The sequence below is a fragment of the Pseudomonas sp. SB113 genome, assembly GCF_040754745.1.
Taxonomy (GTDB): domain Bacteria; phylum Pseudomonadota; class Gammaproteobacteria; order Pseudomonadales; family Pseudomonadaceae; genus Aquipseudomonas; species Aquipseudomonas grimontii.
Map to the genome: position 1 here is coordinate 1 of NZ_JBFMHW010000020.1, position 57,671 is coordinate 57,671.

The window sequence follows — 57,671 nt, forward strand, 5'->3', positions numbered from 1 at the left end:
GGTGTATCAGCTACCACTGAGCTGACACCGCTATCGGGAGCAAGCCCCCTCCCACATTGGACCCTGTCTGTTCAGTTGATGTTGGGGCGGGCCGGTATCGCCAGACCCCAACCTCGGGTTCCTCATTCCGTCACATCCAGGCCCCGTGTCACAGCCCGCGCCGCCTTGACGAAACCCTCGCTGAAACCTCGCTGTCACCTGCCGCCAAACCGCTCAAAACCATGACCAAAACACCCGAGAATCTTTTTAAAAATCAAGCCCTTCCTCCCGAGGTTTTTTCCTTTTGCTGTCATCGGAAACTGCGAAATTTCCTACCCATGGCCTCACCCCTCGCCACCCCCGAGACACGGCCTGGGACCGAAGCCATGGCGTCATGCAAGAGCCATCTACCCCAACGTACAAACACGACGAAAGGAGATTCTTCATGTTTAAGCGCAACGTTCTCGCGGTATCCATGACCCTCGCTGCACTGTGCTCGGCACAGGCTGCAATGGCTGACATCAATGGTGGCGGCGCAACCCTGCCGCAAAAACTGTATTTGACGCCGGAAGTATTGCCTGCCGGTTTTGCCCCGTATATCGGTGTGGGCAGCGGCAAAGGCAAAATCGCGTTTCTGGAAAACAAGTACATCCAGTTCGGCACTGACACCACCAAGAACGTGCACTGGGCCGGTAGTGATTCGAAGCTGACCTCGACAGAGCTGGCCACCTACGCTACCGATAAAGAGCCGGGCTGGGGCAAACTGATTCAAGTACCTTCGGTTGGAACCGCGGTTGCCATCCCTTTCAACAAAAGCGGCACTGCGGCTGTTGACCTGAGCGTCAACGAGTTGTGCGGCGTGTTCTCGGGCCGTATTGCTGACTGGAGCGGCATCACCGGTTCTGGTCGTACGGGTGCGATCAAATTGGTTTACCGCAGCGAAAGCAGCGGCACTACCGAACTGTTCACTCGCTTCCTCAACGCCAAGTGCACGGCTGAAACCGGTACCTTCAACGTCACCACCACCTTCGGCACCAGCTACACCGGTGGCTTGCCTACCGGCGCCGTTTCCGCCACGGGTAGCCAAGGTGTGATGACGACCTTGTCTGGCACCGACGGCGGGATCACCTACATGAGCCCTGACTTCGCCGCGCCAACGTTGGCCGGTCTGGATGACGCGACCAAAGTTGCTCGCGTGGGCAAGAACGTCGCCACCAACACCCTGGGCGTTTCGCCAGCCGCCGCCAACGTCTCCGCCGCCATCAGCGCAGTACCGCTGCCTGCCACAACCGCGCGTGGCAACCCTGACGCCTGGGTGCCGGTGTTCGGTGCAACGACGGGCGGCGGTGTAGTGGCCTACCCATCGTCGGGCTACCCGATCCTGGGCTTCACCAACCTGATCTTCAGCCAGTGCTACGCCGACGCCACCCAGACCAGCCAAGTGCGAGAGTTCTTCACCAAGCACTACGGCGCATCCGCGAACAACGATGCGGCTATCGAAGCCAACGCGTTCGTACCGTTGCCATCCAACTGGAAACTGGCTATTCGCGGCAGCTTCCTGACCGCCAGCAACGCCCTGAGCATCGGCAACACCAACGTCTGCAACGGTAAAGGTCGTCCGCTGTAACCCACGCTTTCACCGACCTGCAACACCTGATCAGCAACGGCCTGTGCCGTTGCTGGTTTTTGCGTTTGTACGGGTTTTCGATCCGCTATCAGGCCTTTATGAACTTTGCATGACAGAAGTTCAGTCCCGCCCCTCGCCAACCGCCTAACCCTCATACGTGAGCCTGTCTTGCTCCCTGCGTGATAACAAAGAAGGAAGATCCCCGATGGTCCGCTGCAAATCACCGGTAAACCTGAAAGCCCAAGAAACTGTCCTGCGCCTCAAGCCCCTGGCCCAGGCCATTGCCTTGTTGATGGTGGCGGGCAATGCCCATGCGGCCACGGCGTTCAGTTCCAGCTGGTTTGCCGAGAAAGGTGCGAGCCAGGCGGCGACGGCGGCGCGGATCAGTGCCGGGCAGGTGCCGGGGGTTCCTTCGCTGAACCAGCAGGCACGGGTCAACCAGCAGTTGGCGCGTTCCATCAGCACCTTGAACACCAGCGTCGCGGCGATTGCGGCGCAGCAGGCAGCGCAAGCGGCGGGACGCCAGGCGGCGTTCGGCCAGGTCTCGACGATTCCCGATGGCCTCGGCAAAGGCGGCCTGCAGGTGGATAACAGCCTGACCCAGGGCTGGACCAACGCCAAGGGCCCGACCCAAACCCAGTCCGGTGGCAAGACCACGGTGAGTATCGAGCAGACCGCCGACAAGGCGATCCTCAACTGGGAGACGTTTAACGTCGGGCGCAACACCACGGTGGATTTCCAGCAGCAGTCCAGTTGGGCGGTGCTCAACCGCGTCAACGACCCCGATGCACGACCGAGTGAAATCCAGGGCCAGATCAACGGCGCCGGCACGGTGATGATCGTGAACCGCAACGGCGTGGTCTTCAGTGGCACCAGCCAGGTCAACGTACGCAACCTCGTTGCCGCCGCTGCGAACATCACCGACCAGCAGTTTACCCAAAGCGGTATTTACGTGGATGGTAACGGCACCCAGCCGACCTTCACCGACGCGGCGGGCAAGGTCGAAGTGCAGCGTGGTGCGCTGATCCAGACCCATAACCCGGCCACTTCGACGGATGCGGGCGGCTATGCCTTGTTGCTGGGTGCGGAAGTGGACAACGCCGGTACTATCAGCACCGCCAAGGGTCAGACCACCCTGGCCGCCGGCGACAGCTTCTACATCCGCAAGGGTGTCGGTACCACTGGCAACGACCGCTCCACCACGCGCGGCAATGAAGTGGCGACCAGCCTCAAGGCTGGCAGCAGCGCCGGCAAGGTCAGCAACAATGGTCTGATCATGGCGTCCACCGGGGACATCACCCTGACCGGGCACCAGGTGCAGCAAAATGGCGTGGCCCTGGCCAGCACGTCGGTGGACACCCGTGGCACGATTCACCTGCTCAATTCCGCCACCGATACCACTGGCAGTGTGACCCTGGGCGAGGGCAGTACCACTTCGATCCTGTTGGACAGCAGTGGCAGCACTGCGCTGAACAGCCAGCAAAGCAATGGCCTGATCAAGCTCGACGGCATGCCCGCCAACTTGATCACCGGGCAGTTCAACAACCTCAGTGCGGTGGCCGACCGTACCGACCAGTCGCGTATCGAGATCGTCAGCGGCGGCACCGTGGATTTCCAGCAAGGCTCGATCACCCTGGCCACCGGTGGGCAGGTCGCGGTCAGTGCCGCCGGGCGCAGCCTGGTGCGCGATGGGGCGATGATCGACGTGTCCGGGGCTGTCGGCGTCAAGGTGTCGATGGAATCCAACAACATCAAGATCAACGTACAGGGCAACGAGCAACGTGACGCGCCGGTCAACCGTGAATACGGGAAGTTGATCAACAACGATGTGTGGGTCGACCTGCGCGATCTGGTGTTTGTGCCCGCAGGCACCAACGGCTATGCAACGGATCGCTGGTACACCGCCGGCGGCCTGCTGGAAGTCGGTGGTTACCTTGGCACCCAGGGCCACTCGGTGGGTGAGTGGATGGCCCAGGGCGGCACCGTGACGTTTACCGGCAAGGATGTGGTGACTCAAAAGGGCGCGCAGATCAACCTCTCGGGCGGCACCGTGGACGTGCAGGCCGGGTATATCCAGCAGACCTGGCTCAAGGGCCCGGACGGGCGCCTGTATGAGCTGTCCAACGCGCCGGGGGACATTCTCTATTCCGGGTTCTACAAGGGTTATGAAGACACCAGCAAGCGCTGGGGCCAGACCGATTACTACTACAACCCGATGATCGCCAAGCAACGCCGTTTCGAGAGCGGTTACACGGTGGGCCGCGATGCGGGCAAGCTGGTGGTCGGCACCACCAGCGCGGTGCTGGAAGGCCAGGTGGTCAGCGATGTGTTCCAGGGCGATCGCCAGACCCAGGCGCCGAACATCAACCTCGACGGTTACCAGCAATCCCAGAAGGCCATGGCCCAGCGCGCGCAGTTGATCATTGGCGGGTACACGCCGGTCTACAACAAGACCACCGGCACTCTGCGTTATGCGCTGACCGGCACTGCCGATGAAGTGTTGATTGACCGCAACACGCAGAAAATCGCCGACGGCCTGGACCTCACCACCGCATTGCCGGCGGATCGCCAGGGCAAGATGGTGCTCGACAGTGATCAGCTCAATGGCTATCAACTGGGGGCGATCAAAGTCGGTGTGACGAATCAGATCAAAGTCGGTGTCACGCAACAGATCACCGTCAATGGTGCGCTCAATGTGGCGGACGGCGGCGATATCACCCTGTTCGGGCCTGTGGTCAACATCAACGCCAACCTCACGGCCCATGGCGGCACCATCAACTCGGGTAACATCCTCAATCAGGTCAATCTCAATTCCGGCAATGCGCTCGACGATGTGATCCTCGCGGGCAGCGGGCGGGTCGATGTGGCCGAAGGCGTCAAGCTGGACGCCACCGGGCGTTGGAACAACCTGATGCTGGACCCGAACAACCGCGAAGGCGTGGCGTATGTGAACGGCGGCAAGGTATCGCTGCGCGGCACCGGCAACGTGAGCCTGGCGGCCGGCAGTGTGGTGGATGCGTCTTCCGGGGCCACCCTCGGCGTGGATGGCAAGCTCGCCGGCGGCAAGGGCGGCGACGTGACGTTGGGCGCGCTCGGCTCCTTGGTGCTGGACGGCGAGATTCGCGGCTATGGTGTCAATGGCGGCGGCACCCTGGCGTTGCAGGCGCGCAAGGTACAGATCGGCGAGAGCGCCACCGCGCCCGACGGCGGTACCGTGCAACTGTCGGGCGATTTCTTCAACAAGGGCTTCTCGGCCTATGACATTACCGGCAACGAAGGGCTGCTCGTCACGAATGGCACTCAGGTGGATGTCACTACGCCGGTCTACCGTTTGGGCGAGCAGACGCTGGCCGCGCCGAGTGGCAGCGACCCCGCCACGGCCTTGGAGCGCTGGACGCCGGCGCTCTACCAGGAAAACCCGACCCAAGGCGTTCTGACCCAGCGTCGCGGTGCCAGCCTCACGTTGACGGCCGGCTCCAAGGATTCCACCGCCGCACAACTGGCGACCACCGCCCTGACCGTGGGCCAGGGCGCGGTGATCAATGTCGATCCCGGCCAGGGCATCAACCTGCGCAGCGTCGGCCAGTTGACCCTCAACGGCAGCCTGAATGCCTGGGGCGGCAGTGTCAGCCTGGGTGGCCTGAACCTGGCGCCGCAGGCCTGGGAACAGCCGATTGCCGCCGGTCATGACCGCTCGATCTGGGTGGGCGAGAACGCGCTGATCGACGTTGCAGCGCGCGCGGTCACGGCGGTGAGCAACCGAGGCAGCGTGTATGGCCAGGTCCTCAATGGCGGCAAGATCAGCATCGGTGGTGATATCAACCTGGCCACCGGCATTGCCAGCGCCGGCGATGTGTTTGTGGTGGTGCACGAAGGCGCGCGCCTGGAGGCGTCCGGTGCCCAGGCGGTGCTGGATGTTCCAGGCCAGGGTCGTGTGCCGGTCGCCAGCAATGGCGGCAGCATCAGTTTTGCGTCCAACAATGGTCTGTACCTGGACGGCAGCTTTGTCGCGCGTGCCGGGGGCGCCGGCGCGGCGGGCGGCAGCTTGTCGCTGGCGCTGGAAAGCCCCTATTACGCGAAAAACGCGGTGAACGACCGGGTGCTCAAGGTGCGCGAGCTGGTACTCAGCCAGACCCATCAACCTGGCGCCTTACCGACCGGCGCCAGCCTGGAGTACGGTCACGGCCGTCTCGGTGTCGACCAGATCACCGCTGGCGGTTTCGACAACCTGGCCCTGCTCAGCAACGGCTTGCTGAGTTTCGACGGCGATGTGTCGTTGAACATGGGCCAAAGCCTGCGGTTGTACAGCGCCAGTTACAACCTCAGCGAGGGGGCGGCGGCCAATTCGCGGGTCAGCCTGTCGGCGCCTTACTTGCTGCTGGCCGGCATTCTTGCGCCTGCGCAAAGCAGTAAGGAAGCCTATGTGCGTGCGGTGCCGCTGCTGCCCAATCCGTCGCCGCTGACAACGGCGGCGCAGTTGCGTGCCAGCGCCAACTTGATCGATGTACGCGGCAATGTGGTGTTTGGCAACAAGAGCAACGTGCCGCTGGCGAATAACGCTCAGGTCGCGGTCGAGCGTCGCGGGTTCGACAATGTGCAACTGACCAGCCAAGGCGACCTGCGCTTCCTGGCCGGTGCCGATGCGAATGTGATCTCACAGGGCATCAGCACGCAACTGGTGACCAGCGGCGACATGACCCTGCGCGCCGCGCAGCTGTACCCCGCGACGGAAGTCGGGGCGCGCGTGCTGGCGGGGTTTCAGAACGAGAACTCGGGTTTTGACCCGACGCGCACATTGAGTATCGAACGCATCGGCGACGCCACAGCCGCTGTACCGTATTCGGCCTTCGGTCGCCTGCAACTGGGCGGTGCCAATATCCGCCAGGGCGGCGTGGTGCGTGCGCCACTGGGGCTGATCGAAGTCGGCATCCTGAAGTCGGGCAAGGTTGAACTGTTGCCGGGTAGCCTGACCTCCGTGAGTGGCAAGGGCCTGGTGCTGCCTTACGGCGGCACGGTGGATGGTCAGGTCTATATGTACAACGGCAAGAAAGTCACATTCGTTGGCCAGGGCGCAACGGATAACGGCGGTGGTTTGTATATCGGGATGGTATTGGGTGGGCAGTCGGTGGCGGTGCAGCCGGAAGCAACGGTGGATTTGTCCGGCGGTGGCGAATTACTCGGGGCTGGGTTCATTTCCGGACGTGGCGGTTCTACCGATGCGCGCTACAACCCCTTGGTGCAGTTCGGCGCCACCGGCGGGTTTGTACTGCCGGGGCTGGCCTCCAACCCGATCTATGCGATTGTGCCGGGCGTACAACCGGGCTATGCGCCCGTGGCGCCGGAAGGCGGCGCGGTCGACCCGCTGATTGGCCAGCAAATCACGATCGGCGGCGGCATGCCGGGGCTTGCGGCGGGCACCTATACCCTGATGCCGTCCACCTATGCCTTGATGCCCGGTGCATTCCGGGTGGAAATCAATGGCCTGGCCGGGTTTGGTGGTGAAGGTGCAACCCAGCAGATGCGCAATGGCTCATGGTCGACGGCGGGGCGTCTGTCCATCGCCAATACCGGCATCGGCAGTAGCCTGTCGAGCCAGGTGATCCTGACCTCCGCCGATACCTTACGCCGATACTCACAGTACAACGAAACCGGTTACGCCCAATTCGCCGTGGCTGATGCGGCCAGGCTTGGCGTGCCCCGTGCCCTGCTGCCAGTGGATGCCAAGACCTTGAAACTGGCTTTGCGTCCGGGAGCAGGTGCGCAGGCCTTTTCGTTCCAGGGCACCGGTCGCTTCGAGGCCGCTGACGGCGGTTACGGCGGCACAGTGGCGTTGGTCAACACAGAAGGGGGGATTGGAAGGGACATCGAAATCGTGGCGGCGGGCAAGGGCGCCAGCAGTGGTTTCGACGGTATCAGCGTGCACGCGCAAAGCTTGAATGCCCTGGGCGCTTCACGTCTGGTGATCGGCGGGATGACGGTGGTTAATTACGGCCAGGCCGGCAACTATATTAACGTCGCCAGCGGCAGTACCAGCTCCATTATTCTACGCGACGGTGCCAACCTGGCCGCGCCGGAAGTGCTGCTGCTGACCGGCATCGGAAGCATCGTTGTCGAGCAAGGTGCCTCGATCAACACCATTGGCCGTGGCAAGGCCAGTTATGACGCCCGTGACGGTTTTGTCTATAACGTGGGGAACATGCTGGCGGTGTCCAACGGTTTGCTCAACGTAGTCGCCGCGCCGTCATTGGGCGAAGTCATCAGTGGGGGCATCCAGTTAGGCGTGTGCAACAGCGCGCCCTGCAGCGGCCAGACAGCCCTGTATTCCGAAGGCAGCATCGTTACCTTGACCGACAGCTCCCTGCAGATGGGCGATGAGGTGCGCTATGGCACCCGCCACCTGAACCTGGGCGTGTCCAGCATCAACGTCGGCAGCCCCGAAGCCCTGGCCGCTGCAGCCGCCAACAATCGCCTGCCGGTGGGTATGACCCTCAACCAGCAAGTGCTGGAACGCCTGCTGCGCGGTGACACCCAATTCGGCGCCCCGGCGCTGGAAACCCTTCAACTGTCGGCGCGTGACAGCTTTAACTTCTACGGCACCACCACCCTGGACACTTATGACGCCGTGACCGGCAAGTCGTTGCTGAGCAACCTGATGCTGTCCACGCCGGCGATCTACGGCTCTGGCGGTTTGAACGACGTGGCGACTATCCACACCGCCAACCTGATCTGGCAAGGTGCCGTCGCGCCGCCTGTGGCGGCGGTGACCGGCGGTGCCGGCAGCGGCAGCGGGCGCCTGGACATCAATGCCGAGCGTATCGAATTCGGCTATGGGGATTTTGCCCAGCCGAGCACGACCAAGACCTTCGACCGCCTCGCCCTGGGCTTTGCCAACGTCAACCTCAATGCTAGTGAGCGCATCACCGCCAACCACAAGGGCAGCCTCTCGGTGTACCAGAGCCAGGGCGCGTTTGATGCGATCAAGGGCTTTGCCTACAGCGGCGGCAACCTGAATATCCTCACGCCGCTGATGACCGGAGAAGCCGGTTCGGTCAACCGTATTACCGCTGGTGGTGCAATTGATGTGAGCGCTTCGCAGGGCACGGTGGGCAAGGTGGACGGTATCGGCGGCGAGTTGTCGTTGCAGGGCGACAGCCTGCGCCTGGCCAGTGCCGTGGTACTGCCCAGCGGCAAGGTGACCTTGGGTGCCCGTGGCGATGTGGTGCTGACCGACGTCGCATCGATTGATGTGGCAGGCCGTGCCATCCCCTTCAACGACCTGACCAAGTACAGCGCGGGAGGTGAAGTGCTGCTGGAAAGCCGCGCAGGTAATGTGCTGCAGGCGGCCGGTTCGACCATCGACCTGTCGGCGCAGCACAACCAGGCGGGCCGGTTGCGCGCAGTGGCCGTGGACGGCGCGGCGGGCATCGTCGACCTGTCGGGCAAAATCGTCGCCGGCAGCAGCGGTTACTACGATGCTGGCGGCACGCTGGTGCCGTACCTGGCCGGTTCGGTTGAAATCCAGGCCCAGCGGCTGGCTGCCAGTGGCACCCTGAGCGACCAGTTCGCCGCGCTCAACCAGCGCCTCAATCAGGGCCAGGTCTATGGTGCGCGCAGCTTCCAGCTCAAGCAGGGCGACCTGACCATCGGCAACGACGTCAAGGCCAACAACGTCAACGTCTCGATCGACAACGGCAGCCTGCGCGTGACCGGCCTGGTAGATGCCAGCGGTGAGCGCGTGGGCAGCATCAACCTGGCCGCGAAAAACGGCCTGACCCTCGACGGCAGCGCCGTGCTGGACGCCCATGGCACGCAATTACGCGTGGACAGCTACGGCAAGATCATCGACTCGCCCAACCGCGCCATCGTGGTCCTCAGCTCTGGCCAAGGCCAGTTGACCCTGGCCAATGGCGCGCGCATCGACCTGCGCCATGGCACCGAGGCCGCGACCGGCAATGACGGGCGCAACCGTGGCACGCTGGAGCTCAATGCGCCGCGCGTGGGCGGCGATGACATCGCCATCGACGCCAGTGGGCCGTTGACTATCCAGGGCGCGCGTTCGATTGCGCTCAACGGCATGAGAACCTACGACGATGCCCCGACCAAAACCGATGAAACGCCCAATGGGCGCCCCTACCAAGTGATTGATCAGGACTACCTCACGAAAGTCGTCGATCCAGCAAATACGAATTTCATCAACGCCGCGCGTGTTAACAGCAACTTGCTGCAGAAGCTCGCCGGCTTGAACAACGCAACTTACGGTGATGTTTTCCATCTGCGTCCCGGCGTAGAGATCATCAGCAAAACCCCGGACGGCGACCTGGTGGTGCAGGGCGACCTGGACCTCTCCAGCTATCGCTACGCCAGCCTCAAATCAACGGCCAAGACCGAGTCCGGCAGCCTGACCCTGCGCGCCGGTGGCGACCTGAATATCTATGGCAGCATCAACGACGGTTTTGCCGCGCCACCGCCCACCGACGATGACAATGGCTGGGTGCTGCGCGCCGGTATCGACTACACCGGCGGCACCGTGGTGGTACCGGGCAGCGGCGTGACCCTGGAGATGGGCACTGTGTTCCCTGCGGGCGCTGCGCTTAATTTCGATGTACTGACCAACCCCCTGTTTCTGCCGGCGGGCACCCGATTGCCCGTCGCGGCTACGCTCAAACAACCGTTGGTACTCCCGGCGGGTACGGTGTTGGCGGCGGCTGTTCGGGATGCCTCGGGCAATGTGCTGTTCGCGGCGGGCACGTTGCTGACTCAGAGCCAGACCCTCGCCATCGGCAGTGTCCTGGATGCCGGCAGCCTGTTGAGCACGTCAGCCAGTGTCGACGGCTTGATCTGGCCCAAGGGCGTGCCATTGGCCACCAAGGTGACGCTGACCGCCAGCCGAGTGCTGCCCCGGGGCGCCCTGTTGCCGTCGGGGACAGACGTGAAGCTGCCGGGCGGCGTGGAGTCGGTGACGTTGCGTGACGCCGGCCACCCAGGCAAGAACTGGGCAATTGCACCCATGCTGGAGGAGGGTGCGCAGTCGTGGTCGATTCGCCTGGTTGCGGGGGCCGACACTGAGGCAGCCGACAGTCGCCTGCTGCAACCGCATCCGGTAAGCGGCAATCTGCGATTGGCGGACAGTCATTATGGTATGTACGGACAGGCAGCTGTGGTCTGGACCGAAGAGGGGTCCGTCGGCTGGTTTGGCGATGACAGCATGACGGGGCAGCCTATTGATTTTGCTGGTATTAACTACCCGGAGGTGTGTACTGATTTTCCTGAGTTCTGCTCCACGCAAGGCGATGCCTATACCCTGGTTTCGGGTAGCAGCACCCGCTTCAGCGTAATACGTACCGGTGCAGCGGATCTGGATCTGCTGGCCGCCGGTAACCTGAGCATGGAGTCGCTGTTCGGTGTCTACACTGCCGGCAGCGCATCCGCCGGCACCTCCGCCAACGCCCCCTATAATCTCAAGCGCGCCTTGGGTAGCAATGACAAGGTTCTCGGGGACGCAGGGGCGAACGAAAAGCTGGTCAATGGTGGCACTGACAGCCTGTACCGCGCGTGGTACCCGGAGATGGGTGGCAATTTGCTGGTTAAAGCGGGTGGCAACCTGACTGGCAATATCACCAGCCCGTCGCTGATTAGCATCGGGCGTCCGTTAGGCGATCTCGGTGTGGACTCAACCAACGTCGGCAACTGGTTGTGGCGTCAGGGCAATGGCCTCAGTGGCAGCCAGGCGCAAGCCACCGCCTGGTGGATCAATTTTGGTTCCTATGTGGCAAGCCAGCGGTCGGACCAGATGGTCGGGTTCACCGGGTTCGGCACCTTGGGTGGCGGCAACCTCAATGTTGATGTCGGCGGCGATGCAGGGATCATCAGCCCTGTGTCGCCAACAGCCCAGAACGTCAGCGCCCGCAGCCAAGGCCTGGTATTGGCCGTCGGCAGCACCGGCCGCGTCGCCACCGATGGCAGCGTCCAACTGACCGGTGGCGGCGATCTGAACCTGCGGGTCGGCGGAGCGTTAAACCCAGCCAGCCAGATCAACACAGACCACCTCAATGGCGCACTGGTGAATACGCGAGGGCATGTACAACTCACTGGCGGCGCTCTGGGTAGCCTGACGCTGCTGTATGGTAACCAGGCCAGCTACCAGAGCCCGAGCGAAGTGCGCGCCTACGATCCGCTGCGTTCCACGTCCGCCAGGGCGGCTGGTGGTTTGAGCCTGTTGCCGGGTGACGCTACTTTCAGTCTGGCCACCCGCGGTGACCTGGTGTTGCAGGATGTCGCCGACCCGGGCCGCGCGCCGCAAGTCAACGCGTTGGCCTACGCGAGCGGTGGCATCAACGGGATTGGACACAGCTGGTTCAGTCTGTGGACCGACCGCACGGCGGTGGACCTGTTTTCCGCCGGGGGCAACCTCACGCCCCTGACCCAGACGCTGGACACCGACATGGCAGCCGTCTATCCCGCCACCTTGCGCGCCGTCGCCGCCAGCGGCAGCCTGTATTACGGCCGTGCATCAAGCGGTGACCCAAGTACGGTGCCGCCGCTCAGGGCAATGGTGCTGGCGCCTTCGGCCAACGGGCAACTGGAACTGCTCGCCGGCGACTCGATCTACGGCGGCGACCTGCCCATCAGCCGCTCCAGCGCAGCCCCGCAAAGCCTGGCGACGATTTTGCACCCGGCGTTTCTCGGCTTCCTGAGCAATCAGATCCCGGTAAGCGGTAGCGGTAATCTGTCCAGCGATGGCAGCAAAGCCACCTTCATGGTTTCCCCGCTGTTTGCCTTTGGCCCCAACACGGTCAGTATGGCCTGGGGTGACGCCCTGGAACCTGCACGTTTCTATGCGCTGAGCGGGGACCTGCTGGGCGTCAACAGTGGGCGCGCCCTCACGATCACGGGAGCGGGTGACGCTCGGCTCGGGCAAACCTTTTACGAAGGCGCAGGCCCGGTGTGGATGCAGGCCGGGCGCGATATTGTCGGCAGCGGCACGCGCTTGAGTGGTGCCAGCGGTGGTGTCACGGACACGGGGCAATACACCTTCATCGGCAACCTGTTCGTACACAACAGCCCCACCGATATCTCCATCGCCAGCGCTGGCCGCGACATCCTCTACAGCAGCTTTAACGTTGCCGGCCCCGGTACCCTGGAACTGACGGCGGGGCGCAACATCCAGATGGAAGACAAAGTCGCTGTGAACAGCCTGGGTGCTGTGGCGGCGGGCGATAGCCGCCCTGGCGCAAGCATTGTCATGCAAGCCGGCGCGGGCCTCAACGGCCCGGATTACCGTCGCTTCGTCGAGGCTTACCTAAACCCCGCCAACCTGGCGCAATCGGGTGAGTCGTTGCAGGGCAGCAAAGTCGCCAAGACCTACGAGAGTGAACTGGTGTCTTGGCTCACCGAACGCTTCGGCTTCGCCGGCGACAGCGAACAGGCCCGTACCTACTACGCTGAACTGCCCGCCGAACAACAACGGATCTTAGCCCGCGACGTGTACTTCGCTGAACTCAAGGCCGCCGGCCGTGAGTACAACCAGGACGGCAGTGTGCGCCAGGGCAGCTATGTGCGTGGTCGTGCCGCGATTGCCCGGTTGTTCCCCGAGACCGACGTGGCCGGCAACCCGATCACCTACAAAGGCGACATCACGATGTTCGGCGGCGCGGGCGTGCACACCAACTTCGGTGGCTCGATCCAGATGCTCACGCCGGGTGGCCGCCAGACGTTCGGCATCGAAGGCGCCGCACCGCCGTCCACGGCTGGGGTGATCACCCAGGGCGCTGGAGATATCCAGCTGTACTCCCTGGGCAGCATCCTGCTTGGCCAGAGCCGTATCATGACCACCTTCGGCGGCTCGATCATGGCCTGGACCGCTCAGGGTGACATCAACGCCGGTCGCGGCTCCAAGACCACCGTGGTGTACACACCGCCCAAGCGCGTCTATGACAACTGGGGCAACGTGAGCCTGTCGCCGTCGGTGCCGAGTACCGGTGCGGGGATCGCCACGCTCAACCCGATCCCGGAAGTACCGGCGGGGGATATCGACCTGATCGCACCGATGGGCACCATCGATGCGGGGGAGGCGGGCATTCGTGTGTCCGGTAACGTCAACATCGCCGCCTTGCGGGTGGTGAACGCGGCGAACATCCAGACCCAGGGCAAGTCGTCCGGGGTACCGGTGTCGGCCACGGTCAACACTGGCGCCATGAGTTCAGCCAGCGCGGCGGGGGCGGCAGCGTCCCAGGCCGCAGAAGACGCGGCGCGCAGCCAGCAGGCGGCGGCCAAACAGGGCCGGCCGTCGATCATGACCGTGGAGGTGCTGAGCCTGGGCAGCGAGCCGTTGCCGCGCGATCCGGAGCCGCAGCAGAAAAACTCCAGCTACAACCCCAACAGCCCGGTGCAGGTGCTGGGCGCGGGGCCGCTGAGTGAACAGGCGCGGGCGCGGTTGACGGATGAGGAACGCAGGCAGATCAGTTTGTAGAACTTCAGAAGGACCTCTCGATGTACCGTTCGGGGCGATCAGTGATCGCCCCATTTTTTTGGGGGAAGCAGAAGGGCTGCGAGCTTATAGCCGAGCGGTATTGGGGGGGACTCGGTTAAAACTGTAGGTGCGACGACTCTCTAACGGGTGCCCCGTGACTGGAATGTGGGAGGGGGCTTGCTCCCGATGGCGGCCTTTGGGCCGACCATTTGTTGGAGTTGGAATGAGTACATATCCATTGCTGCTGTAACGGCCACTTATGGTTTCGCTCTTACAGCGACTCACTTTTGGAGAGGCCCAAAAGTAAGCAAAAGGCCTTCGCGGTATGACTCACCCACATGGGCCATCCCTGGCCCAGGACGGCTAACCCGGCGTCCTGCCGGGTTACCCACGGATTCAAGCCTGCGTTCGGCCAGCGTGGTTGACGGGGCGCCTAGGATCAAGATCAAAAGCCAGAGCAAAAGCAGAGCAAAAGCAGACCGAGGTCCATCTGATATATGGAGATCCAAATGTGGGAGGGGGCTTGCCCCCGATAGCGCCGGGTCAGTTAAAAAATAAGTGACTGACACTCCCTCATCGGGGGCAAGCCCCCTCCCACATTTACCGAGTACACCAGACCCAACTCCGGTCGGCTCCAGGGCCGCACATGCCGCCCCAGAAAAATTGCCCCCCTCACAATCCCAAATGAAGCTTTCATGACAAAAGTTCGGTAGCTCACAGCCACTTCCGTCTTGCCTATGTAACGCGCTGGAGGCCGCCACAAGCCGCCTCCCCAGCCGTCAGCGGGACGCCAGGAGTGGGGCAATGGGAACTATGGAACGTTACTCGAAAGTAGGCATGCAAGAGCTCGATCAGCGCCTGTCGAAGATCGTTGAAGCCGCGCGCAAGAAGCCGGTTTCGGTGTACCGCTACGGCGCGCCGTGGGTGTGGATCGTCTCCCAGGACGACTGGCAGGGCGCCTTGAAGGAAGTGTCCAGCTACATCCCGGCGGGGCATTCGCTGGTGTTGTTGCGCCCGCAGATCGAAGAGGTGCTCGAGCAGCATCGCGACCTGCTCCAGGTCGAGCCGGGCATGTTGATCGCGCCGCAGACCGTGGTGCAGATCCTGCTGCTGCAACTGCTGTATTCGGTACCCAGCGAACAGCAGCTGCACGAGCAACTGAACTACAACCTGCTGTTTCGCTGGTTCGTCGGCCTGGAGCTGAACCAGAAGGTGTGGAGCATCCACGTCCTGCAGCGCGACATCGCCAGCCTGTTGAACAACCCGCAGGCCGTGCAGTTGATCCAGACCATCATCGGTGAAGTGTTCTGTGGCGCCTTGCTGCACATGCCGGAGTTCTCCCTGAACTTCGCCTTGCTGCACACCTGGCTGGCGCGGCACAGCCATCTTTCGACCAGCAGCAATTGAGCAGGCCAGACGCCGTGCAATCGGCGACGGCGCAAAATCTTAGACAGTTAGGGGGCGGTGTGGAGCATCTGTTCAAATCAACGCTGGCGTTGTGCTGCCTGACGCTGGGCGTCCTGGCGCAACCGGTGTGGGCCGAAGAGGGCGAGCAAGCCCCGGCGCGCAAGGTGGACGTCAACGAGTACTTCGTGCGTGGCAATACCGTGCTCGATGCGGCGACGATCGAGGAGGCGGTGTACCCGTTCCTCGGCCCGCAAAAGACCCTGGACGATATCGAAGGCGCACGCGATGCGTTGCAGAAGATCTATCAGGCGCGTGGTTACCAGTCGGTGTTTGTCGAGCTGCCGGAGCAGAAGGTCGATGACGGCATCGTCTATCTGCAGGTCAGCGAAACCAAGGTGGGCCGCGTGCGTGTGGTCGGCGCCAAGCACTACTCGCCGGTGGAGATTCGCGACGAAGTGCCGGGGCTCAAGGAAGGCGCGGTACCGGATTTCACCACGGTGCAAACCCAACTGGCCGGGCTCAACCGCAGTGCCGGTCGGCAGGTCACGCCACTGGTACGCGAAGGCCAGCGCCCCGGCACCATGGACGTGGATCTGCAGGTCGAAGACCAGAACCCCTGGCACGCCAGTATCGGCCTGAACAACGATTACAGCGCCGACACCGAGAAACTGCGCTCGGTCGCCACCCTGGGCTACGACAACCTCTGGCAACTGGGCCACAGCATTTCCCTGACCTACTTCACCGCGCCCCAGGACACCGCCAACGCCAAGGTCTGGTCGGGCTCCTACAGTGCGCCGCTGGATGAGCGCTGGACCTTGCAGTTCTCCGGTTACCAGTCCGACAGCAACATCGCCACCATCGGCGGCAGCAACGTGTTGGGCAAGGGCCACTCCTACGGCGTGTCCGCCATCTACAGCTTGCCGGCGGCGGGCAACTGGGCCAACTCGTTCTCGTTCGGGATCGACTTCAAGGACTTCGACGAGCAGATGAAGTTCGGCTCCAGCAGCGACCAGGTGCCGCTCAAGTACGCACCGTTCACACTGGGCTACAACGGCTATCGCTACACCGAGCAATCCCAGCTGGGGCTGGGCTTGAACCTGGTCGTCGGCACCCGCGCATTCTTTGGCTACGGCAGCGACGCCGAAGAGTTCGATTACAAGCGCTACAAGGCCAGTGCCAGTTTCGCCGTGCTCAAGGGCGACCTGAATTACACCTACACCTTCGCCAACGATTGGCAGTCGGCCTCCAAGGGGGCTTTCCAGCTGGCCTCCGGGCCGCTGGTGTCCAACGAGCAGTATTCCGCCGGCGGCGCCACCTCGGTGCGCGGTTACCTGGCGGCCGAGCGCACCGGGGACGAGGGGTATTTGCTCTCCCAGGAACTGCGCACGCCGTCCCTGGCCAAGTTCCTCGGCAGTTATGTGCAGGAGTGGCGCTTCTATGCGTTCGCCGAAGGCGCGCGCATGCGCCTGCACGACCCGCTGCCCGAGCAAGAAGATGAATACAGCCTGGCCAGTGTCGGCCTTGGCACCCGTGCCAGTTTGAGCAAGTGGTTGTCCGGCAGCCTGGATTGGGGTTACCCGCTGCTCGATGGACCGAACACCCAGAAACAGGACTCGCGACTGCACTTCAGTGTGCAGGCGACTTTCTGACTTTTTCTTCCGGAGACTTCACCCATGCAACGCCTATTCCTGAGCCTGTTGATCTGCCTGGGCTTCGCGCTCCCGGCCACCGCCCATGCCTGGTGGCAGGACGATTGGCACTACCGCAAACAGATTTCGGTGGACACCACCGCCCAAGGCGCCGCGATCAATCAGGCCCTGGGCCGCACCGCGTTGCTGGTGCGCCTGCACACCGGCAACTTTACCTTTGACGGGGTCAAGGATGACGGCAGCGACCTGCGCTTTGTGGGTGCCGATGACAAGACCGTGTTCAATTACCAGATCGAAAGCTTCGACCCATTGATGGGCATGGCGCTGATCTGGGTCGATGTGCCCAAGGTCGAAGGCGGCCAGCGCCAGGACATCTGGATGTACTACGGCAACCAGAAGGCCCCGGCCACCGCCAATGGCCAACTGACGTTTGATCCGAATTACACCGCGCTCTACCACTTTGACGGTGCCAACGGCACACCGGCCCGCGACACCACGGCCTACGCCAACACGGCGCTGAACGCCACCGGCGCGAGTATCGACGGCGTGATCGGCCGCGCCTTGCAGTTCGGCGGCCAGCCGCTGATGTTGCCGGCCAGCCCGTCGCTGCAACACACCGCCGGCGCTGCCTTCACCTTCAGCGCCTGGCTGCGCCTGGACCAGGCCAGTGGCGAGCAAATCGTGTTGGCCCGGCGTGACGGCCCCCACAGCCTGTTGCTGGGCCTGAACCAAGGCACGCCGTTTGTGGAGATCGACGGCCAGCGCGTCGTGTCGACCCAGCCGCTGAACCCTGGCCAATGGCAGCACCTGGCGTTCACCGCCGAGGGCGAAAAAGTCACGCTGTATGTGAATGGCCGTGAAACCGCCAACCTCGCCGTGGCCATGCCCGCGTTCAATACGCAGTTGGCGGTCGGCGCCGACTTGCCGGACGCCGGCAGCACGCACCTGCCGTTCGCCGGGGCCATGGATGAGCTGCGCCTGTCCAAGGTGGCACGCCCGGCCGCGCTGTTGCTGGCTGACGCGAGTGCCCAGGGCGCCGAGTCGAAACTGGTGGCCTACGGCGTGGATGAAGAACAGTCCGGCATGGGCTTCGGCAGCCTGGGCTTTTTGCTCAACGCCGTGCCGGTGGACGCCTGGGTGATCATCCTGGTGCTGGTGGCGATGATGTTCCAGTCGTGGGTCATCATGCTGCGCAAGAACCGCCAGGTCAGCCGTCTGAGCAGTGCCAACCAAGTGTTCCGCGAGCACTTCGCCCAGATCGGCACGCGCCTGGAGATGTATGCCGACGACGCGCAGTTGGCTGAGCGCCTGAGCCATTCTTCGCTGTGGCGCCTATACCTGGTGGCGGTCAAGGAGATCCGTACCCGCCGTGCCCAGGGCGCCGACACCTCGTCGGTGTCGGCGGCCACAATCGAAGCGATCCGTTGCTCCATGGACGGTGTACGCACCCGTGAGAACCAGGCCCTGAGTGCCAAGTTGTCGACCCTGTCCAACGCCATCGCCGGCGGCCCGTACATCGGCCTGCTCGGTACGGTGCTGGGGATCATGGTGGTGTTCCTCGGCACGGCCATGGCCGGCGACGTGAACATCAACGCCATCGCCCCAGGCATGGCGGCGGCCTTGCTGGCCACGGCCATGGGCCTGTTTGTCGCGATCCCCGCGTTGTTTGGCTACAACCGCCTGATCACGCGCAACAAGGAAGTCAGCGCCGACATGCGCGTGTTCGTCGACGAGTTCATCACCCGCCTGGCGGAGATGCACGGCGAGAGCCAGCACAGTGAAGCCGCGCACCGCCGCGACCATCACGCATCGGTTCCGGCCTGAGGAGAATCGCCATGGCTTCCGTAAATGCCTCCCACGACGATGACGATGATGCCGCCGTCGACAGCATCAACATCACGCCCCTGGTGGACGTGCTGATGGTGGTGCTGGTGATGTTTATCCTCACCGCCACCGCCCAGGTTTCTGGGATCCAGATTCACCTGCCCAAGGCCAGCGCCTCGGTGTCGCTGTCGGAGGCCAAGACCAAGGCCATCTCCGTGAACGACGGCGGCCAGGTGTTCCTCGATGCTTACCCGGTGACCCTCGGCGAACTGGAAGAACGCCTGCGCATCGAGAAAGCGCTGAACCCGGACTTCCCGGTGATCGTGCGCGGTGACGCGATGGTGCAGTACCAGAAGGTCATCGAGGTGCTCGACCTGCTGCGTCGGCTGGAGCTGTCCCAGGTCGGGCTGGTCACCGGCAAACCGAGCCAGGGCTGAGTCATGACCGCACAGATCCCGATCGCGCCATTGCCCGTGAAGAACAAACCGCCGTTGCGCCCGTTGAAGTGGGGCGCCGGCCTGTTGCTGGGCGCCGTGGCGGCCTGGTTTCTCTGGCAGTGGGCCAATGACATGAGTGGCGTACGCCGTGAAGCGCCGAAGGTGCCGACGATTATCCCGTTGCCGCCACTGCCGCCGCCACCACCGGAAAAGCCCAAGGAGCCCGAGCCTCAGGTTGAAGAGAAAGTCCCGGAGCCGGTGCCGAGCCCCGAGCCCGAAGCGGTCAAGCCAGCCGAGGAAGCACCGCCGTCACCGAATGAAGACCTGGCCAACCCGATGCAGATCGACGGCGATGCGCAGTCCGGCAATGACGGCTTCAACATCGGCGCTGGCAAGGGCGGCGGCATGGCCGGCAATGGCGGCGGCGGGCTGGGGACCGGCACTTACAAGCAGTACCTGGCCGGTACGTATCAGCGCCTGATGCGCGAAGACCCGGAGCTGCGCAAGAAGGCCTTTGCGATACAGATCGACCTGTGGTTGGGCGCCGAGGGCCAGGTCACCAAGGCCGTAGTGGCCAAGTCCAGCGGGGATGCCGACACCGACGCCCAGATGCTCGCACTGGTCCGTGCGCCGCGCGCCACCCAGAAACCTCCGGCGTCGCTGACGCTGCCCATGCGCCTGTCCCTCAAGGGCCGGCGCCCGGATTGACCGCATACGTTTTCAACGACTTTTTATCAACGGTTTTTACAGGAGTTGCGTACACATGATTTCCCCCGTGAATCGACTGACCCTGGCGGTTGGCATGGTCATCGCGACCCTGGTCGGGCAAGCGGCGGCAGCCCCGGTTGCGCCTTCGGAAAACGTCACCATCAACCTGATCCGCCTGCTGGTGCAGCAAGGTGTGCTGACCCAGGACACCGCCAACGGGCTGATCGCCCAGGCCGAAAAAGAAGCCCAGCAGGCCCGCCAGGCCAACGCTGCGCCGGTGGTTGCCAGCGGCCCGGCGACCGCGCCCGGCGATGTGCGTGTGCAGTACGTGCCGCAGGCGGTGCGCGACCAGATTCGCGACCAGGTCAAAGCCGAAGTCATGTCCACCGCCAAGCAGGAAAACTGGGCGCAGCCCAATACCTTCCCCGACTGGATCTCGCGCATCAGCTTTGATGGCGATATCCGTCTGCGCGACGAGTCGCGCTACTTCTCCGGCCGCAACGACAACACCATCACCGACTACGCCAAGCTCAATGACACCGGCCCGTACGACGTCAACAAAAACTCCAACAGCAAGTTCCCGCCGCTGATCAACACCCGCGAGGACCGCGAAAACCTGTTCCGCCTGCGGGCACGCCTGGGCATGAAAGCGGTGATCTCGCCGGAATGGACCGCCGGCATTCGTATCGCCACCGGCTCCGACAATAACCCGGTGTCCACCACCCAGACCCTGGGCGGCGGCTTTGGCAAAAAGGACATCTGGCTCGACCAGGGTTACCTGAGCTGGAAAACCACCGACTACATGACGTTGACCGCCGGGCGTATTGGCAACCCGTTCTACTCCACCGACATGATGTATTCCAACGACCTCAACTTCGACGGTGTGGCCGCGATCTTCAATCACAGCCTCAACAGCGAGTGGGGCCTGTTCGGTACCCTCGGCGCGTTCCCGGTCGAATACACCTCCGACACCGCCAGCACCAATGGCATCGACAAGGAAGACAGCGACACCAAATGGCTGTTTGGCGGGCAGATTGGCGCCGACTGGAAGATCAACCGCAGTAACCGTCTCAAGCTCGCCGCTGCCTACTACCAGTTCCAGGACATCGAAGGCGAGCGCTCCAGCCCTTGCTCCACCTGGCAGGGCGCGGCAGGTTGCGACACCGACGGCACACGCGTGGCCTTCATGCAAAAAGGCAACAGCGTATTCAACCTGCGCAACAACACCACCAGCCCGGCTGATCCTGTCCGCACGCCCGACCCGCAATACGTAGGCCTGGCGTCCAAGTTCGATGTGCTGGACCTCAACCTGGTCTGGGACAGCGAACTGCCGAGCGACTTCAAGCTGCGCAGCCAGGCCAACTTCATCCACAACCTGGCCTACGACAAGGGCGAGATGCTCAAGCGCAGCGAAGGCGAGATCGTCAACAACCTCAACAGCAATGGCCAGTTTGAAAGTGGCGGCAATGCGCTGATGGTCTCGTTCACCCTCGGCAGTGCCCTGGAAATGCGCAAGCGCGGCGACTGGAACGTGTTGGCCGGCTACAAGTACATCCAGCCGGACGCCTTGCCCGACGGCTTCAACGACTCGTCGTTCCACCTGGGCGGCACCAACGCCAAGGGTTATTTCATCGGCGGCAACTACGGTATCGACAAGAACATCTACGCCAGTGCGCGTTGGTTAAGCGCGTCCGAAGTGTATGGCCAGCCGTTCGAAGTCGATGTGATGCAACTGGAACTCAACACGCGCTTTTGATGCGCAGGGAGATGCCACATGAACACGCGAATCTGCGCGCTGTTACTGCTGCTGGTCACCACCGGCGCTTCGGCCGAAGGCATGGAGGAGCGCCTGCGTACGCAATTGCGCAGCACCACCCAGCAATTGCAGGCGCTGCAAAGCGAACAGGCCCAGGCCAGTGCCGCACGGCTGGCCGCCGAAAACCAGGCCAAGCAGGCCCAGGCGCAAATCAAGCAGCTGACGGCCGAGCTGGAAAAAGCCCGTGGCACCGCCGAGCAATTGGCCGGCCAGCAACAGAGCCTGCACAGCCAGGCGCAAGCCCAGGTGGCGGCGAGCAACGAGCAGATCGGCAAATTCAAGAAGGCCTATGACGAACTGCTGGTGCTGGCCAAGGGTAAAGAAGCCGAGCGCGCGCGCCTGCAGGCGGCCTTAAGCGAACGTGACACACAAGTGCAGCAATGTTCAGTCAAGAATCAACAGATGTACGGCGTGGCCCAGCAACTGCTCGCGGCCTACGAAAAAATCGATGTGGCCGAGGTGATGAGCATTCGCCAGCCCTTCGCCAGCAGCGCACGGGTCAAGTTCGAAGAACTGGCCCAGGGTTTTGGCGACGATCTGTACAAGAGCCGTTTTGATGCGCCCCAGGCAGCTGCCAATCACTGATAGACAAGGAAGAGATCACCATGAGCGAATTGATCACCAGCGTCACCGTCCAGAGCCTCACCGAACTGTTGCAGGACGCCGGCTACCGGGTTAACCAGAGCGAACAGAACGGTATCGTGCAATTGCTCAGCGCCAGCCAGGGCATCGGCTTCGCCGTGCGCTTCGGTAACCCGGCGGCGGAGCAGGGCAGCTATGTGGATTTCACCTACAGCTGCGCGCTGCGAGTGCAGGGCGAGTTGCCCGAAGGTCTGGCCCCGGTATGGAACGCCTCGCGGCGCTTTGCGCGGTTGTCGGTGCAGGGTGAGTTCCTGCTGATGGAAATGGACGTGGTGGTGGCCGGGGTTGGCGCCACGCACCTGCGCAGCCAGCTGGAGTTGTGGGACCGCCTGTTGCAGGAATTTATCGTCTACCTGCGTGAGTACAGCCAGCAGGCCGCGCAGTTGCAGGCCGCGGCGGTGGGCGAAGAGGCACCGGTCCTGTGAAAAAGCCAACCCTGATGGTCGGCGCGGGTGCGTTGGCCTTACTGGTGGTGGCGGTGGGCTTGAGCCTGCGACCGGGCAGTGACCCGGTGGCGGCGCAGCAACCGGCGCCGGTGATCAATTCCGCGCCGAGCGGGCCAGCGGTGGCACGTTTGGGCAATCAGCAGATCGACCTGCCGGAGCTGAAAAGCGTGCTGGCCAGCCTGCCGGCCGAATCCCGCGAGCAACTGCGCGGCAACCGTGGCGCCCTGGAAACCTGGATTCGCTCGAGGCTGGCGCAAAAGGCTGTGCTCGAACAGGCCGACGCCCAGGGTTGGCGCCAGCGCCCGGAGGTGGAGCAGCAGACCCGCGCCGCCACCGAGCAGATTGTGTTTCGCGACTACATGCTGTCGGTCAGCCAGGTGCCGGCCGACTACCCCAGCGCCGCCGAACTGCAACAGGCCTACGACAGTGGCAAGGCGCAGTGGGTCACGCCGCCGTTGTACCGGGTGAGCCAGATTTTCCTCGCGGTGAATGACCCGCAAAACCTCGACGCGGTACGTCGTCAGGCCCAGGACCTGAGCCGCAAGGCCCAGGCCGCGCCGGCTGATTTTGCCGCCCTGGCCACGCAGTTTTCCCAGGACCCCGACAGCGCCGCGCGCGGTGGTGACTCGGGGATGCAGCCGTTGCAGCAACTGGTGCCGGAAGTGCGCGGCGCGGTGGCGCGGCTCAAGGTCGGTGCGGTCTCCGACGTGGTGCAAAGCCCGGCCGGGTTCCATGTGCTCAAGCTCATCGGCCAGCAGCCGGCGCGTACCGCCACCCTGGACGAACTGCGTGAGCGGCTGACCCAGGCCCTGCGTGCTCAGCGCCAGGAGCAGATCGCCAAGGCCTACCTGGAAGGCATGCTCAACACCGCGACCTTGAGTATCGACGGCGCCGAGTTGAACAAAGTGCTGGAGTAACGCGCGTCAACCCGCATTGGATGCACAGACCAACAAGACAGGGAGTCTCCCATGGCATTTCTCGAACCGTCTGCCCCTCAAGGGCCCACTGCTTATCGTGCACCCTCTGAGCCACGCAGTGCCTGGCTGGCCCTGGCCACCGAGATCGACCCGGAGGTGGCGCACTACTTTCTGGTGAGTGCGCGCTGCGGCTGTTTCATGCAGGCCGCGCGCAGCCTGAATGTCAAGGCGACGCTGCTGCGCAAGCGCCTGGCGCAGCTGGAAGAACACCTGCGTCATTCGCTGTTCAGCTACCAGGGCAACGGCCTGGTGCTCAGCCGCGACGGCCAGCAATTGCAGGCCCAACTGATCGCCCTGGCCCATGAACGGCGCCTGCCGGCGGTGGAGCAGCCGCTGATTCGCCTGGCGGTGGCCGAACCGATCCTGCACGACATCCTCGGCCGTGATCTGATCGCCTTGCTGCGCCGCAATGCCAGCGTGCGCCTGGAGATCATTTCCATTGACAGCCAACTGTCCCTGCAATCGGTGGACGTGGATGTGGTGCTGTGGCTATCGGACACCGATGGCCCGGTGCCCGGCCCGAGCTTTGTCACCGAACCGCCACGGGCGCTGGCGCGATTGCAGTACCTGCCGCATATCGCCAAGCGCTATTCACGGCTGATCACGCGCCCGGACAGCGTGGAAGACCTGGATGACTACATGCTGGTGCAATGGCAGCCGGACGCTCAGGTCAACGCCCTGCAGCCGTGGAACCAGGTGGTGGAACAGCGCCTGGCGGCGGTGGTGCAGGTGCATGCCTATTCGCTGATGCTGGAGATGATCCGCTGCGGCGCCTGTATCGGTCTGCTGCCCCATTACATGAGCAGCTTCGACCGTGGACTGGTGGCGTTGCCGGGGTTGCTGGCCGACAGCATGCAGCGCCAGGTGTGGCTGGCGGTGAATGCCCAGGTGCGCCACCCCGAGGCGGTGCAGATGATTGTGGCGTTGATCGTCAGCACGTTCGAGGGGCGGCGGGAGTGGTTTGATTAGCGCGGCAGTGGACGGCCAAGGGTTGTTCCACTGTTTCGCGTGGGAATGAAGGCGTTGCGTCATAGGGTTAACTGCGCCAGTCTTGGTGGCCTCGATCTCTGCGTATCAGCGACCTGTCATGCAAGCCACCCGCCTGACCTTGATCTGCCATGCGGCAACGCCCCTGCAAAAACAGGGGCGCTTTGCTGATGACGAGTCCGTTGCCATGGATTGGAAAGGCGCGGCGTTATCACTGGCCGATCGCTACCCGAAAAAAAACCGTTTGTTGTGCGCACCGGAGGCCCGCGCCCGGCAGACGGCAGGGTTGTATGGCAGTGAGTCGGTTATTGAAGACGCCCTGCGTGATGGCGATTTGGGTCGCTGGAAAGGCCAGCACCTCAGCCATCTTGACAGCAACGAGTTACAGGGCTGGCTGACCGACAGTGCCAGCGCACCTCATGGCGGCGAATCGGTCGATCAGGTGTGCACACGGGTGGCGCAGTGGATGAAAACCCTCGAGACCCAACCCGGACACATAGTGGCCATCACCCATCCCTTTGTGATCCGCGCGGCGATGTTGCACGTGATGCAATTTCCGCTGTCGATGTTCTACCGGATCGACGTCGAACCGCTGTCCGCTACCGAGCTGCGCTTCAACACGGTGTGGCGCCTGCGCCTGGAAACTCACGCCTGAGTGCGTGAACATGGCAAAATCCACGCCCCGCAATGAGAGCAACCCATGAAACGCATCCTGATCATTGGCATTGGCGCCGGCAACCCTGACTACATCACGATGCAGGCCGTGAAAGCGCTGAACCGCACCAACGTGTTTTTCCTGATGGACAAGGGCCAGAGCAAGGACAAGCTGATCGACCTGCGCCGTGAAATCTGCGAGACCTACATCACCGAGCCGGGCTACCGCTTTGTCGAGGCCGACTGCCCCGAGCGTGTGCGCGGTGAGATCGACTACACCACCGCCGTGCAGGACCTCAACCGCGATAAGCAGGCAACCTTCGAGCGCATGATCAACGAGGAAATGGCCGACGGTGAAGTCGGCGCTTTCCTGGCCTGGGGCGACCCGGCGCTGTACGACAGCACCATTCGCATCCTGCAGGCGATCCTCGCCAGCGGCCGTTGCGCCTTTGAATTCGAGGTGATTCCCGGCATCACCAGCGTGCAAGCCCTGGCCGCCCAGCATAAGGTGGCGTTGAACCGTATCGGCAAGTCCATCGAGATCACCACCGGGCGGCGGTTGGCGGCGGGGCAGGCCAGCGATGCCGACACCCTGGTGGTCATGCTCGACGCGGAAGATTCCTACCGTACGGTGGCCGATCGGGAGCTGGATATTTACTGGGGTGCCTACCTGGGCACGCCAGACGAGATCCTCATCAGCGGTAAGGTCAGTGACGTGGCTGAAGAGATTGAACGGGTGCGCAAGGCGGCGCGCCTGGAGAATGGCTGGATTATGGACACCTATTTATTGCGCAAACCCTGAGGTCATTTCCCATGCTCAAACTGTTTGCCCTGGCGCTGACGCTGGTGGCCGGCGTTGCCCACGCTGATTCCGAGTTGCACACCGATTTGCCGCTGGCGTACCTGGAACAGACCCAGGGCGATGCGCGCAACGAGCCGCTGGTGATTTTCCTGCACGGGTTCGGCAGTAATGAGCAGGACCTGTTCGGCATCAAGGACGCGCTGCCGTCCACCTGGACCTACCTGTCGGCCCGCGCGCCGACGCCGGTGCAGCCGAATGGTTTTCGCTGGTTTACCAAGACGCCGGGTGACGGCGACTACGATGGTGTGACCGCTGATTTGCAGAGCAGCGCCAAGCTGATCAAGGACTTTGTCGGCCAAGCCACCGCCAAGTATCACACCCAGCCTGACCGGGTGTTCCTGGTGGGGTTCAGCCAGGGCGCGATCATGTCGTATGAGGTGGCGTTACGTGACCCGCAGTTGGTGCGCGGTATCGCGGCGTTGAGTGGCAGCGTGCTGCCGGTGCTCAAGGCTGAGCTGAAGCCGGATGAGCGCTTGAACAAACTGGCGATCTTTATCGGCCATGGCACCCTGGACCAGGCACTGCCGTATGCGTCGGCGACGCGGGCCAATGAGGTGTTGGTGGGGCTTGGGTTGAAGCCGGAGTTTCATGGCTATCCGGGGATGAACCACACTGTCAGTGAGGCGGAAGTGCAGGACTTGAAGGCGTGGCTGGAAACGAATTTGAAGTGAGCGCGCTGAACAAAGGTGGGAGGGGGCAAGCCCCCTCCCACATTTGATGGGTGTTGTCAGGACTCTTTGTTATTTGCCGCCGGTAATCTGCTTCACCAGCTCTGCATGCCCCTTCGCATCATCGGCCCGCGAAATTGCCTGGATCACCAGCAAGTGGTTGCCGGAGCCGCCGAGGAACGTGGAGTTCAAGGTCTTGCCGCCGCCCTGGGTGGCGGTGCTGTCCACCTGGCGCAGGCCCAGGCCCTTGAAGGTCAGTTTCTTCTCGCTCAGCTTCTTGAAGTCGGGCAGGGCGGCGCTCTGGTCCTTGACGAAGCCGGCCACGGCGCCGTCGAGGAACTGTGGATCGTTATCCTTGATGGTTACCCCGTCGTTACGCACGGTTTCGGCGACGATCACCACACTTTTCGTGGTCTGGTTGGCGTACATCGTGCCTTGGGTATCGGCAGTGCCGTCTTCGGCCTTGCCGGCTGGCAGGGTGTCGGCGGCGTAGGCCTTGGGCAGGTTGAAGCTGAATTTACCGCCCAAGGTGGAGATGGTTTGCGTGGTCGGCTTGGCGGCGGCGTATACGCTGCCGGCGGTAAGCGCGAGGGCCAACAGAATGGCGGTCTTGGTGAACGTGGCCATGAAGCGCTCCAAGGATGAACGAAATTGCGGCACATTCTGTCAGAAAATTCGCAATGTCGTTCACCCTTAGCCTCACACCTTGTCGGACTCTTCCTCAAGTCGATCCATCTCAAACAGTCGCGCCAATTCCGCCCGTGCTTCCTGGGCGGTTTGCATCACTTTGGCCGCATCGTCGTACACCGCGTGCTGGGCGGCGAGCACTTGCAGGTCGTGGTTCTTGAAGCGGGTGATGCGGGCATCGGCCTGGGCCTGGGTCAACCCCAGGCCCACCAGGGTACGGCGACTCATTTCCAGGCTGGAGTAGAACGTCTCGCGAACCGGTGAGGCGTCCAGGTCCACCAGGCGGTGTACGTGTTGGCGGTTACGCGCACGGGCGATGATCTTCATGTGCGGGTAGAGGTTGCGCACCAGTTCGGCGGTCTTGATGTTGATCTCCGGGTCGTCCATGGCGATCACGAAGAACTCCGCCTGGTCGACCTTGGCCGCATGCAGGATCTCCGGGCGCTGCGGATCGCCGTAGAACACCGGCATACCGCCGAAACTGCGCGTCAGTTCGATGGTTTCCACCGAGGTGTCGAGGGCGATGAACGAGATGTTTTGCGCGCGCAGGATCCGCGCGACGATCTGGCCCATACGGCCCATGCCGGCGATCACCACACGGGGTGCATCGCTTTCGATAGTGCGGTATTCCTCCGGTACTTCCACGGGTTTGACCTTGGGCTTGAACAGCTTCGGGCACACCAACAGCAACAGCGGTGTGACGGCCATGGAGAGGGTGATGGTCAGCACCAGCACGTCGTAGAGGTGCGGTTCGAACAGGCCTTGGTCGCGGCCGATCTTGAAGACCACAAAGGCGAACTCACCTCCCGCCGCCAGCACCACGCCCAGGCGCAGGGCGCTTTCGCGGTTGAGATCGCCCACCATGCGGCCCACGGCGTACAGCAGCGGCAGCTTCAGGCCGATCAACAGCAGGGTCAGGCCGATCACCACCAGCGGCGAGCTGATCAGCAGGCTGAGGTTGGCGCCCATGCCCACGCTGATAAAGAACAGCCCCAGCAGCAGGCCCTTGAACGGCTCGATCTGGGATTCCAGCTCGTGGCGGTACTCCGAATCCGCCAGCAGCAGGCCGGCGAGGAAGGCGCCGAGGGCCATGGACACGCCCACCAGTTCCATCAACCAGGCGGTGCCGATCACCACCAGCAAGGCCGTGGCGGTGGACACTTCGCGCAGACCGGTCTTGGCGACGATGCGAAACACCGGCCGCAGCAGGTAGCGTCCGCCGATGATCACCACGGCAATACTGCCGAGGATCTGCAGGACGTGTTGCAGGCCCTGGGCTTCAGTGGTCGGATGATCGCTGCCGGCCAGCAGCGGCACCATGGCAATCAACGGGATCGCGGCGATGTCCTGGAACAGCAGGATCGCAAACGCCAGGCGCCCGTGGGGCTGGTTCAGCTCCTTGCGCTCGGCCAGGCTTTGCAGGCCAAACGCGGTGGACGACAGCGCCAGGCCAAGGCCGAGCACGATTGCGCTGTTCCACGACTGGCCAAACAGCCACAACGCCACTACGCCCATCACCAGACCGGTGAGCAGTACCTGGGCCAGGCCGACGCCGAACACTGCCTTGCGCATCACCCATAAACGCTTGGGCGACAGTTCCAGGCCGATGATGAACAGCAGCAACACCACGCCCAACTCGGAGAACTGCGCGACGCTTTGCGGGTTACCGATCAGGCCCAGTACGGATGGGCCGATGATCACACCAGCGAACAGATAACCGAGCACCGCCCCCAATTGCAGGCGTTTGGCCAGGGGTACGGTCAGCACGGCGGCGAGCAGGAACACCACGGCTGCTTGTAACAGGTTGCCTTCATGGGGCATTGCGAACTCCAGGATCTTTAAAACCAATCGACAGGCGGGTATTAGAGCGCTTTTTACCTTTCGAAAATTGTATTTTTTGCTGCGTTTGAGTGGACAAGACGCCAGGGTGTGTTTGGCGGCAGGCGGTTCGGGGCCTGTGCATTCACCTCCGTGTTCCGGCGCAACCTGGGGGATTCGCCGGCGCGCTACCTGGCCAAATCAAAGGCTGCGGCGCAGTTCTGATCCTTCGCGACCGCCACGCCGGTCAGGATTCACCGTTCTACAGCCCTCCCTTTGTTATTATCGCCGTCCCTCGTCACCAGGAGTCACCGGCCCATGCAGCACCAGTGGGATGAAATGCACCGCACCCGCAAGCCCACGTTCGTATTGTGCGGCGAGCCTCAGGGTGATGTGCTCAATCTCTATGTTCACGGTTACTCGGCGTTCTTTAACCGGCAACAGCTGGGCAATTTCAAGGAACAACTGGCGGGTATCGAGGGTTCGACCAACCTGATGCTGTTCTGGCCGGCGGGGCATTTCCTGGAAAACCTGTTTGCGCCCTTCAAGGATGTGATCACCGCGATGCTGGGCGGCGGCAGCATCGGTGCTGCGACCGTAGGCGTGGGCAAGGCGATTGCCTATTTTCTCGACCACTACAAAAGCGTCGAGGCGCGGGTGGACGAAGTGGCCAGGAGCTTGCTGCCGGAGCTGGCCAGCTACCTGGAGGGCGAGTCGCTGGAGGTGCGGCGTATCAACCTGATCGGTCATTCCCTGGGGGCGCGGATTCTGGTCAAGAGCCTGCTGGCCAGCCCTGAAACCGCACGGGAACTGCCGCTGGACAACCTGCTGTTGATGGGCGGGGCGATCTGTACGTCCAGCCCTTGGGATGAGGTGTGCGCGCCGCTCAAGGGGCGGGTGATCAATTGCCATTCCAGCAAGGACTGGGCCCTGGCCATGAAGCCGGACACCGAGCGGTGCATCGGCCGGTATGCGATCCCGGTGACGCCGGCGCTCAAGGCCAAGGTCACCAATGTGCACCTGGCCACCTTCGATCACGCCGCCTACTGGCCGCAGTTGCAGACCGTGGTGCAGTACACCGACCTGTTGCATGAGCGGCGCGGCCTGATCCGCTCCGACCAGCGCAGCAGCGAGGTACGCTTTGCCGAAGAGGACACGGACCTGTTTGCTGCGCTGGTGCAGGCGCGGCCGGATGAGTTGAAGTTCCTCGCCGAATTGATGGCGCAAAAGCACAGTGCGTCGATTGACGCCACGGTGCGCGAACCGCTCAGGCTCGCCATTGAGCTACAGCGCATGGGCGGCGACAGCTTTATGAACCTGGCCCGGGGCCATGGCGTGAGTTATCGCCGGATCGCCGAAGATGTGGCCCGGCGCCTTGGGATCAAGTTTGATCAGGCCACTGAAACGGTCACGCTGGCCGACCTCGAAGCCCAGGTCGCGGGAACGCTGATCGAGCAGTACAAGGACAAACTCAGCAACGCCGACCGCCAGGTATTCGACGCTGAACTCAAGGCGGCGGCGCAAAAGGAGCAGGGCCTGTTCAATCGTATCGATGTCGGCCGTTCCGCCACTACCGCGTTGAGCGGTACGGCGCTGGCCGGGTTGACCGGGTTTATCCTGCGCCGGGGGGCTGCTTCGGCAATCCCTGTGGTCGGCCAGGCATTGGCGGCGGCGATGCTGCTGGTGAGCGGTGTACGGGCGTTTTCCGGCCCGGCCTATTCGATCACCACGCTGGCGGTGCTGGTGATCGGGGTGATTCGCCAGCGCATGGAGCGTGAAGCCTTGAACCAGGAGATGGACTTGGTGGTGCAGGTGGTGGAGGCGTTTGACCTGCCTCGGGAGACGGTGATGCGCACCGTTGCATCCGACTGATAAGCTGAGCCCCTGTCGAGTGTGTTTGCCTGGGATACCGCGTGAAATTCAGCCTGCCGAAAATCGCTACTGCTCCATTCTGCCCGCCGGAAGTGGCTGGCTCCGTCGTCGTTGACCCCAAGGCGTCGCTCTTCAAGCGCATCCTGATGTTCGCCGGCCCCGGCCTGCTGATCTCCATCGGCTACATGGACCCGGGCAACTGGGCCACGGCCATCGAAGCCGGGTCGCGCTATGGCTATAGCCTGTTGTTCGTGGTGCTGCTGGCCAGCCTGGCGGGGATGGCGGTGCAGTGCCTGTGCTCGCGGTTGGGTATCGCCACCGGCAAGGACCTGGCGCAACTGTGCCGTGAGCGCTACAGCAAACGCTCCGCACGCACCCAGTGGGTGCTGGCGGAAATCTCCATTATCGCCACCGACCTCGCCGAAGTGCTCGGCTGCGCCCTGGCGTTTCACCTGCTGCTGGGGGTTTCCCTGACCACCGGCATTGTCATCACCGCCTTCGATACGCTGTTGGTTCTGGCCCTGCAAAACCGTGGTTTTCGCCGCCTGGAAGCGATCATGCTGGCGTTGGTGGCGACCATCGGCGTGTGTTTCTTTATCGAACTGGTGCTGATCAAGCCTTACTGGCCGGATGTATTCAGTGGTTTCACCCCATCCCTGTCGGCCATCAGCGATGCCGCGCCGTTGTACCTGGCCATCGGTATTCTTGGCGCCACGGTGATGCCCCATAACCTCTACCTGCACAGCTCGATCGTGCAAACTCGCCTGATCGGCAAAGACCTCGCGAGCAAACAGGATGCGGTCAAGCTGGCGCGGATCGACACCATCGGCTCCCTGGCCCTGGCACTGCTGGTCAACGCCGCGATCCTGATACTTGCGGCCTCCGCCTTCTACAAGACGGGGCACACTGAGGTGGTCGAGATCCAGGACGCCTACCGCTTGCTCGACCCACTGGTGGGCGGCGCTTTCGCCAGCATCCTGTTCGGCATCGCCTTGCTGGCGTCCGGGCAAAGCTCGACCTTTACCGGCACCATCGCCGGGCAAGTGATCATGGAGGGGTACCTCAACCTGCGCATCCCCTGCTGGCAACGCCGCCTGATCACCCGTGGGCTGGCACTGATCCCGGCGTTTCTGGGGGTGTGGCTGATGGGCGACCAGGCCATTGGCAAGCTGCTGATCCTCAGCCAGGTGGTGCTCAGCCTGCAACTGCCGTTTGCGTTGTACCCGTTGATCCGCATGACCGGCGACAAGCAACTCATGGGGCCGTTCGTCAATCGGCTGCACACGCGGGTGTTGGCGTGGTTTCTGTTTGCGCTGATCAGTGGAGCCAATGCATGGTTGATTGGGCAGTGGGTGTTCTGAGTTCCTGGCAGTGGCTGCGGGCTATACCAGAATGGCCAAGGATGTGTACTGGGCAACCTGCGTGTCGGCGGTCAATAGCCTCGTCGGTTCACTCATGGCTGTCGCTACGATGAGCCGATCAAAAGGATCTTTGTGATGCTGCTCAAGGTCCTTTACGGCAATCGCGTGTTCTGAGGTGATGGGCAGTTCGACGAAACCGCTTTCAAGGCAATATTCACGGATGTCGTCCAGGTCTGCATCGAGTTTTCCAAGGCCGACCTTGATTGCCATTTCCCAGAAGGTTGCCGCGCTGACGTAAATCTCTGCGGCATTCTCGATCAGTCGTCGGGCTTTGCTGGATAGCTTCGGGTCATCACTCAGTGCCCAGAGCAGAACATGGGTATCCAGCAGAACCCTCATGGATGGTTGCCCTCAAACGCATCCAGCAGGTCGCCTGGCAGGGGGGCATCGAAGTCACCAGGGACGACGAGTTTTCCTTTCATCGCGCCAATTCGCTGACCTTTGGGTTTGCCCACGGGGACCAGTTGCGCCATCGCACGTCCATGCTTGGCAATGGTGATAATTTTGCCGGCGGCGGCGTCATCCACCAGTTTTGACAAGTTATTTTTTGCTTCGCCCAAGGGTACGGTAATCATGTGGTGCTCCCCGTTTTTTGGCCAAATATAGCCAAAACTGGGTGAGCTATCCAAGACGGGCCGACTGCTGGTTGCCGCCGCACGTTCAGCGCGCGATGGCTTTGGATACATGAAAACCATGGTATCTCTCCAAAAAAGACATCGCCAAAGTCTGCCGCAATGCACCTAATCCAAAATATAGTGGCCCGTTAAATCAGACCGAACCTACTTTTACCACTCGGAAAATTCCTCAGCCGCTCATTGATCCCAGTACGGCACCGTGCCAAAACACTCCACAAAGTAATCAATCACCGTGCGCACCTTCAGCGACAGGCGCCGGCTCCCCGGCCACAACGCCGCAATCTGCTGGGGTTCAAGCGTGGTCGCCACTTCATATTCCGTCAGTACCGCCTGCAAGGTGCCGGCGCGCAGGCCTTCGCCGATCAACCAGGACGGAAACACCACCAGCCCCAGGCCTTGTTCGGCGGCGTGGGTGAGGGTGTCGGCGTGGTTGCCGGTGATCGGACCCTTGACGCTGTAGGGCGTCCAGTCGCCCTGGCCCTTGCGGAAGAACCAACGTTGCTGGCCGGTGATGCCTTTGTAGGCCAGGCACTGGTGGTGGATCAGTTCTTCCGGATGTTGGGGCGTGCCATGCTGGGCCAGGTAGGCGGGGCTGGCGGCGAGGCGAAAGCGCTGGGGTGCGAAGATGCGTGCCTGCATGCTGGAATCGTTGAGCACGCCGATCCGAAACAGCAGGTCGGTGCCGTCTTGCAGCGGGTCGACGAAGGTGTCGGTTTGCTGGATGTCCAGTTGCAGCTTCGGGTAGCGCCGGCACAACTCTCCCAGCCACGGTGACAGGTGACGCTGGCCGAACACCATCGGTGCGTTGATGCGCACCAGGCCGCTGGGTTCGCTTTCCTGTTCCTGTAGGGCCTGGCCGGCGGCTTCCAGTTGTTCGAGCATCAAGCGCGCGTGCCGCCCCAGCAGGCGCCCGGCCTCGGTGGGGCTCACCGCGCGGGTGTGACGATAGAGCAACTGCTGGCCGAGAGCCTGTTCCATCAGCTGGATCTGCCGGGAAATCGAGGAGGGCGCCAGGCCCTCGCGGCGGGCCACTTCAGAAAAACTACCGTGATCCAGCACCGCGACGAACAGGCGCAGCGCCTTGAAACTCAATTCATTCAAACCCTGCATCGTGTCTCCGTGCTGTGCGTTTTGCGCAAAGGTGTTGTCAGCATGCTCCCATTTATCGCACAGGACGACCACCGGATAATGCGCGTCATCCAATCCTTTGTTGATGTGCAGGTGATGTATGCAAGCAAGCTCCATCGAGGCCGTGGCGCAAGCCTCGCCGAAGAAAAACCTCCTGCGGCTGCTGTTGTTGCCGCTGGTGATCCTGGCCGGCATGGGCTTGTCGGTAGAGGCGGGGTTGCTCGGGCCGCTGGGCGTGCAAGTGGGGCACCTGTGGGCAACCTTGAGCATCTTCGGCGTGGGCTCGGCGATTCTGTTTTTGCTGCTGCTGTTCAGCGGCCCGCAAAAGGGGCCGGCACTGTCCGAGCTGCCGCGCTGGCAGTTGATTGGTGGGTTCCTGGGGCCGATGTACGTGGTGGTGCTGACCCTGGCCACGCCGCACATCGGTATTGCGATGACAATGATCGCGATTTTGTCGGGGCAGGTGGGCAAGAGCGTGCTGATCGACCATTTCGGTTGGTTCGGCACCGCGCGCAAACGGGTCAATGGCGAACGCTGGATAGCCCTGGCGTTGATTGTGGTGGCACTTGTTCTGATTGCACGAGGGTAAGGCGATGAATCTGATTCTGTTGTTGGTGCTGGTGATTGCGGCCGGTGCGGTGTTGAGTGTGCAGGCGGCGATCAATGGTCGCCTCGGCCAGGCGGTGGGCGTGTTGCGCAGCAGTTTGTTGACCTTTGCGGTCGGCGCGCTCACTACCGCGTTGTTGATTTTCTTCTTCGAACCGGCCCAGTCCGTGAGCCTGCTCGACGTGCCCAAATGGCAATTGACCGGCGCCCTGTTCGGCGTGGTGTACATGATGGTGATGGTCGGCGCCGTGCCGGTGGTCGGCACGGCGGTGGCGACCGTGGCCGTGATCACCGGGCAATTGGGCATGGGCATGCTGATTGATAACTTCGGTTGGCTGGGCAATCCGGCTGTCGAACTGTCGAGCAGCCGCATCCTGGCGATGGTGTGCCTGGCGCTGGCGCTGGTCTTTATGTACCGCAGCAATACGCGTACCGACTGATGGTTTGAACCATCGCCGACAGCGGGCAGTCACTGCTTAAGGTGCCGGCAGTCGCCGCACCGGACGACCATGAAAAAGGAGTCTGACCATGCCAGATCAAACCTGTGCCTGCCCACACTGCAAGTGTGTGCTCGGTGCTGATGCGGTAATGAAGGACGGTAAAGGCTATTGCTGCCAGGGCTGTGCCGAGCACCATGCCCATGGTGAGCCTTGTGCGGCGGCGACGGGGTGCGAGTGTGCCAAGTCCGCTAAAGCCTGAGCGTGGCTAAAGCTGTGGGAGTGGACTTGCTCCCTCCCACATCTGATCTGTTACGTTCTGGCTATTGGGGTTCCAGCTCCAGGCGCAGGCTGTGGTCGGACAAGCGCTGGCTATCTTTCACTACACCGCTGGTTCGGCGGCCTTCCAACGCTAACACTACCGTTTGCGCATCATGCAAATCGTCCGGCAGGGGCTGGAATACCTTCAGCACCAGCCAGCCGGGTTTGTGCTGCAAGCTGACCTGGCACTCGACATGCCTGGCCAGCGGCCCGAACAAGGTGTCGCGCGTGTAGTCGATGCGCGCCTTGCCGTTGATTGAATCCATGGTTATCTCTCCCTGATCAAGCCTGGGCGCGCGCATCCGAGCGGCGCCATTGCACATTGGTAATGCCGAACTTCTCGGCCTGTTCCTGGCTGGTCTTCTTCACCTGCTCGCGGGAAAAACGGCCGATACGGCCTACGCCCGCGTCACAGCTTGCCCAATGCCAGGCTTCGGCGGCATCGAGCTTTTCCAGACGAATAATGAATGACTTGGCTTCGCCATGGAGGCTGTAGTCGATTACAAACAGTTTTGCGTTATTCATTGGCCCATCAACCCTGGTGGTGTAAGCAAGTGATCGCCCACGGCCGCAAAAATTCACTCGGATTGTCGGGCGGTGGTCATTACCATGGCGGCTGACTCCCCATAGATGTGCTTCCCATGGCCCTGGCCGCACCCCCCGATCTCAGTGATCACGCCGTCCCCGTGCAACCCCTGGCACGCACGTACCCGCGTGGCCTGTACGTGGAACCCCATAGCCACGACTGGGGCCAATTGCTCTATGCCATGAGCGGCGTGATGTGGGTCGAGACCCCTCGGGAGGCTCTGGTGGTACCGCCCCAGCGTGCCGTCTGGCTGCCGCCCGGCGTGGAGCACGGTATCCGGGTGGTGTCGGATTTGCAGATGCGCAATATCTACTTGCGCCCGGCCTTGGCGGCGACATTGGACAGCCAGGTGCAGGTGATTGAAGTCGCAGGGCTGCTGCGCGAATTGATCGTCACGCTGGTGGAGCAGGGCGACAGCGGTGACGCGGGGTATTACGACGCGGTAGTCGGCCTGGCCCTGCTGGAATTGCGCCGGGCACGCCGCTCGCAGATCCGTATCGCCATGCCGGTGGAAGCCGATCGCCGGCTGATCAGCGCGTGCCAGGCGGTCATGGCGGCGCCGTCCCTGGAGATTCCTTTCGAGCAGCATGCTGAAGCGGCCGGTGCCAGCGTGCGCACCTTGGCGCGGTTGTTCCAGCATCACCTGGGCATGGGCTTCGCCGAATGGCGCCGCCAGGTGCAATTGGCCACGGCGGTGGCCGAGTTGATCCAGGGGCAGTCGGTCAGCGCTATCGCGCGTTCCCTGGGGTATTCGCCGAGCAGTTTCAGCGACATGTTCCGGCGTGAACTGGGAATGGCGCCTTCTCAGTATGTGAGTTGGCCGAAATCCTGAAGCGTTTGGCCGATGCCGCCGGGATGGGCTTCCTACACTAAGCCCATCAAACCACCAGGCGCCGCCCCCATGAGTTACCTGATCTCCCTTGCCATTGGCCTCTTTGTCGGCGTGATCTACGGCGCGCTGGACTTCCGTTCGCCCGCACCGCCCGCCATCGCGCTGGTGGGCCTGATGGGCATGCTGCTCGGCGAAAAACTCTGGCCCATGGGACGGCAGTTGGTCAGCGGTTGGTTGTCCTGATTCCTTTTCTCCCTTCGATGGATACTGGTCATGAAAGCACTGCAATTTTCCGCCACTGGCGACCTCACCGCCCTGGGCTTCGTCGACGTCGCCACGCCGGTGCCGGCCGCCGATGAAGTGCTGGTACAGATCAAGGCCGCGGGCCTCAACCCCAGCGACGTGAAGAACGTACTCGGGCGCTTCCCCTACACCACCGTGCCGCGCATACCGGGCCGCGACTTTGCCGGCGTGGTCGTGCAAGGTCCGCAGGCGTTGGTGGGGCAGGAGGTCTGGGGCACCGGTCGCGACCTGGGCTTTTTCGCCGACGGTTCCCATGCCCAGTACCTCACCGTGTCGGCCAAAGGCGTCGCGCACAAACCTACGCACCTGAGTTTTGCCCAGGCCGCCAGCCTGGGAGTGCCGTACACCACTGCCTGGGATGCGTTGGAGCGCAGTGGCGTGGGCAAAGGCACGCGGTTACTGGTGATCGGCGCTAATGGTGCGGTGGGCAGTGCGGCATTGGCCTTGGCGAACATCCGGGGTGCCCAGGTGTTGGCGGCGGTGCGCAAGGCTGACCAGGTCGAGGTGTTGCAGGGGCAAGGGTTCGACGCGATTGCCTTGGGCACGCCCGAAGCGCTGGGCGCGCAGGTGAATGCGGTGTTCAAGGGCGGCGCCGATGTGATCTTCGACACCACCGGTTTCTGGCTACCGGCGGCCGTGGCAGGCCTGGCGCCGTTCGGTCGCATCGCGATCATTGCCGCGCCGGTGGACGGCCACGTACAACTGCCGGCCTTGGCCCTGTACCGCAAGGGCGGCTCGGTGGTGGGGATCAATTCATTGCTCTACAACTGTGAACAGTGCGCGGTAATGCTGGAGCAGTTCGGGCGTTTCTTCGATGAAGGCCTGCTGCCGTTGCCGACCGGCCTGCGCGAAGTGGCGCTGGCCGATGGCGTGCAGTGCTATGAGGACGTGAATCAAGGCAGTGCGGACAAGATCATCTTGCTGCCTTGACACGTTTCTCTCCGCACTAGGCTTCTGGGACGCCTTTCTCCCATGCCGACCAGTTCTTGAGGATCGCCTGTACCAGCGGGTTACCCGTGCGGTACAGGTTTTCCAGCGCCGGTACGAACCCACCCTGGTCGGCGTATTTGAGCAGGTTGTCCACTTCGCTGTAGCCAGGGTACGGGCGGTCGAAGTCCGATCCGGCACGTACGACGGCCAGGCGCTGGATGTCCACTAACCCTTCACGGCTGGCGCGCAGCAGGGCTTCGTAGGTGGAGTTGTCCTCCTGTTGGGTGGTGCAGTACTCGCCTTTGTTATCCGTAAGCAACTTGGTCCACACCTCGGCGCGTTCGCTCAGGCGCGTGCCGGAGAACCAGGTATTGCCCGCCAGGGTGTCGCAGCGGGTGACTTGTGGCGGCTGGTTGGCGGGCGCGGCGGGGTAGTGTTTGCGCCAGGCGGCGGACTCCTTGCTTTCCGTGAGTTCGACTTTGTGCGACAGGGCGAATGCCTTGGCCTGCAGTTTGGGGTTCAGCTCAAACACTTCGGTCTTGTAGTCCAGTGGCGGCTTTTCGTTGGGCCCCTTGGTGTTGATGCCGAGATAGCCGGTCGGCCAATCCTTGGGTGCATCCCGCGAATCCAGCTCCCACTGGGTGCCGAATTCCACCAGGTAGTGGGCCCAGGCGGCGGTGCCGATGGTGCCGTGCTTGGGGCTGATGCCGGCAATCCCGGCGATCAGGAAATAGCTCTGGCGCAGGTCGAACTTGGGCGACAACGCCAGGGCCAGGGTGGACGCGGCGGCGTTGGTCTGGCCCATGCCGGTCACCAGCAGGCACACGTCCCGGGTGTTGCAGCGGATCACCGGGTATTCGGCGGACAGCCCCGGCACGCGCACTTCCTGCTTGAGTTCCAGGCGGTCGATCCAGGTTTGCGCCTCGGGGGCGAACATGGTGATCAGCATCACCTTGGGCTTGATGGGGGCAGCAGAGTCAGCCAGCACCACGTGGGGCAGCAGCGCCAGGCCGACGGCCAGCGAGAGACGGGTAAATGTATTCATCTAATACTCCTTGATCAGAATTGGTAGCCCACGCCGGCGTAATAACCCCAGCCGTCGGAGCGGGCGCGGAAGTTACCCTCGCCGAAGTTCAACTCGCTGCCATCTTCCCAGTTGCCGCCGTTATGAAAATAACGACCGACCAGGGTAAAGCGCAGGTGGGTGAAGGAATACAGCAGCACGTTGGTCGCCACCAGGGCGTTGGCGGTGCGCGCCGGGTTGTCCTTGTGCAGGTCCGAGCCGAAATCGTAGTTGGTGAAACCGATATAGGTCAGCGACGCACCGTTGTCGAACTTGCCGATGGGCACGATGTATTTCATCTGCGCGCGGTAGCCGTCCCACGAATACTCATTGCTGGCACCGTAGTTTTCCCATTGATAACGCCCGTAGAAGTTCGCCGACAGGTTGACCCGCGAGTGGGTGTCGATGTCTGTGCCGAGGCCGCTGTAGAGGGTGTTGGCGCGGTTGGCTTTATTGCTGCCGTGGTCGTAGATCCAGTCGAACGCCACATACCATTCCTTGAATGGGCCGATGGCCAGGCTGCGTCCGGCCAGGTAGTCGATGGAGATACGCGGCTCGTGCTCCATGAAGACCGGCGAGCCATGGTCCCACGCGCCTTTGTCGTTACTGTTGCCGATGCCGAGGATCTTCGGCACGTCGATGTAGCCGTACAACTCGAAGGGCCCCTTGCGGCCGAAGTACTCGTATTCAAGGTAGACATCATCTTGCGGCTTGGGGCCGAAGCTGATGTCTTTGCTGCCGATCAGCGTCAGGTCCTGGTTGAACCACTCCGACAGATAGACGCCTTTTTTTGCCGGGCTGGCTTCAGGGCTCAGGGTTTCGCCCTGTGCTGAGTCATCGACGGGTTTTTCCTGCGCCAAAATGGGTGCGCTGAGTACTCCCGTAACGGCGGCCAGTAGCAAGGAAACACCAAAGCAAGCACGGGGCCTAGAGGTGGGGTGCATTGAAAGTCCCTATTCGTACGCGGTTTGAACCCGATTCATCGGGTAGCGGTGAACTTGGCTGCCAAGTTCGTACCGCAAACGTTTGCACAGGCTGTACCAACTTTGCTCAATGGCTTGAATGCCATGGAAAAAATCTGAATTAATCGACCTTTTGATCAGAAATGACTGGGTGTCATTTTTTCGATGGGGTTGAACAGGTGCATCGCCGTTTCGCGGCGATATTCGCTGGGCGTCTGGTGCATCTCGATCCGAAAGTGCCGGTTGAAGTTGGACAGGTTGGCGTAGCCCACTTCAAAACAAATATCCGCCACCGACATCTCGCTTTTCAGCAATAACCGGCAGGCGCGTTGCACGCGGAATTTGCGCATCAGGTCGATAAACCCATGGCCCGTGTTGCGCTTGAAGAAGCGTGAGAAGCCCGGTTCGCTCATATCCAGTTGCTGGGCGATGACCGAGAGGCGCAGGTCGCCGGTGAGTTCACGCATCAGGTAGTCGAAGGCCTTGTTGATGCGCTCGGCGCTGCGGGCGTCCAGGATCGGTGCGTAACAGGGGCTGGCCAAGGCCTTTACGTGCTGCGCCGCGGCGTTTTTCAGGCAGTCGAGCAGTTGCAGGAACAGGATCAGCCGTTGCAGGCCGTGGGCGCTGCCGATGGCTTCCATCAAGCGCGCAGCCTGCACGGCGGTGTCGCCGCTGAACTCCAGGCCGCGCCGGGCCTGTTCGAACAGCGCGTGCAAGTCGCCGAGCTCCGGCAGCGTGTGGCGCAGGGCGAGGAGGGCGGCGCCGTCGAATTGCAGCACCACATCGCGGTTAGCCAGGTGTTCGTCGGGGGCCAGTTCGCCGATCCAGTCGTGGGGCAGGTCCGGGCCGATCAGCGCGACATGCCCGGCACTGAACGCACCGATATAGTCGCCCGCCACCAACTTGCCGCTGCCCTGGCGGATCAGGTGGATTTCAAATTCGGGGTGGTGGTTCCAGCGCGCCAGCGCGTAAGGGTAGTCGTGTTCGAACCAGCGAAAGCAGTGCTGTGGCTCGGGCAAGATCACTTCCAGCTCGGCGGGTCGGTGTTCGAACAGCTTGGCGCGACTGACGGGCATGGTGATGCCTCTTCTATGGGTGCAATCGCCTCAAAATACGCGGGTTGGCAATACCAGCGCTACCCCCGGTTTCGCCCGGCACTGATACTTTTTTGCTCCCTATGCCGCGGTTAAAAAAGTATCAGCCAGGCATGCGCCAGGCGTTTGTGAGGGCCTGGCCCAAGCTGCTGTAATCGGCCCTCAACAACAAAAACACCAGGTGGAAACCGCTATGTTAAAGCTCCCGCAAGCGTTGTTCCTGCTTTCCGGCCTGGCCTTGGCCATGCCCAGCCAGGCTGCCGACACCGTGACCATCGCTACCGTCAACAACAGCGATATGATCCGCATGCAGCGTTTGTCCAAGGTGTTCGAGCAGCAGCACCCGGACATCCAGCTCAACTGGGTGGTGTTGGAAGAAAACGTGCTGCGCCAGCGCCTCACCACCGACATCGCCACCCAGGGCGGCCAGTTCGACGTGCTCACCATCGGCACCTACGAAACCCCGCTGTGGGGCACCAAGCACTGGCTGGAGCCGCTGACCCAACTGCCGGCCGATTACGATGCCGATGATATTTTCCCCTCGGTACGCCAGGGCCTGTCGGTCAACGATACCCTGTATGCCCTGCCGTTCTACGGGGAAAGCACCGTCACCTACTACCGCACCGACCTGTTCAAGCAAGCCGGTCTGAGCATGCCCGCGCACCCGACCTGGACCCAGCTCGGTGAATTCGCCGCCCAGCTCACCGCCAAGGACAAGGGCCAGTACGGCATGTGCCTGCGTGGCAAGGCCGGTTGGGGCGAGAACATCGCGCTGCTGAGCACCATGGCCAACGCCTTTGGTGCGCGCTGGTTCGATGAGCAATGGAAGCCGGAATTGACCAGCCCCGAATGGACGGCAGCGGCCAACTTCTACGTCAACACCCTTAAGCAATACGGCCCGCCGGGTGTGTCCAGCAACGGCTTCAACGAAACCCTGGCGCTGTTCAACAGCGGCAAATGTGCGATCTGGGTCGATGCCAGCGTCGCCGGCTCCTTCACCACCGACAAGAGCCAGAGCAAAGTCGCTGACAGCGTAGGCTTCGCCGCAGCCCCCACCGAAGTGACCGACAAGGGATCCTCCTGGCTGTACGCCTGGTCGCTGGCGATCCCGGCCACCTCCCAGCACAAGGACGCCGCCAAGGCCTTTATTGCCTGGGCTACGTCCAAGGACTACATCCAGCTGGTCGCCGATAAAGAAGGCATCACCAACGTACCGCCTGGTACCCGCCAGTCCACCTACAGCGCGGCGTACCTCAAGGCCGCACCGTTTGCCCAAGTGACCCTGGAGATGATGCAGCACGCCGACCCCGCGCACCCGTCGGCCAAACCCGTGCCGTACGTGGGCATCCAGTACGTGACCATCCCGGAGTTCCAGGCCATCGGCACGTCCGTCGGCAAACTGTTCTCGGCGGCGCTGACGGGCGGCATGTCGGTTGAGCAGGCGCTGCTCCAGGCGCAGTCAACCACCGAGCGCGAAATGAAACGCGCCGGCTATCCCAAATAATATTCAAAGGACACATGCCTGATGAAACGACTCGAAGGTAAGAGCGCGCTGATCACTGGATCGGCGCGCGGGATTGGCCGCGCGTTTGCCCAGGCCTATATCCATGAAGGCGCGACCGTCGCCATCGCCGACATCAACCTGCAGCGGGCCCGGGAAACCGCCGCCGAGCTTGGCCCACAGGCCTACGCGGTAGCGATGGACGTCACCGACCAGGCCTCCATCGAAAGCGCGATTGCTGCGGTGGTCGCGGAGGCCGGCAAGCTCGATATTCTGGTCAACAACGCGGCGCTGTTCGACCTGGCACCTATCGTCGAGATCACCCGCGACAGCTTTGATCGGTTGTTTTCGATCAACGTCGCCGGCACGCTGTTCACCCTGCAAGCCGCTGCCCGGCAGATGATCAGCCAGGGCCACGGCGGCAAGATCATCAACATGGCCAGCCAGGCCGGGCGGCGTGGCGAGCCGTTGGTGGCGATCTACTGCGCGACCAAGGCGGCAGTGATCAGCCTCACGCAATCGGCGGGGCTCAACCTGATCAAGCAGGGCATCAACGTCAACGCCATCGCCCCGGGCGTGGTGGATGGAGAGCATTGGGACGGGGTGGATGCGCTGTTCGCCAGGCATGAGGGGCTGGCGCCTGGCGAGAAGAAGCGGCGGGTGGGGGCCGAGGTGCCGTTTGGGCGGATGGGGACGGCCGAGGATTTGACCGGGATGGCGATCTTCCTGGCGTCGAAGGAGGCTGATTATGTGGTGGCCCAGACCTACAACGTCGACGGCGGCAACTGGATGAACTAAGTCATACCCCAATCAAAACTGGGGGAGGGGGCTTGCTCCCGATGGCAGTGTGACAGTCAGTACATGTATAGACTGATCCACCGCTATCGGGAGCGAGCCCCCTCCCACATTTGAAGGTCATCGTTCTTGAAAAGGGTCCTTAGTCGGCAAAACTGCGATCAAAGAAGTAAACCGCCCCAGGCTTCAGATTCTCCAGCGTCGCCTGGGGCCTGCCGCCTTCACCCTGTTTCTTGCGCCCGGTCTCGCGCAAATATCCAGCCTCCATCAGCTTCATCAAGCGCTGGCGAATACTGGTCTTGAGCACTGGCCGCTCCAGCACCAGGGAAAAGATCGTGGTCGCCTCCGGCGCGCTGAACTCATCGCCCAGGAACATCAGCGGCAAGCTGCTGTACAGCGACTTGGAAAACAGGCGCTCCTGCACAGCCGCGACAATACTGTTGTGGTCGAACGGCAACTTGGTAGTGCCATCGGCCACCGCCTTCAGCGGGAACCAGCCTTGATGCTCACTCGGCGCCACCTCATCCGCGACGATCGCCAGGTAGTACGTGGACGACGACCAGCAGCGCGGATCACGAAATGCATCGCCCACCGTGCCCACTTGCTCACTCCAGGCCAGCTCCAGACCGACCTTGCTGCTGGCGCGCAAGCGCTCCACGGCGTCCTGGAGGCTCAGATCTTGCACGCCGCCATTCACCACTACGCCCGGCAGCGCCCAATGCCCGGCGAAGGGCTCGGCTTCGCGCTTGTTCAGCAACAACTTGAGTTCCCCGGCGGCGCGGCAGTAGCACAGCACACACAGGTCGACGGTATGGAGGTAGGGGCTAAGGGGCATGTGACGTCCTTCTGAACAGCGGTGGGGCACAGTTTAACGGATCGAACAGATATGTCATGTACCTGCGTCAGGATAGATAAATAAATGTTTCTTGCAATGAAAGTACATGACGTGTACTTTTATTTCCAGGCCACAGGAGACCCGCCATGACCCTCGCGAAAACTGCCATTGCTTCATTTGACGTCGATGCCCAGAAGAGCTTCACGCCGCTGTGCCCCAACGAGTTGCCGGTGGCCGGTGGTGACCAGATCGGTGCCGAACTCAACTACATGGCCAGCCTTGCCGGCCACCGCGTCGGCAGCAAGGACGCCCACACCCCGCACGCGCCCTGGGTAGTCACGCAGCACAGCGAGATGCTCCAGCCCACCGGCCTGGCCCACGCCGATGTGACCTGGGTCAGTCACTGCGTGCCGGGCACCGAAGGCTTTACCTTGCTCGACGAGTTGCCTACGCCCTATGACTACGACTACTTCATCTGGAAGGGCGTCGAACCCGACCTGCACCCCTATGGCGCCTGCTATCACGACCTGCACGACAAACTCTCCACCGGCGTGATCGAGTACCTCAAGGCCCAGGGCGTCAGTCGCGTGATCGTCGGCGGCCTGGCCCTGGACTACTGCGTCAAGACCACCGCCTTGCAACTGCTCAAGGCCGGCCTGGAGGTGGTCCTGCACCTGCCGGCGTGCCGGGGGATCAGCGAGGAGGGCGGCGTACAGGCCGTCAATGAGTTGCTCAAGGCCGGTGCCGGCATCAGCCGCACCCGCGAAGAACTGGCCGCGATGGCCACGCGCTAAGGAGATACACCATGGAAAGTGCCTACGACTACGAAGCCCCGGTGATTCAGGGCTTGCTCGACACCGACTACTACACCTTCACCATGATGCAGGCGGTCTTGCACCAGCACCCGAATGTCGATGTGGAATACAACTTCATCGTGCGCTCCAAGGAAAAACTCGCCCACCTGATTCCCGAACTGCGCGCTGAGCTTGAGAAAATGGCCGACCTGCAGATGCGCGAGGGCGAGCTGCGCTTTCTGTTCAACCCGCGCTTTCGCGAATACTTGACTCCCGACTACGAGCGCTTCCTCGGCTTGTTCCGTTTCAACCTGCGCTATATCCACGTCAGCGAAGTCGACGGCCAACTGAACATCCGCGTGGTCGGGCCGATGCTGCACTGCATCATGTTCGAGCAACCGGTGCTGGCGCTGGTCAGCGAGCTGCGCAACCGCGACAAATACCCCGACGTGAGCCTGGAAGACGTCACCCGCAAGCTCTACCAGAAGTTCGACTGGCTGGAAAAAAACCTCAGCCGCGACGAGTTGGCCGACCTGCGCGTCTCCGACTTTTCGACCCGTCGGCGCCTGTCGTTCAAGGCCCAGCGTGAAGTGGTGGACATCATGCGTCGCGACTTCCCCGGCCAGTTCGTCGGCACCAGCAATGCGCACCTGGCCTACGAATTCGACCTGCCGCTGATCGGCACCATGGCTCACCAGTGGATGATGGTGCACCAGCAACTGGGGCGGTTGCGCGAAAGCCAGAACGCCGGCCTGGAAAACTGGGTGCGTGAATACCGCGGCCGCCTGGGCATTGCCTTGACCGACACCATCAGCACCGACTTTTTCCTCAAGGACTTCGACCTGTACTTTGCCAAGCTCTACGACGGCCTGCGCCAGGACTCCGGCGACCCCATCGCCTGGGCCGACAAGGTGCTGGCCCGCTACAAACAGCTGGGCATCGACCCGATGACCAAGGACCTGATGTTCTCCGATGGCCTGAACTTCGAAAAATGCCTGCCGATCCTGCGGCACATTCGTGGCAAGGCCAAGTTCGGATTCGGCATGGGCACCAGCCTGGCGTGCGATGTGGAAGGCGTCGAGCCGCTGAGCATCGTCATGAAGCTGGTGCGCGTACACGGCGAACCGGTAGTGAAATTCTCCGATGACCCGGTGAAGAACGTCTGCGAAGACCCCTCGTTTTTGCAGTACGCGGCGAAGGTATTCAATGTCGGCAACGTGGAGGTGTGACATGCAAGAACGTATCGCGCAGGAACTCAATATTGATCGGCGCCTGGTCAAGGGCGGTGAGGCCCGGGAAATCCAACGGCGCATCGACTTCATCAAGAGCACCTTGCGCCAGTCAGGCTGCAAGGCCCTGGTGCTGGGCATCAGCGGCGGCGTCGATTCCCTCACCGCCGGCCGCCTGTGCCAACGGGCAGTGGAGCAGCTACGCGCCGAGGACTACGCCGCGCGCTTTATCGCCATGCGCCTGCCCTACAAGGCCCAGGCCGATGAGAGCGACGCCCAGGCCTCGCTGGATTTCATCACCCCGGACCACATCGACACCCTGAACATCGCCGCCAGCGTCGACGGCCTGATGGCCAGCCTCAACGCCACCGAGGCCAGTGCCGCCCAGGTCGACTTCATCAAAGGCAACGTCAAGGCCCGCACCCGCATGATCGCCCAGTACGCCGTGGCCAACCTGCACAACGGCCTGGTCGTCGGCACCGACCATGGCGCCGAAGCGCTGATGGGGTTCTTCACCAAATTCGGCGACGGCGCGTGCGACCTGGCACCGCTGTCGGGCCTGACCAAGACCCAGGTGCGCCTGTTGGCCAGTGCCCTTGGGGCCCCGACGAAGCTGGTGCACAAGCAGCCCACTGCCGACCTCGAAGAACTGGCGCCGGGCAAGCTGGATGAACAGGCTTATGGCTGCACTTATGAAGAGATTGATGCGTACCTGATGGGCGAGCCGGTGAGTGCAAGGGTGAGAGATATTGTCGAGCAGGCGTACCTGAAGACCACCCACAAACGCGAGCTGCCCATTGTTCCTTTGTAGGAACGGGTGTTTGCCCGGTGCTGGCAGAAACTGTATGAGCACAGGCTGCGGGTGTTCCAGTAGTGGCAGTCTGTTATTACAGCCGACGATCAGGCGTTATCTCTCACAGCGGTGGGCGGATCATAGGGAAGATCGGATCCAATTACGGTATAACCCTCGGACGCTTTAGTTCTCCGAGGCCCCGTTTTTCATGCAAAGCCCTGTGCAACGCCCGCTGTGGCAGATCTACCTGATCTTTCTGGCACCGATGGTGCTGTCCAACTTCCTGCAAAGCTTTTCCGGCACCCTCAACGGCATTTATGTCGGGCAAATGCTCGGCACCCAGGCGTTGGCGGCAGTGTCGGGGATGTTTCCCATCGTGTTTTTCTTTATTGCCCTGGTGATCGGCTTGGGGGCGGGCGCCTCGGTGCTGATCGGCCAGGCCTGGGGTGCCCAGGAAACCGGGATGGTCAAGGCGATTACCGGTGCCACCCTGACCCTCGGCGCACTGGTGGGCCTGATCGCAGCGGTGCTGGGCAGTCTGTTTGCGCGCCCGGCCTTGCAGGCCTTGGGCACACCTGCGGATGTGCTCGACGATGCCGTGGGCTACGCCCAGATGATGATGTTGATCATGCCGTTGCTGCTGGTGTTTATCCTCTACACCCAGCTGTTGCGCGGTGTCAGCGACACCATTTCGCCGCTGCTGGCGCTGATGGTCTCGACCCTGGTCGGCCTGCTGTTGACCCCGGCGCTGATTCGCGGCTGGATCGGTCTGCCGCCCCTGGGTATCCAGAGCGCGGTGTACGCAGGCCTGGTGGGGAATGCTTCGGCGATGCTGTTTCTGATCCTGCGCCTGCGCCATAAAAACCATGTGATGGCGCCGGATCGCGAACTGCTCGCGGCCTTGCGCCTGGACCGCGTCATCCTCGGCAAAGTCCTGCGCATCGGCTTGCCTACTGGCCTACAGATGGTGGTGTTGTCGCTGTCGGAGTTGGTCATCCTTGCCTTGGTCAATGGCCACGGTTCCCAGGCCACGGCGGCCTATGGGGCGGTGACGCAGATCGTCAACTACGTGCAATTCCCGGCGCTGTCGATTGCCATCACCGCCTCGATCCTCGGCGCCCAGGCGATTGGTGCCGGGCGCCTGGAGCGTATCGGGCCGATCCTGCGCACCGGGCTGTTGATCAATACGTGCCTGACCGGAGGCCTGATCGTGCTGGGCTATTTGTTGTCCCACTGGTTGCTCGGGTTGTTCATCACCGATGACGCCGCGCGAGTGAATGCCGAACACCTGCTGCACATCATGTTGTGGAGCATCCTCGTATTCGGCTTCCAGGCCGTGATCGGTGGGATCATGCGCGCCAGCGGCGTGGTGCTGATGCCGGTGGCGATTTCGATCTTCTGCGTGCTGTGTGTTGAGCTGCCGATGGCATACCTGCTGAATGCGCACTTCGGCCTGGAAGGCGTCTGGATGGCGTTCCCGGTGACGTACCTGGCGATGCTGGGCTTGCAGACTGCGTATTACCGGTTGGTGTGGCGGCATAAGCAGATCAAGCGGTTGGTGTGATAAAAGGATGCGCAATTTAAGGACAGAAGACGTTTAAGTCATGGCAAACCCTTACGCCGAGTTGTTCCAGGTCCCCGGTGCCCGGGCCTTCGTATTGGCCGGCATGCTGGCGCGCATGCCGGTGTCCATGGCCGGTATTGGCCTGATCACCATGCTCTCCCAGGTGCACGGCGGCTATGGCCTGGCCGGATCGGTGGCGGCGGTGTTCGCCCTGGCCACGGCGTTTTGCGCGCCGCAGGTGTCACGGTTGGTGGACCGCTACAGCCAAGGCCGGGTGCTGCCGATTGCCGCCTTGATCGGCGGCGGGGCGCTGCTGATGCTGTTGCTGTGCACGCGGTTGCAGGCGCCGACCTGGACGTTGTTCCTGTTTGCTGCCCTGGCGGGCTGCATGCCGAATATGTCAGCCATGGTGCGGGCGCGCTGGACCGAGCTGTACCGGGGTCAGCCCAAACTGCAGACCGCATTCGCCTTGGAATCGGTGCTGGATGAGGTGTGCTTCATCATCGGCCCACCGATTTCGGTGGGCTTGAGCGTGGTGCTGTTCCCCGAAGCCGGGCCTCTGGTGGCCGCGCTGCTGCTGGCGGTTGGCGTTACCACGTTTGTGCTGCAACGTGCGACCGAACCACCGGTGCATGAGCATCACGCTCACCATCGGGGCTGGCTGATCGCCTCACCGTCGGTGCTGATCCTGATGATCCTGCTGCTGGCCATGGGGGTGATCGTGGGGGTGGTGGATGTGGTCAGCGTGGCCTTTGCCCAGCACCAGGGCCAGCCGGCGGCGGCAAGCATCGTGCTCTCGGTTTACGCCATCGGTTCGTGCCTGGCAGGCTTGGCCTTTGGCACCCTCAAACTGAAGGCGCCGTTACCCCGGCAGTTCCTGTTCTGCGGCGTGGCCACGGCGCTGACCACCTTGCCGTTGCTGCTGGTCACCCACATTCCGGGCCTGGCGGTGGCCATCTTCATTTCCGGACTGTTCTTTGCCCCCACCCTGATCGTGTCCATGGCACTCGTGGAAAAGATCGTGCCCGCGAGCCGCCTGACCGAGGGTATGACCTGGCTGATCACCGGCCTGAGCATCGGCGTGGCCATCGGTGCCGCCAGCTCCGGCTGGATGATCGACCATTTTGGTGCCGCCAGCGGATTCTGGGTGGCGCTGGCGGCGGGGGCGGTGGTGATGGGGTCAGCGGTACTGGGCTATCGGCGGTTGGGTTGAGCGTCACAACCCACAATGAAACGTCGAAACGTCAGCCAATCACGGGTCAGGAGTCCGCTCGGTGATGTTGCAGGAATTCGTTCAGCGCCTGGCGCGTCAGGTCGTTCAGGGTCACCTTTTTACGTGTCGCTTCAAGGGCGGCGGCAAGATGAAGGTCGTGGCCGACCCGCACGTTAAAAGAGCCTTTGCACGGCTTCTCCGGTGTTTGCCCAAGGGCCTGGCAGGTAGTGAGGTAGTCGTCCACAGCTTCGCGAAATGCAGCGTCCAGTTCGGCGACGGTTTTGCCTTCGTAGCTCACCAGTGCCTTGATGAACAGGATCTTGCCGAACAGGCAGTTGTCTTCGAGGCTGGCTTCGATAGAGCCGATGTAGCCATTGTGTTTCAGTTGGTTGTTCACTGAATCAGTTCTCCTGATTTCAATTGTTCGATGATCTGGCGCCGAATGTAGTGTTTTAGTTCGTTGCCGGGATGAGGCTTGTGCAAGGTGATCATTGTGCTCGGATCGCCGATGTCGAACTTGACGCCGCTTCCAGCCCCCTCAATCTGTGTGTAGCCAAGACGACGCAGCAGCGTGACGAGCTCTGGCCAGGTAAATGCCATCTGCTCGTTGAGCAATTTGGCGAGCAGCTTTTCATTTTTGGACCCGGCGTTCCCTGCGTGTAACTAAATGTAGTTGCAAAAAGCGGTGTTCGTCAATGCTAGCTGGGGTTTGTGTGTCTTTCCCGGGGATTGATGTAACCCCTGATGACAGCTCGCTCTACGCCGCCCATCCCCCGCTAATTTTTCCCTCTCCGGTTCGTTTTATAGGGACGACGTGCCTTTGTGCTTCCTGCCTATTGCTCCGGACTCCAACAAATGAATGCTGAAGACTCCTTGAAACTTGCTCGCCGGTTTATCGGGTTGCCCCTGGAAAAACGCCAGCTGTTCCTGCAGGCATTGCAGAAAGAAGGGGTGGATTTTTCGCGGTTTCCGATTCCGGCCGGCGTGGAGGCGGAGGACCGCCAGGCGCTGTCCTACGCGCAACAGCGCATGTGGTTTCTGTGGCAACTGGACCCGAGCAGCGGCGCCTACAATCTGCCGGGCGCCGTGCGGCTCAAAGGCGCGCTGAACCTTGGCGCCATGGAGCAGGCGTTCGCCAGCCTGGTGGCTCGGCACGAAACCCTGCGCACGGTGTTCCAGCGCCAGGCCGATGAACGCTTGATGCAGGTCGCCGTAGCGCCGTCGTTGGCCATTGACCAGCTCGATCTAACGAGGTTGGCCCCGGCCGAACGCGAGCACGCCGTCAACGACGCGGCCACCCGCCAATCGTTGTTGCCGTTCGACCTGGAGCACGGCCCGCTGCTGCGCGTGCAACTGCTCAAGCTCGATGCCCAGGAGCACGTGCTGCTGCTGACCCTGCACCATATCGTCTCCGATGGCTGGTCGATGAACGTGCTGATCGACGAGTTCATCCGTTTTTACGATGCCCACGAGCGCAACGAAGCGGCGCAATTGCCGGCGCTGCCGATCCAGTACAGCGACTACGCCTTGTGGCAGCGCCGCTGGCTGGAAGCGGGGGAGCAGGCCCGTCAATTGGAATACTGGCAGGCGCGCCTGGGGGATGAGCACCCGGTGCTGGAACTGCCAACGGACCGCCCGCGCCCAGCCATGCCCAGCTATCAGGGCACCCGCCACAACTTTGCGATTGACCCGGTGCTGGCCGCGCAGTTGCGCACCTGCGCGCAACAGCACAACGTCACCCTGTTCATGCTGCTGCTCGGCGCCTTCAATGTGTTGCTGCATCGCTACACCGGCCAGGGCGATATCCGCGTCGGCGTACCGATTGCCAACCGTAACCGCAGTGAAGTCGAAGGGTTGATCGGGTTCTTCGTCAACACCCAGGTACTGCGCACCGAACTGACCGGGCAAACCCGCGTTGGCGAGTTGCTGCAGGGCATCCGGGAGCACGCCCTCGGCGCCCAGGCTCATCAGGAATTGCCGTTCGAGCGCCTGGTGGAAGCCCTCAAAGTCGAGCGCAGCCTCAGCCATACGCCGCTGTTCCAGGTGATGTACAACCATCAGCCGGTGGTGGCCGATATAGCATCGGTCAGCACCGCCTCCGGCCTGGAACTGGCCCTGGTGGAATGGCAAGGCCGCACTACCCAGTTCGACCTGACGCTCGACACCTATGAAAAATCCGGCACCCTGCACGCCGCGCTGACCTACGCCAATGACGTGTTCGACGCGCCGTCCATCGCGCGAATGGCACGCCACTGGATCAGCCTGTTGCAGGCCATGGTCGCCGATGGCGAACAGCGCATCGGCGAGTTGCCGATGCTGGCCGCCGAAGACCTGCACACAGTGGTCAACGCCTGGAACCAGACCGCGCAGGCGTATCCGACCGAGCGCGGCATACATCAGTTGATCGAAGACCAGGTCCGGGCCACGCCTGATGCGCCGGCGTTGCTGTTCGGTGCTGTCACGCTGACCTACGCCCAGCTCGACGCCCGTGCCAACCAGTTGGCCCATGCCTTGCGCGAACAGGGTGTTGGTCCCGATGCGTTGGTGGGGATCTGCGTCGAACGTTCGGTGGAAATGGTCATCGGCCTGCTGGCCATTCTCAAGGCCGGCGGCGCCTATGTCCCGCTCGACCCCGAATACCCCCAGGAACGCCTGGCCTACATGATCGAAGACAGCGGCATCCAGCTGCTGCTCAGCCAGCACAGCCTGCTGCCGCTGCTGCCTGTCGAAGGCATTCGGGTGATGCTCCTCGACCAGGCGCCAGGCTGGCTCGACGGTTACAGCGTTGCAGCGCCCGTGGTCGACATCCATGCGCTGAACCTCGCCTATGTGATCTACACCTCCGGCTCCACCGGCAAGCCCAAGGGCGCCGGCAACAGCCATCGCGCACTGGTCAATCGCCTGTGCTGGATGCAGCAGGCCTACGGCCTCGATGCCAGTGACGCGGTGCTGCAGAAAACCCCGTTCAGCTTTGACGTGTCGGTGTGGGAGTTCTTCTGGCCGCTGATGACCGGCGCCCGCCTGGTGGTTGCAGCCCCTGGCGAACACCGCGAGCCGGCGCGGCTGATCGCGACCATCGGCGAGCACGCGATCACCACCTTGCACTTCGTGCCGTCGATGCTCCAGGCGTTTATCCATGAGCCGGGCGTGCAGGCCTGCGTAAGCCTCAAGCGCATCGTGTGCAGCGGCGAAGCCTTGCCCCTGGACGCGCAATTACAAGTGTTCGCCAAGCTGCCCCAGGCCGGTTTGTTCAACCTCTACGGCCCGACGGAAGCTGCCATCGACGTGACCCACTGGACTTGCATCGATGAAGGCCGTGACAGCGTGCCGATTGGCCGTCCGATTGCCAACCTCGGCACCTACGTGCTCGATGCGCAGCTCAACCCGGTGCCTGCCGGCGTGTCCGGCGAGCTGTACCTGGGCGGCACCGGCCTGGCGCGCAGTTATCATCGCCGTCCGGCGCTGACCGCCGAACGTTTTGTACCCAGCCCCTTCGGTGACGGCGCGCGCCTGTACCGCACCGGCGACCGCGTGCGCCAGCGTGACGACGGTGTGATCGACTACCTTGGCCGCCTCGACCACCAGGTCAAGCTGCGCGGGCTGCGCATAGAACTGGGCGAAATCGAGACGCGGTTGATGCAGCACCCAGGCGTGCGTGAGGCGGTGGTGCTGGTACACGGCGGCAAGCAATTGGTGGCCTATCTGGTGCTGGAGGGCGAGGCGCCCACCGACCTCAAGGCCTGGCTGCTCAGCAGTCTGCCGGAATACATGGTGCCGACCCATATGGTGCACCTGGCCAAGTTGCCGGTGACCGCCAACGGCAAGCTCGACCGCAAAGCTCTGCCAGTGCCCGATACGGCGCCGCAACAGGCGTATGTCGCTGCGGAAAATACCCTGCAAAAAGCCCTGGCGGCGATCTGGCGCGATGTGCTCGGCGTCGAGCAGGTCGGCCTGGACGACAACTTTTTCGAGCTGGGCGGCGACTCGATCATCTCCATCCAGGTGGTCAGCCGCGCGCGCCAGGCGGGGATTCGCCTCAGCCCGCGCGACCTGTTCCAGTACCAGAGCGTGCGCAGCCTGGCGTTGGTGGCAAGCTTCGAGCAAGCCAGCGTTATCGACCAAGGCCCCGCCAGCGGCGAGGTGATCCTGACGCCGGTGCAGCAAGGCTTTTTCGCCCAGGCGGTCCCCGCGCGTCAGCACTGGAACCAATCGTTGCTGTTGACCCCGCGCGAGCTGTTGGAACCGGCACGCCTGGAAGCCGCCCTGACCCAGGTGATCAACCATCACGACGCCTTGCGCCTGCGTTTTGTGCAGCGGGCCGACGCTTGGCAGCAAGCCTATGCCGCGCCAGTCACCGAGCCGGGCCTGTGGCAAACCCACGCCAGCAGCGACGATGAGCTGGCGGCGCTGTGCGATGAGGCCCAGCGCAGCCTCGACCTCGAGCAAGGCCCGCTGCTGCGTGCCGCGTTGGTGAGCATGGCCGATGGCAGCCAGCGCCTGCTGCTGGTGATCCATCACCTGGTGGTCGATGGCGTGTCCTGGCGCATCGTCCTGGAAGACCTGCAACAGGCTTACCACAAGGCATCGTTGCCGGCCAAAACCAGCGCCTATCAGCTGTGGGCCGAACAGTTGCAAGCCCATGCCCGCACGCTGGACCACCAGTTGGCGTACTGGCAGGCACAGTCGATGGACACGGACTTGCCGTGCGACAACCCCCAGGGCGGCCTGCAAAACCGCTTGGGCAGCAAGCTCGAAATCCGCCTTGATGCCGAACACACCCGTCAACTGCTCCAGGACGCACCGGCGGCCTACCGCACCCAGGTCAACGACCTGTTGCTCACGGCCCTGGCGCGCGTGGTCAGCCGCTGGAGCGGCCAGAACGCCGCACTGATCCAACTGGAAGGCCATGGCCGCGAAGACCTGTTCGACAGCGTCGACCTGACCCGCACCGTGGGCTGGTTCACCAGCCTGTTCCCGGTGCGCCTGCACGCCGACGGCGAGCTGTCGGCCGCGATCAAGTCGGTCAAGGAGCAACTGCGCGCCGTGCCCGCCAAAGGTATCGGCTATGGCCTGCTGCGCTACCTCGGCCCGCCTGCGGCCCGCGAAGCCTTGGCGAACCTGGCCGCGCCACGCATCACCTTCAACTACCTGGGCCAGTTCGACCGTCAGTTCAACGAGTCCGCGCTGTTTGTTCCGGCCCCCCAGGGCAGCGGTCAGGCTCAGGATGCCGAGGCTCCGCTGGCCAACTGGCTGACGGTCGAAGGGCAGGTGTACGGCGGTGAACTGGCGCTGCAATGGGGGTTCAGCCGCGAGATGTTCGAGGCGTCGACGGTGCAGCAGTTGGCGGATGACTACGCGGCAGAGCTCAAGGCCTTGATTGAGCATTGCCGAGCCACCCCGCCAGGGCAGGTTACCCCTTCGGACTTCCCGCTGGCCCGCTTGACCCAACAGCAACTGGATGCGTTGCCCGTGGCGGGGCCGGCGATTGCCGATCTTTATCCGCTGTCGCCGATGCAGCAGGGCATGTTGTTCCATACCCTCTACGAACCAGAAGCCCAGGCGTACATCAACCAGTTGCGCCTGGATATCGACGGCCTCGACCTGTTGGCTTTCGGCCGCGCCTGGCAGGCTGCACTGGACCGCCATGACATCCTGCGCAGCAGCTTCCACTGGCTGGGCCTGGACAGTGCGCATCAAGTGATCCAGCGTCAGGTCGACGTGCAGTTGCACGTGATCGAAGACATCGATGCCGACTTCGATGCGCTTGCCGAGGCTGAACGCGAGAAGGGCTTCGCGCTCAATGCTGCGCCGCTGTTTCGCCTGATGCTGGTGCGGGGTGCGGGTAACGCCTGGCACCTGATCTTCACCAGCCACCACATCCTCATGGACGGCTGGAGTAACGCCCAGTTGCTGGGTGAAGTCATCGCCCACTATGCCGGCCAGGCCTTGCCCGCGCCGCTGGGGCAGTTCCGCGATTACCTGGGCTGGCTGCAACAGCAAGCCTCGGGTGAGACGTTCTGGAAAGCCGCCCTGGCGCCGTTGCAAACACCTACCTTGCTCGCGCAAGCGCTGCGCGCGCCGGGCGATGGCATGGGCACGGCTGAGCATCAATTGATCCTCGAGGGCGAGTTCACACAGGCTCTCGGCGAGTTCGCCCGTCGCCAGAAAATCACCCTCAATACCGTGCTGCAAGGGGCGTGGAGCCTGTTGCTGCAGCGCTACACCGGTCAGGATTGCGTGGCCTTCGGCGCCACCGTCGCCGGGCGTTCGGCACCGCTGCCGGGGATCGAGCAGCAACTGGGCCTGTTTATCAACACGTTGCCCATCGTCAGTACGCCTTCCCCAGCCCAACCGGCGGCCCAATGGCTCAGCGAGTTGCAAGCCCTGAATCTCGGCCTGCGCGACCATGAGCATGTGCCGCTGTACGACATCCAGGGGTGGGCCGGCCAGCAGGGCGCATTGTTCGACACCTTGCTGGTGTTCGAAAACTTCCCGGTGGCCGAGGCCCTGAAGCAGGGCGCGCCCGCGGGCCTGACGTTTGGCCGTATGCACAACCATGAACGCACCCATTACCCGCTGACCCTGGGCATTGAGTTGGGGGCCAGCCTGCGTCTGGAGTTCAGTTACGACCGGGCCCGCTTCAGCGCTGAACAGGTCGCCCGCTTGAGCGCCAACCTGCACCACCTGCTGGTGCAGTTGCTCACCGATGCCCAGGCGCCGCTTGGCAACCTGCAATTGCTTGACGCCACCGCACAATGCGACGTGCTTGCCCTCAGCCAATCACCGGGCGCGGCCCAACGCCAGTCGCGCGTGCACCAACGCATCGCGGCCCAGGCCGCTGCCACACCGCATGCGCTGGCAGTACAGGCTGGCGAAGCACGCTTGAGCTATGCCCAGCTCAATGACCGTGCCAATCGGCTTGCCCATCGTCTGCTGGCGCTGGGCGTGGGCCCGGGCCAGCGCGTGGGCCTGGCGTCGCGACGCGGCCCGCAACTGATCGTCAGCCTGCTCGCCGTGCTCAAAAGCGGCGCGGCCTATGTGCCCCTGGACCCGAACTATCCCGCCGACCGCCTGGCCTACATGCTGGCGGACAGCCGCCT

General features: G+C 62.7%; 43 protein-coding genes and 2 pseudogenes (1 of these 45 running past the window's edge). 32 read left to right on the forward strand and 13 right to left on the reverse strand.

What is annotated here, in order from left to right; all coding sequences use genetic code 11:
• The first annotated feature begins 424 nt into the window (after positions 1–424).
• The 15 genes and pseudogenes from AB1462_RS23130 (at position 425) to AB1462_RS23200 (ending at position 27,155) form a co-directional block, all read left to right on the forward strand.
• On the forward strand, positions 425–1,606 hold the full coding sequence (locus tag AB1462_RS23130; protein WP_090405738.1) for a substrate-binding domain-containing protein: 1,182 nt from the start codon (positions 425–427) through the stop codon (positions 1,604–1,606).
• A 205-nt stretch (positions 1,607–1,811) separates the two neighbouring features.
• A complete protein-coding gene (locus tag AB1462_RS23135; RefSeq protein WP_367248005.1) occupies positions 1,812–14,075 on the forward strand; it encodes a filamentous haemagglutinin family protein in 12,264 nt (4,087 codons plus the stop codon).
• Between the two features lie 1,077 nt (positions 14,076–15,152).
• Positions 15,153–15,482, forward strand: a pseudogene (locus tag AB1462_RS23140) (transposase); the annotation flags it as partial.
• Between the two features lie 59 nt (positions 15,483–15,541).
• Positions 15,542–17,131: a ShlB/FhaC/HecB family hemolysin secretion/activation protein gene (locus tag AB1462_RS23145; protein ID WP_259194812.1), complete on the forward strand. Its 1,590-nt coding sequence runs from the start codon at positions 15,542–15,544 to the stop codon at positions 17,129–17,131.
• Between the two features lie 24 nt (positions 17,132–17,155).
• Complete coding sequence (locus tag AB1462_RS23150) at positions 17,156–18,955, forward strand: DUF2341 domain-containing protein (RefSeq protein WP_367248006.1); 1,800 nt, start codon at positions 17,156–17,158, stop codon at positions 18,953–18,955.
• 11 nt (positions 18,956–18,966) lie between these two features.
• Positions 18,967–19,392 (forward strand): biopolymer transporter ExbD, encoded by a 426-nt coding sequence (locus tag AB1462_RS23155; RefSeq protein ID WP_010211136.1) that lies wholly within the window; start codon positions 18,967–18,969, stop codon positions 19,390–19,392.
• A gap of 3 nt (positions 19,393–19,395) precedes the next feature.
• Positions 19,396–20,100: an energy transducer TonB gene (locus tag AB1462_RS23160; protein ID WP_367248007.1), complete on the forward strand. Its 705-nt coding sequence runs from the start codon at positions 19,396–19,398 to the stop codon at positions 20,098–20,100.
• A gap of 55 nt (positions 20,101–20,155) precedes the next feature.
• Complete coding sequence (locus AB1462_RS23165) at positions 20,156–21,856, forward strand: putative porin (RefSeq protein ID WP_367248008.1); 1,701 nt, start codon at positions 20,156–20,158, stop codon at positions 21,854–21,856.
• Positions 21,857–21,874: 18 nt separating this feature from the next.
• The gene (locus AB1462_RS23170) at positions 21,875–22,501 is read left to right on the forward strand and encodes a DNA repair protein (RefSeq protein WP_090405714.1); all 627 of its coding nucleotides are present in this window, start codon (positions 21,875–21,877) and stop codon (positions 22,499–22,501) included.
• Positions 22,502–22,521: 20 nt separating this feature from the next.
• A complete protein-coding gene (locus tag AB1462_RS23175) occupies positions 22,522–22,983 on the forward strand; it encodes a YbjN domain-containing protein (RefSeq protein WP_090405711.1) in 462 nt (153 codons plus the stop codon).
• Positions 22,980–23,921 (forward strand): peptidylprolyl isomerase, encoded by a 942-nt coding sequence (locus tag AB1462_RS23180; protein WP_315338112.1) that lies wholly within the window; start codon positions 22,980–22,982, stop codon positions 23,919–23,921. Before AB1462_RS23175 ends, AB1462_RS23180 begins: the two co-directional genes overlap by 4 nt.
• Before the next feature lie 51 nt (positions 23,922–23,972).
• On the forward strand, positions 23,973–24,950 hold the full coding sequence (locus AB1462_RS23185; protein ID WP_090405705.1) for a LysR family transcriptional regulator: 978 nt from the start codon (positions 23,973–23,975) through the stop codon (positions 24,948–24,950).
• A gap of 118 nt (positions 24,951–25,068) precedes the next feature.
• Positions 25,069–25,623 carry a histidine phosphatase family protein gene (locus tag AB1462_RS23190; RefSeq protein ID WP_090405702.1) on the forward strand — a complete coding sequence of 185 codons (555 nt, stop codon included), beginning with the start codon at positions 25,069–25,071 and terminating at the stop codon, positions 25,621–25,623.
• A gap of 45 nt (positions 25,624–25,668) precedes the next feature.
• Entirely contained in the window at positions 25,669–26,424 is a 756-nt protein-coding gene (gene cobF / locus AB1462_RS23195) for a precorrin-6A synthase (deacetylating) (RefSeq protein WP_090405701.1), read from the forward strand.
• 11 nt (positions 26,425–26,435) lie between these two features.
• On the forward strand, positions 26,436–27,155 hold the full coding sequence (locus AB1462_RS23200) for an alpha/beta fold hydrolase (protein WP_315338116.1): 720 nt from the start codon (positions 26,436–26,438) through the stop codon (positions 27,153–27,155).
• Between the two features lie 69 nt (positions 27,156–27,224).
• Here AB1462_RS23200 and AB1462_RS23205 read toward each other — a convergent pair whose 3' ends face one another.
• Together AB1462_RS23205 and AB1462_RS23210 are read right to left on the reverse strand one after the other, a co-directional pair.
• Positions 27,225–27,779: a hypothetical protein gene (locus tag AB1462_RS23205; RefSeq protein WP_259194819.1), complete on the reverse strand. Its 555-nt coding sequence runs from the start codon at positions 27,777–27,779 to the stop codon at positions 27,225–27,227.
• Positions 27,780–27,851: 72 nt separating this feature from the next.
• Positions 27,852–29,660 carry a monovalent cation:proton antiporter-2 (CPA2) family protein gene (locus AB1462_RS23210; protein ID WP_259194820.1) on the reverse strand — a complete coding sequence of 603 codons (1,809 nt, stop codon included), beginning with the start codon at positions 29,658–29,660 and terminating at the stop codon, positions 27,852–27,854.
• A 132-nt stretch (positions 29,661–29,792) separates the two neighbouring features.
• On the opposite strand from AB1462_RS23210, the pseudogene AB1462_RS23215 reads away from it, so the two are divergent.
• The 3 genes and pseudogenes from AB1462_RS23215 to AB1462_RS23225 all read left to right on the forward strand — a co-directional run.
• Positions 29,793–29,882, forward strand: a pseudogene (locus tag AB1462_RS23215) (AraC family transcriptional regulator); the annotation flags it as partial.
• Between the two features lie 93 nt (positions 29,883–29,975).
• Positions 29,976–31,529 carry a DUF726 domain-containing protein gene (locus AB1462_RS23220; protein ID WP_090405692.1) on the forward strand — a complete coding sequence of 518 codons (1,554 nt, stop codon included), beginning with the start codon at positions 29,976–29,978 and terminating at the stop codon, positions 31,527–31,529.
• Positions 31,530–31,570: 41 nt separating this feature from the next.
• Positions 31,571–32,890, forward strand: coding sequence for an Nramp family divalent metal transporter (locus AB1462_RS23225; protein WP_259194821.1), 1,320 nt, complete (start codon positions 31,571–31,573; stop codon positions 32,888–32,890).
• 21 nt (positions 32,891–32,911) lie between these two features.
• On the opposite strand, the gene AB1462_RS23230 is transcribed toward AB1462_RS23225, so the two are convergent.
• The 3 genes from AB1462_RS23230 to AB1462_RS23240 all read right to left on the reverse strand — a co-directional run bounded on the left by AB1462_RS23230 (position 32,912) and on the right by AB1462_RS23240 (position 34,695).
• Entirely contained in the window at positions 32,912–33,289 is a 378-nt protein-coding gene (locus AB1462_RS23230) for a type II toxin-antitoxin system VapC family toxin (protein ID WP_259194823.1), read from the reverse strand.
• A complete protein-coding gene (locus AB1462_RS23235; RefSeq protein WP_315338118.1) occupies positions 33,286–33,645 on the reverse strand; it encodes a type II toxin-antitoxin system prevent-host-death family antitoxin in 360 nt (119 codons plus the stop codon). Before AB1462_RS23235 ends, AB1462_RS23230 begins: the two co-directional genes overlap by 4 nt.
• A gap of 117 nt (positions 33,646–33,762) precedes the next feature.
• Positions 33,763–34,695 carry a LysR family transcriptional regulator gene (locus AB1462_RS23240; protein WP_367248009.1) on the reverse strand — a complete coding sequence of 311 codons (933 nt, stop codon included), beginning with the start codon at positions 34,693–34,695 and terminating at the stop codon, positions 33,763–33,765.
• Between the two features lie 118 nt (positions 34,696–34,813).
• Between AB1462_RS23240 and AB1462_RS23245 the strand changes: the two genes are divergently transcribed.
• From AB1462_RS23245 to AB1462_RS23255, 3 genes are all read left to right on the forward strand, one after another.
• Positions 34,814–35,302, forward strand: coding sequence for a DMT family transporter (locus AB1462_RS23245; protein WP_259194826.1), 489 nt, complete (start codon positions 34,814–34,816; stop codon positions 35,300–35,302).
• Between the two features lie 4 nt (positions 35,303–35,306).
• Complete coding sequence (locus AB1462_RS23250; RefSeq protein ID WP_027607512.1) at positions 35,307–35,759, forward strand: DMT family transporter; 453 nt, start codon at positions 35,307–35,309, stop codon at positions 35,757–35,759.
• Positions 35,760–35,847: 88 nt separating this feature from the next.
• The gene (locus tag AB1462_RS23255) at positions 35,848–36,018 is read left to right on the forward strand and encodes a metallothionein (protein WP_090405683.1); all 171 of its coding nucleotides are present in this window, start codon (positions 35,848–35,850) and stop codon (positions 36,016–36,018) included.
• A gap of 61 nt (positions 36,019–36,079) precedes the next feature.
• Here AB1462_RS23255 and AB1462_RS23260 read toward each other — a convergent pair whose 3' ends face one another.
• Both AB1462_RS23260 and AB1462_RS23265 read right to left on the reverse strand, forming a co-directional pair.
• A complete protein-coding gene (locus tag AB1462_RS23260) occupies positions 36,080–36,343 on the reverse strand; it encodes a hypothetical protein (protein WP_090405680.1) in 264 nt (87 codons plus the stop codon).
• Between the two features lie 16 nt (positions 36,344–36,359).
• Complete coding sequence (locus tag AB1462_RS23265; protein ID WP_090405677.1) at positions 36,360–36,602, reverse strand: DUF6555 family protein; 243 nt, start codon at positions 36,600–36,602, stop codon at positions 36,360–36,362.
• A gap of 116 nt (positions 36,603–36,718) precedes the next feature.
• On the opposite strand from AB1462_RS23265, the gene AB1462_RS23270 reads away from it, so the two are divergent.
• From AB1462_RS23270 to AB1462_RS23280, 3 genes are all read left to right on the forward strand, one after another.
• Positions 36,719–37,495: a helix-turn-helix transcriptional regulator gene (locus tag AB1462_RS23270; RefSeq protein WP_315338120.1), complete on the forward strand. Its 777-nt coding sequence runs from the start codon at positions 36,719–36,721 to the stop codon at positions 37,493–37,495.
• Positions 37,496–37,564: 69 nt separating this feature from the next.
• On the forward strand, positions 37,565–37,738 hold the full coding sequence (locus tag AB1462_RS23275; RefSeq protein WP_017849167.1) for a DUF1427 family protein: 174 nt from the start codon (positions 37,565–37,567) through the stop codon (positions 37,736–37,738).
• A 30-nt stretch (positions 37,739–37,768) separates the two neighbouring features.
• Positions 37,769–38,728, forward strand: coding sequence for a zinc-binding alcohol dehydrogenase family protein (locus AB1462_RS23280; RefSeq protein ID WP_259194828.1), 960 nt, complete (start codon positions 37,769–37,771; stop codon positions 38,726–38,728).
• A 16-nt stretch (positions 38,729–38,744) separates the two neighbouring features.
• On the opposite strand, the gene AB1462_RS23285 is transcribed toward AB1462_RS23280, so the two are convergent.
• The 3 genes from AB1462_RS23285 to AB1462_RS23295 form a co-directional block, all read right to left on the reverse strand.
• Positions 38,745–39,773 (reverse strand): purine nucleoside permease, encoded by a 1,029-nt coding sequence (locus AB1462_RS23285; protein WP_259194829.1) that lies wholly within the window; start codon positions 39,771–39,773, stop codon positions 38,745–38,747.
• Positions 39,774–39,787: 14 nt separating this feature from the next.
• Positions 39,788–40,735, reverse strand: coding sequence for a nucleoside-specific channel-forming protein Tsx (locus AB1462_RS23290; protein WP_027607506.1), 948 nt, complete (start codon positions 40,733–40,735; stop codon positions 39,788–39,790).
• A gap of 155 nt (positions 40,736–40,890) precedes the next feature.
• The gene (locus AB1462_RS23295) at positions 40,891–41,829 is read right to left on the reverse strand and encodes a helix-turn-helix domain-containing protein (RefSeq protein ID WP_367248010.1); all 939 of its coding nucleotides are present in this window, start codon (positions 41,827–41,829) and stop codon (positions 40,891–40,893) included.
• 211 nt (positions 41,830–42,040) lie between these two features.
• On the opposite strand from AB1462_RS23295, the gene AB1462_RS23300 reads away from it, so the two are divergent.
• Both AB1462_RS23300 and AB1462_RS23305 read left to right on the forward strand, forming a co-directional pair.
• Positions 42,041–43,351: a sugar ABC transporter substrate-binding protein gene (locus AB1462_RS23300; RefSeq protein WP_367248011.1), complete on the forward strand. Its 1,311-nt coding sequence runs from the start codon at positions 42,041–42,043 to the stop codon at positions 43,349–43,351.
• Between the two features lie 21 nt (positions 43,352–43,372).
• The gene (locus AB1462_RS23305) at positions 43,373–44,146 is read left to right on the forward strand and encodes an L-iditol 2-dehydrogenase (protein ID WP_367248012.1); all 774 of its coding nucleotides are present in this window, start codon (positions 43,373–43,375) and stop codon (positions 44,144–44,146) included.
• Positions 44,147–44,285: 139 nt separating this feature from the next.
• Here the strand turns inward: AB1462_RS23305 and AB1462_RS23310 are convergent, their stop codons facing one another.
• Complete coding sequence (locus AB1462_RS23310) at positions 44,286–44,978, reverse strand: NUDIX hydrolase (protein WP_090405655.1); 693 nt, start codon at positions 44,976–44,978, stop codon at positions 44,286–44,288.
• Between the two features lie 146 nt (positions 44,979–45,124).
• Here AB1462_RS23310 and AB1462_RS23315 point away from each other — a divergent pair, with 146 nt between their 5' ends.
• The 5 genes from AB1462_RS23315 (at position 45,125) to AB1462_RS23335 (ending at position 50,571) form a co-directional block, all read left to right on the forward strand.
• Positions 45,125–45,772, forward strand: a complete 648-nt coding sequence (locus tag AB1462_RS23315; RefSeq protein WP_090405652.1) for a nicotinamidase — start codon at positions 45,125–45,127, stop codon at positions 45,770–45,772.
• Between the two features lie 11 nt (positions 45,773–45,783).
• A complete protein-coding gene (pncB, locus tag AB1462_RS23320; RefSeq protein ID WP_090405648.1) occupies positions 45,784–47,001 on the forward strand; it encodes a nicotinate phosphoribosyltransferase in 1,218 nt (405 codons plus the stop codon).
• A 1-nt stretch (position 47,002) separates the two neighbouring features.
• A complete protein-coding gene (gene nadE / locus AB1462_RS23325) occupies positions 47,003–47,812 on the forward strand; it encodes an ammonia-dependent NAD(+) synthetase (RefSeq protein WP_367248013.1) in 810 nt (269 codons plus the stop codon).
• Between the two features lie 190 nt (positions 47,813–48,002).
• On the forward strand, positions 48,003–49,358 hold the full coding sequence (locus tag AB1462_RS23330) for an MATE family efflux transporter (protein WP_259194833.1): 1,356 nt from the start codon (positions 48,003–48,005) through the stop codon (positions 49,356–49,358).
• Between the two features lie 40 nt (positions 49,359–49,398).
• A complete protein-coding gene (locus tag AB1462_RS23335; protein WP_090405613.1) occupies positions 49,399–50,571 on the forward strand; it encodes an MFS transporter in 1,173 nt (390 codons plus the stop codon).
• 46 nt (positions 50,572–50,617) lie between these two features.
• Here AB1462_RS23335 and AB1462_RS23340 read toward each other — a convergent pair whose 3' ends face one another.
• Positions 50,618–50,968, reverse strand: coding sequence for a type II toxin-antitoxin system HicB family antitoxin (locus AB1462_RS23340; protein ID WP_259194835.1), 351 nt, complete (start codon positions 50,966–50,968; stop codon positions 50,618–50,620).
• Positions 50,965–51,171, reverse strand: a complete 207-nt coding sequence (locus AB1462_RS23345) for a type II toxin-antitoxin system HicA family toxin (RefSeq protein ID WP_367248014.1) — start codon at positions 51,169–51,171, stop codon at positions 50,965–50,967. Before AB1462_RS23345 ends, AB1462_RS23340 begins: the two co-directional genes overlap by 4 nt.
• A 255-nt stretch (positions 51,172–51,426) precedes the next feature.
• On the opposite strand from AB1462_RS23345, the gene AB1462_RS23350 reads away from it, so the two are divergent.
• Positions 51,427–57,671: the 5' portion of a non-ribosomal peptide synthase/polyketide synthase gene (locus AB1462_RS23350; protein ID WP_367248015.1), read on the forward strand. The gene runs 7,789 nt beyond the window's last position; 6,245 of the gene's 14,034 nt are visible here — the first part of the coding sequence; the start codon lies at positions 51,427–51,429; its stop codon lies off the right edge, out of view.

Coding starts and splice junctions, on each gene's coding strand:
- AB1462_RS23155 (WP_010211136.1), top strand. CDS start 18,967: ATGGCTTCCGTAAATGCCTCCCACGACGATGACGATGATGCCGCCGTC.
- AB1462_RS23305 (WP_367248012.1), top strand. CDS start 43,373: ATGAAACGACTCGAAGGTAAGAGCGCGCTGATCACTGGATCGGCGCGC.
- AB1462_RS23185 (WP_090405705.1), top strand. CDS start 23,973: ATGGCATTTCTCGAACCGTCTGCCCCTCAAGGGCCCACTGCTTATCGT.
- AB1462_RS23160 (WP_367248007.1), top strand. CDS start 19,396: ATGACCGCACAGATCCCGATCGCGCCATTGCCCGTGAAGAACAAACCG.
- AB1462_RS23165 (WP_367248008.1), top strand. CDS start 20,156: ATGATTTCCCCCGTGAATCGACTGACCCTGGCGGTTGGCATGGTCATC.
- AB1462_RS23335 (WP_090405613.1), top strand. CDS start 49,399: ATGGCAAACCCTTACGCCGAGTTGTTCCAGGTCCCCGGTGCCCGGGCC.
- AB1462_RS23280 (WP_259194828.1), top strand. CDS start 37,769: ATGAAAGCACTGCAATTTTCCGCCACTGGCGACCTCACCGCCCTGGGC.
- AB1462_RS23135 (WP_367248005.1), top strand. CDS start 1,812: ATGGTCCGCTGCAAATCACCGGTAAACCTGAAAGCCCAAGAAACTGTC.
- AB1462_RS23170 (WP_090405714.1), top strand. CDS start 21,875: ATGAACACGCGAATCTGCGCGCTGTTACTGCTGCTGGTCACCACCGGC.
- AB1462_RS23200 (WP_315338116.1), top strand. CDS start 26,436: ATGCTCAAACTGTTTGCCCTGGCGCTGACGCTGGTGGCCGGCGTTGCC.
- AB1462_RS23130 (WP_090405738.1), top strand. CDS start 425: ATGTTTAAGCGCAACGTTCTCGCGGTATCCATGACCCTCGCTGCACTG.
- AB1462_RS23310 (WP_090405655.1), bottom strand. CDS start 44,978: ATGCCCCTTAGCCCCTACCTCCATACCGTCGACCTGTGTGTGCTGTGC.
- AB1462_RS23265 (WP_090405677.1), bottom strand. CDS start 36,602: ATGAATAACGCAAAACTGTTTGTAATCGACTACAGCCTCCATGGCGAA.
- pncB (WP_090405648.1), top strand. CDS start 45,784: ATGGAAAGTGCCTACGACTACGAAGCCCCGGTGATTCAGGGCTTGCTC.
- AB1462_RS23315 (WP_090405652.1), top strand. CDS start 45,125: ATGACCCTCGCGAAAACTGCCATTGCTTCATTTGACGTCGATGCCCAG.
- AB1462_RS23285 (WP_259194829.1), bottom strand. CDS start 39,773: ATGAATACATTTACCCGTCTCTCGCTGGCCGTCGGCCTGGCGCTGCTG.
- AB1462_RS23150 (WP_367248006.1), top strand. CDS start 17,156: ATGCAACGCCTATTCCTGAGCCTGTTGATCTGCCTGGGCTTCGCGCTC.
- AB1462_RS23235 (WP_315338118.1), bottom strand. CDS start 33,645: ATGGTTTTCATGTATCCAAAGCCATCGCGCGCTGAACGTGCGGCGGCA.
- AB1462_RS23255 (WP_090405683.1), top strand. CDS start 35,848: ATGCCAGATCAAACCTGTGCCTGCCCACACTGCAAGTGTGTGCTCGGT.
- cobF (WP_090405701.1), top strand. CDS start 25,669: ATGAAACGCATCCTGATCATTGGCATTGGCGCCGGCAACCCTGACTAC.
- AB1462_RS23205 (WP_259194819.1), bottom strand. CDS start 27,779: ATGGCCACGTTCACCAAGACCGCCATTCTGTTGGCCCTCGCGCTTACC.
- AB1462_RS23260 (WP_090405680.1), bottom strand. CDS start 36,343: ATGGATTCAATCAACGGCAAGGCGCGCATCGACTACACGCGCGACACC.
- AB1462_RS23250 (WP_027607512.1), top strand. CDS start 35,307: ATGAATCTGATTCTGTTGTTGGTGCTGGTGATTGCGGCCGGTGCGGTG.
- AB1462_RS23345 (WP_367248014.1), bottom strand. CDS start 51,171: ATGGCATTTACCTGGCCAGAGCTCGTCACGCTGCTGCGTCGTCTTGGC.
- AB1462_RS23175 (WP_090405711.1), top strand. CDS start 22,522: ATGAGCGAATTGATCACCAGCGTCACCGTCCAGAGCCTCACCGAACTG.
- AB1462_RS23220 (WP_090405692.1), top strand. CDS start 29,976: ATGCAGCACCAGTGGGATGAAATGCACCGCACCCGCAAGCCCACGTTC.
- AB1462_RS23210 (WP_259194820.1), bottom strand. CDS start 29,660: ATGCCCCATGAAGGCAACCTGTTACAAGCAGCCGTGGTGTTCCTGCTC.
- AB1462_RS23240 (WP_367248009.1), bottom strand. CDS start 34,695: ATGCAGGGTTTGAATGAATTGAGTTTCAAGGCGCTGCGCCTGTTCGTC.
- AB1462_RS23290 (WP_027607506.1), bottom strand. CDS start 40,735: ATGCACCCCACCTCTAGGCCCCGTGCTTGCTTTGGTGTTTCCTTGCTA.
- AB1462_RS23190 (WP_090405702.1), top strand. CDS start 25,069: ATGCAAGCCACCCGCCTGACCTTGATCTGCCATGCGGCAACGCCCCTG.
- AB1462_RS23270 (WP_315338120.1), top strand. CDS start 36,719: ATGGCCCTGGCCGCACCCCCCGATCTCAGTGATCACGCCGTCCCCGTG.
- AB1462_RS23330 (WP_259194833.1), top strand. CDS start 48,003: ATGCAAAGCCCTGTGCAACGCCCGCTGTGGCAGATCTACCTGATCTTT.
- AB1462_RS23230 (WP_259194823.1), bottom strand. CDS start 33,289: ATGAGGGTTCTGCTGGATACCCATGTTCTGCTCTGGGCACTGAGTGAT.
- AB1462_RS23295 (WP_367248010.1), bottom strand. CDS start 41,829: ATGCCCGTCAGTCGCGCCAAGCTGTTCGAACACCGACCCGCCGAGCTG.
- AB1462_RS23300 (WP_367248011.1), top strand. CDS start 42,041: ATGTTAAAGCTCCCGCAAGCGTTGTTCCTGCTTTCCGGCCTGGCCTTG.
- AB1462_RS23245 (WP_259194826.1), top strand. CDS start 34,814: ATGCAAGCAAGCTCCATCGAGGCCGTGGCGCAAGCCTCGCCGAAGAAA.
- nadE (WP_367248013.1), top strand. CDS start 47,003: ATGCAAGAACGTATCGCGCAGGAACTCAATATTGATCGGCGCCTGGTC.
- AB1462_RS23275 (WP_017849167.1), top strand. CDS start 37,565: ATGAGTTACCTGATCTCCCTTGCCATTGGCCTCTTTGTCGGCGTGATC.